This is a genomic window from Butyricicoccus pullicaecorum, from assembly GCF_002160355.1.
GTDB classification, from domain to species: Bacteria; Bacillota; Clostridia; order Oscillospirales; family Butyricicoccaceae; genus Butyricicoccus; species Butyricicoccus pullicaecorum.
The window spans coordinates 1-57,671 of the sequence record NZ_NFKK01000009.1; the positions used below are offsets into that span (position 1 = coordinate 1).

53 protein-coding genes (1 of these 53 running past the window's edge) are annotated in these 57,671 nt (G+C 54.6%); 17 read left to right on the top strand and 36 right to left on the bottom strand.

The features are described 5' to 3' along the window. The first annotated feature begins 277 nt into the window (after nucleotides 1–277). Nucleotides 278–625, top strand: coding sequence for a winged helix-turn-helix transcriptional regulator (locus B5F17_RS08445; protein ID WP_087372965.1), 348 nt, complete (start codon nucleotides 278–280; stop codon nucleotides 623–625). Nucleotides 626–840: 215 nt separating this feature from the next. Here the strand turns inward: B5F17_RS08445 and B5F17_RS08450 are convergent, their stop codons facing one another. From B5F17_RS08450 to B5F17_RS08475, 6 genes are all read right to left on the bottom strand, one after another. Further along, nucleotides 841–1,665: a MurR/RpiR family transcriptional regulator gene (locus tag B5F17_RS08450; RefSeq protein ID WP_087372968.1), complete on the bottom strand. Its 825-nt coding sequence runs from the start codon at nucleotides 1,663–1,665 to the stop codon at nucleotides 841–843. 102 nt (nucleotides 1,666–1,767) lie between these two features. Continuing rightward, entirely contained in the window at nucleotides 1,768–2,565 is a 798-nt protein-coding gene (locus B5F17_RS08455; protein ID WP_087372971.1) for a PHP-associated domain-containing protein, read from the bottom strand. Nucleotides 2,566–2,584: 19 nt separating this feature from the next. After that, on the bottom strand, nucleotides 2,585–3,421 hold the full coding sequence (locus tag B5F17_RS08460) for an energy-coupling factor transporter transmembrane component T family protein (protein WP_016146414.1): 837 nt from the start codon (nucleotides 3,419–3,421) through the stop codon (nucleotides 2,585–2,587). 3 nt (nucleotides 3,422–3,424) lie between these two features. After that, the gene (locus B5F17_RS08465; protein ID WP_087372976.1) at nucleotides 3,425–5,122 is read right to left on the bottom strand and encodes an ABC transporter ATP-binding protein; all 1,698 of its coding nucleotides are present in this window, start codon (nucleotides 5,120–5,122) and stop codon (nucleotides 3,425–3,427) included. Nucleotide 5,123: 1 nt separating this feature from the next. Next, complete coding sequence (locus tag B5F17_RS08470; protein ID WP_087372978.1) at nucleotides 5,124–5,966, bottom strand: DUF8171 family membrane protein; 843 nt, start codon at nucleotides 5,964–5,966, stop codon at nucleotides 5,124–5,126. 301 nt (nucleotides 5,967–6,267) lie between these two features. Then, entirely contained in the window at nucleotides 6,268–7,614 is a 1,347-nt protein-coding gene (locus B5F17_RS08475) for an O-antigen ligase family protein (RefSeq protein ID WP_087372981.1), read from the bottom strand. A 277-nt stretch (nucleotides 7,615–7,891) separates the two neighbouring features. Between B5F17_RS08475 and B5F17_RS08480 the strand changes: the two genes are divergently transcribed. The 4 genes from B5F17_RS08480 (at nucleotide 7,892) to B5F17_RS08495 (ending at nucleotide 11,852) form a co-directional block, all read left to right on the top strand. Continuing rightward, on the top strand, nucleotides 7,892–9,487 hold the full coding sequence (locus B5F17_RS08480) for a potassium/proton antiporter (protein WP_087372984.1): 1,596 nt from the start codon (nucleotides 7,892–7,894) through the stop codon (nucleotides 9,485–9,487). A 24-nt stretch (nucleotides 9,488–9,511) separates the two neighbouring features. Beyond that, complete coding sequence (locus tag B5F17_RS08485) at nucleotides 9,512–10,309, top strand: histidinol-phosphatase HisJ family protein (RefSeq protein WP_087372988.1); 798 nt, start codon at nucleotides 9,512–9,514, stop codon at nucleotides 10,307–10,309. 17 nt (nucleotides 10,310–10,326) lie between these two features. Continuing rightward, nucleotides 10,327–11,184: a 4-(cytidine 5'-diphospho)-2-C-methyl-D-erythritol kinase gene (gene ispE / locus B5F17_RS08490; RefSeq protein ID WP_087372991.1), complete on the top strand. Its 858-nt coding sequence runs from the start codon at nucleotides 10,327–10,329 to the stop codon at nucleotides 11,182–11,184. Nucleotides 11,185–11,324: 140 nt separating this feature from the next. Continuing rightward, nucleotides 11,325–11,852 (top strand): stage II sporulation protein R, encoded by a 528-nt coding sequence (locus B5F17_RS08495; RefSeq protein ID WP_162608131.1) that lies wholly within the window; start codon nucleotides 11,325–11,327, stop codon nucleotides 11,850–11,852. Between the two features lie 57 nt (nucleotides 11,853–11,909). On the opposite strand, the gene B5F17_RS08500 is transcribed toward B5F17_RS08495, so the two are convergent. Beyond that, nucleotides 11,910–13,118: an acetate/propionate family kinase gene (locus B5F17_RS08500; RefSeq protein WP_087372997.1), complete on the bottom strand. Its 1,209-nt coding sequence runs from the start codon at nucleotides 13,116–13,118 to the stop codon at nucleotides 11,910–11,912. Nucleotides 13,119–13,305: 187 nt separating this feature from the next. On the opposite strand from B5F17_RS08500, the gene B5F17_RS08505 reads away from it, so the two are divergent. Next, nucleotides 13,306–14,505, top strand: a complete 1,200-nt coding sequence (locus B5F17_RS08505) for a tRNA(Met) cytidine acetate ligase (protein WP_162608132.1) — start codon at nucleotides 13,306–13,308, stop codon at nucleotides 14,503–14,505. Here B5F17_RS08505 and B5F17_RS08510 read toward each other — a convergent pair whose 3' ends face one another. Further along, the gene (locus B5F17_RS08510) at nucleotides 14,506–16,020 is read right to left on the bottom strand and encodes a stalk domain-containing protein (protein WP_087373003.1); all 1,515 of its coding nucleotides are present in this window, start codon (nucleotides 16,018–16,020) and stop codon (nucleotides 14,506–14,508) included. It lies immediately after the preceding gene. 334 nt (nucleotides 16,021–16,354) lie between these two features. Between B5F17_RS08510 and B5F17_RS08515 the strand changes: the two genes are divergently transcribed. Beyond that, nucleotides 16,355–17,293 (top strand): L-lactate dehydrogenase, encoded by a 939-nt coding sequence (locus B5F17_RS08515; protein ID WP_087373006.1) that lies wholly within the window; start codon nucleotides 16,355–16,357, stop codon nucleotides 17,291–17,293. 46 nt (nucleotides 17,294–17,339) lie between these two features. Here the strand turns inward: B5F17_RS08515 and B5F17_RS08520 are convergent, their stop codons facing one another. The 9 genes from B5F17_RS08520 to yfmF all read right to left on the bottom strand — a co-directional run bounded on the left by B5F17_RS08520 (nucleotide 17,340) and on the right by yfmF (nucleotide 24,930). Beyond that, nucleotides 17,340–17,891, bottom strand: coding sequence for a type 2 periplasmic-binding domain-containing protein (locus B5F17_RS08520; RefSeq protein ID WP_087373009.1), 552 nt, complete (start codon nucleotides 17,889–17,891; stop codon nucleotides 17,340–17,342). Between the two features lie 264 nt (nucleotides 17,892–18,155). Beyond that, nucleotides 18,156–19,427, bottom strand: a complete 1,272-nt coding sequence (gene obgE / locus B5F17_RS08525) for a GTPase ObgE (RefSeq protein ID WP_016146401.1) — start codon at nucleotides 19,425–19,427, stop codon at nucleotides 18,156–18,158. A gap of 99 nt (nucleotides 19,428–19,526) precedes the next feature. Beyond that, on the bottom strand, nucleotides 19,527–19,808 hold the full coding sequence (gene rpmA, locus B5F17_RS08530; protein ID WP_016146400.1) for a 50S ribosomal protein L27: 282 nt from the start codon (nucleotides 19,806–19,808) through the stop codon (nucleotides 19,527–19,529). Then, the gene (locus B5F17_RS08535; RefSeq protein ID WP_087373012.1) at nucleotides 19,795–20,136 is read right to left on the bottom strand and encodes a ribosomal-processing cysteine protease Prp; all 342 of its coding nucleotides are present in this window, start codon (nucleotides 20,134–20,136) and stop codon (nucleotides 19,795–19,797) included. The genes rpmA and B5F17_RS08535 overlap by 14 nt, the downstream gene beginning before the upstream one ends. A gap of 3 nt (nucleotides 20,137–20,139) precedes the next feature. Then, on the bottom strand, nucleotides 20,140–20,451 hold the full coding sequence (rplU, locus tag B5F17_RS08540; protein ID WP_016146398.1) for a 50S ribosomal protein L21: 312 nt from the start codon (nucleotides 20,449–20,451) through the stop codon (nucleotides 20,140–20,142). 206 nt (nucleotides 20,452–20,657) lie between these two features. Beyond that, the gene (gene folD, locus B5F17_RS08545) at nucleotides 20,658–21,494 is read right to left on the bottom strand and encodes a bifunctional methylenetetrahydrofolate dehydrogenase/methenyltetrahydrofolate cyclohydrolase FolD (protein ID WP_016146397.1); all 837 of its coding nucleotides are present in this window, start codon (nucleotides 21,492–21,494) and stop codon (nucleotides 20,658–20,660) included. After that, the gene (gene lgt, locus B5F17_RS08550; RefSeq protein WP_087373015.1) at nucleotides 21,491–22,357 is read right to left on the bottom strand and encodes a prolipoprotein diacylglyceryl transferase; all 867 of its coding nucleotides are present in this window, start codon (nucleotides 22,355–22,357) and stop codon (nucleotides 21,491–21,493) included. Before lgt ends, folD begins: the two co-directional genes overlap by 4 nt. Next, entirely contained in the window at nucleotides 22,358–23,641 is a 1,284-nt protein-coding gene (gene yfmH / locus B5F17_RS08555; RefSeq protein ID WP_087373017.1) for an EF-P 5-aminopentanol modification-associated protein YfmH, read from the bottom strand. Continuing rightward, nucleotides 23,641–24,930 (bottom strand): EF-P 5-aminopentanol modification-associated protein YfmF, encoded by a 1,290-nt coding sequence (gene yfmF, locus B5F17_RS08560; protein WP_087373020.1) that lies wholly within the window; start codon nucleotides 24,928–24,930, stop codon nucleotides 23,641–23,643. The genes yfmH and yfmF overlap by 1 nt, the downstream gene beginning before the upstream one ends. Nucleotides 24,931–25,280: 350 nt before the next feature. Here yfmF and ylxM point away from each other — a divergent pair, with 350 nt between their 5' ends. The 7 genes from ylxM (at nucleotide 25,281) to B5F17_RS08595 (ending at nucleotide 29,954) form a co-directional block, all read left to right on the top strand. Next, nucleotides 25,281–25,646 (top strand): YlxM family DNA-binding protein, encoded by a 366-nt coding sequence (gene ylxM / locus B5F17_RS08565; RefSeq protein ID WP_016146393.1) that lies wholly within the window; start codon nucleotides 25,281–25,283, stop codon nucleotides 25,644–25,646. 24 nt (nucleotides 25,647–25,670) lie between these two features. Beyond that, a complete protein-coding gene (gene ffh, locus B5F17_RS08570) occupies nucleotides 25,671–27,029 on the top strand; it encodes a signal recognition particle protein (protein ID WP_087373023.1) in 1,359 nt (452 codons plus the stop codon). Between the two features lie 64 nt (nucleotides 27,030–27,093). Further along, complete coding sequence (gene rpsP / locus B5F17_RS08575) at nucleotides 27,094–27,333, top strand: 30S ribosomal protein S16 (protein ID WP_016146391.1); 240 nt, start codon at nucleotides 27,094–27,096, stop codon at nucleotides 27,331–27,333. Between the two features lie 23 nt (nucleotides 27,334–27,356). Next, the gene (locus B5F17_RS08580) at nucleotides 27,357–27,587 is read left to right on the top strand and encodes a KH domain-containing protein (RefSeq protein ID WP_016146390.1); all 231 of its coding nucleotides are present in this window, start codon (nucleotides 27,357–27,359) and stop codon (nucleotides 27,585–27,587) included. 80 nt (nucleotides 27,588–27,667) lie between these two features. Further along, a complete protein-coding gene (gene rimM, locus B5F17_RS08585) occupies nucleotides 27,668–28,174 on the top strand; it encodes a ribosome maturation factor RimM (protein WP_016146389.1) in 507 nt (168 codons plus the stop codon). After that, entirely contained in the window at nucleotides 28,171–28,911 is a 741-nt protein-coding gene (gene trmD / locus B5F17_RS08590; protein WP_087373026.1) for a tRNA (guanosine(37)-N1)-methyltransferase TrmD, read from the top strand. Before rimM ends, trmD begins: the two co-directional genes overlap by 4 nt. 101 nt (nucleotides 28,912–29,012) lie before the next feature. Further along, the gene (locus tag B5F17_RS08595) at nucleotides 29,013–29,954 is read left to right on the top strand and encodes a 1-phosphofructokinase family hexose kinase (protein ID WP_016146387.1); all 942 of its coding nucleotides are present in this window, start codon (nucleotides 29,013–29,015) and stop codon (nucleotides 29,952–29,954) included. 169 nt (nucleotides 29,955–30,123) lie between these two features. Here B5F17_RS08595 and rlmH read toward each other — a convergent pair whose 3' ends face one another. From rlmH to B5F17_RS08675, 16 genes are all read right to left on the bottom strand, one after another. Next, on the bottom strand, nucleotides 30,124–30,606 hold the full coding sequence (rlmH, locus tag B5F17_RS08600; RefSeq protein ID WP_087373030.1) for a 23S rRNA (pseudouridine(1915)-N(3))-methyltransferase RlmH: 483 nt from the start codon (nucleotides 30,604–30,606) through the stop codon (nucleotides 30,124–30,126). Beyond that, nucleotides 30,588–31,403 carry an MBL fold metallo-hydrolase gene (locus B5F17_RS08605; RefSeq protein ID WP_016146385.1) on the bottom strand — a complete coding sequence of 272 codons (816 nt, stop codon included), beginning with the start codon at nucleotides 31,401–31,403 and terminating at the stop codon, nucleotides 30,588–30,590. The genes rlmH and B5F17_RS08605 overlap by 19 nt, the downstream gene beginning before the upstream one ends. 212 nt (nucleotides 31,404–31,615) lie before the next feature. Further along, nucleotides 31,616–32,917 (bottom strand): UDP-N-acetylglucosamine 1-carboxyvinyltransferase, encoded by a 1,302-nt coding sequence (locus tag B5F17_RS08610; protein ID WP_016146384.1) that lies wholly within the window; start codon nucleotides 32,915–32,917, stop codon nucleotides 31,616–31,618. A gap of 175 nt (nucleotides 32,918–33,092) precedes the next feature. After that, complete coding sequence (locus tag B5F17_RS08615) at nucleotides 33,093–33,911, bottom strand: two-component system regulatory protein YycI (protein WP_087373033.1); 819 nt, start codon at nucleotides 33,909–33,911, stop codon at nucleotides 33,093–33,095. Nucleotides 33,912–33,930: 19 nt separating this feature from the next. Beyond that, complete coding sequence (locus B5F17_RS08620) at nucleotides 33,931–35,250, bottom strand: hypothetical protein (RefSeq protein ID WP_087373035.1); 1,320 nt, start codon at nucleotides 35,248–35,250, stop codon at nucleotides 33,931–33,933. Between the two features lie 6 nt (nucleotides 35,251–35,256). After that, nucleotides 35,257–37,041 carry an ATP-binding protein gene (locus tag B5F17_RS08625; protein ID WP_087373039.1) on the bottom strand — a complete coding sequence of 595 codons (1,785 nt, stop codon included), beginning with the start codon at nucleotides 37,039–37,041 and terminating at the stop codon, nucleotides 35,257–35,259. Between the two features lie 12 nt (nucleotides 37,042–37,053). Next, nucleotides 37,054–37,740, bottom strand: coding sequence for a response regulator (locus B5F17_RS08630; RefSeq protein ID WP_087373042.1), 687 nt, complete (start codon nucleotides 37,738–37,740; stop codon nucleotides 37,054–37,056). Nucleotides 37,741–37,745: 5 nt separating this feature from the next. Then, nucleotides 37,746–38,300 (bottom strand): NUDIX hydrolase, encoded by a 555-nt coding sequence (locus B5F17_RS08635; protein WP_087373045.1) that lies wholly within the window; start codon nucleotides 38,298–38,300, stop codon nucleotides 37,746–37,748. A gap of 16 nt (nucleotides 38,301–38,316) precedes the next feature. Further along, the gene (locus B5F17_RS08640) at nucleotides 38,317–40,203 is read right to left on the bottom strand and encodes an alpha-amylase family glycosyl hydrolase (RefSeq protein WP_087373048.1); all 1,887 of its coding nucleotides are present in this window, start codon (nucleotides 40,201–40,203) and stop codon (nucleotides 38,317–38,319) included. 137 nt (nucleotides 40,204–40,340) lie between these two features. Continuing rightward, entirely contained in the window at nucleotides 40,341–41,768 is a 1,428-nt protein-coding gene (glgA, locus tag B5F17_RS08645) for a glycogen synthase GlgA (protein ID WP_016146377.1), read from the bottom strand. A 139-nt stretch (nucleotides 41,769–41,907) separates the two neighbouring features. Then, nucleotides 41,908–43,035, bottom strand: a complete 1,128-nt coding sequence (gene glgD, locus B5F17_RS08650) for a glucose-1-phosphate adenylyltransferase subunit GlgD (protein ID WP_016146376.1) — start codon at nucleotides 43,033–43,035, stop codon at nucleotides 41,908–41,910. A 17-nt stretch (nucleotides 43,036–43,052) separates the two neighbouring features. Continuing rightward, a complete protein-coding gene (locus tag B5F17_RS08655) occupies nucleotides 43,053–44,264 on the bottom strand; it encodes a glucose-1-phosphate adenylyltransferase (RefSeq protein WP_016146375.1) in 1,212 nt (403 codons plus the stop codon). Nucleotides 44,265–44,366: 102 nt separating this feature from the next. Further along, nucleotides 44,367–46,439 (bottom strand): 1,4-alpha-glucan branching protein GlgB, encoded by a 2,073-nt coding sequence (gene glgB, locus B5F17_RS08660; protein WP_242968730.1) that lies wholly within the window; start codon nucleotides 46,437–46,439, stop codon nucleotides 44,367–44,369. A gap of 215 nt (nucleotides 46,440–46,654) precedes the next feature. Then, nucleotides 46,655–47,911, bottom strand: a complete 1,257-nt coding sequence (locus B5F17_RS08665) for a competence/damage-inducible protein A (RefSeq protein ID WP_087373053.1) — start codon at nucleotides 47,909–47,911, stop codon at nucleotides 46,655–46,657. 114 nt (nucleotides 47,912–48,025) lie between these two features. Beyond that, complete coding sequence (gene thiI / locus B5F17_RS08670) at nucleotides 48,026–49,192, bottom strand: tRNA uracil 4-sulfurtransferase ThiI (protein WP_016146372.1); 1,167 nt, start codon at nucleotides 49,190–49,192, stop codon at nucleotides 48,026–48,028. A gap of 21 nt (nucleotides 49,193–49,213) precedes the next feature. Next, on the bottom strand, nucleotides 49,214–50,344 hold the full coding sequence (locus tag B5F17_RS08675; protein ID WP_087373055.1) for a cysteine desulfurase family protein: 1,131 nt from the start codon (nucleotides 50,342–50,344) through the stop codon (nucleotides 49,214–49,216). Nucleotides 50,345–50,705: 361 nt separating this feature from the next. On the opposite strand from B5F17_RS08675, the gene B5F17_RS08680 reads away from it, so the two are divergent. Continuing rightward, entirely contained in the window at nucleotides 50,706–51,980 is a 1,275-nt protein-coding gene (locus B5F17_RS08680; RefSeq protein ID WP_087373057.1) for an adenylosuccinate synthase, read from the top strand. A gap of 200 nt (nucleotides 51,981–52,180) precedes the next feature. After that, entirely contained in the window at nucleotides 52,181–53,491 is a 1,311-nt protein-coding gene (locus tag B5F17_RS08685; RefSeq protein WP_087373060.1) for an MATE family efflux transporter, read from the top strand. 103 nt (nucleotides 53,492–53,594) lie between these two features. On the opposite strand, the gene B5F17_RS08690 is transcribed toward B5F17_RS08685, so the two are convergent. The 3 genes from B5F17_RS08690 to B5F17_RS08700 form a co-directional block, all read right to left on the bottom strand. After that, a complete protein-coding gene (locus B5F17_RS08690; RefSeq protein ID WP_087373063.1) occupies nucleotides 53,595–54,377 on the bottom strand; it encodes a TIGR00282 family metallophosphoesterase in 783 nt (260 codons plus the stop codon). Between the two features lie 87 nt (nucleotides 54,378–54,464). Next, entirely contained in the window at nucleotides 54,465–55,424 is a 960-nt protein-coding gene (locus B5F17_RS08695; protein ID WP_016146366.1) for a ribose-phosphate pyrophosphokinase, read from the bottom strand. A gap of 52 nt (nucleotides 55,425–55,476) precedes the next feature. Next, the gene (locus tag B5F17_RS08700) at nucleotides 55,477–56,628 is read right to left on the bottom strand and encodes a DapH/DapD/GlmU-related protein (protein ID WP_087373066.1); all 1,152 of its coding nucleotides are present in this window, start codon (nucleotides 56,626–56,628) and stop codon (nucleotides 55,477–55,479) included. A 343-nt stretch (nucleotides 56,629–56,971) separates the two neighbouring features. Between B5F17_RS08700 and B5F17_RS08705 the strand changes: the two genes are divergently transcribed. Further along, nucleotides 56,972–57,671: the 5' portion of a DnaD domain-containing protein gene (locus B5F17_RS08705; protein ID WP_087373068.1), read on the top strand. Its footprint extends 278 nt past the window's final position; the window shows 700 of its 978 coding nt (coding positions 1–700); it begins with the start codon at nucleotides 56,972–56,974; the stop codon falls past the right edge of the window.

The following is a 57,671-nucleotide window of genomic DNA, read 5'->3' on the forward strand; positions in this document are numbered from 1 at the left end:
TTCGTCGTTCTAACTCCGCTAAGTTGATGTGTTCCAGGGAAAAAGAGTCTCCCTGGAACGCCTTCATTTCTTCTATGGCTTGTGCTATACTTGGTGCAAAGCCATTACCGTTTTGCTCTTTCATCGCTATTCCTTTCCGCTGGGTTGTTGGCACTTTCCAGTGTACAGGATTTAAAAGAGCATCGGTAGTGGCTTTATCTTTTCCGACTAGGTATGGCTGCGAACTCCCGACACTTGAAGGTTAGTTTCGCCCGACCCGAATAGTATTGGAGATTTTATGAAAAACAATTATACAGATAATATTACATCTTGTCCTATTGCAAAAGTGCAAAAAGTAATTCGAGGTAAATGGCCTATTGTGATTATCTATCACTTGAGCGAAAGTCATGTTCTGAGATTCAGTGAATTGAAACGCAAAATGCCTCAGATTACAGAAGCCAATCTCACAAAGGAATTGCGCACGCTGGAAGCCTATGGATTAATTCATCGGGAAGTCTATCGCGAGGTTCCTCCCAGGGTAGAGTATTCTTTAACCGCCATCGGCACAAAGTTTATCCCGGTTTTAGAAGCACTTGAAACATGGGCTTTGGAATATGAAGCGGCACAGATTGAAAGCCAATCATAAAAAAATGAAGCAAGCAGAAACTTGCTTCATTGGGAATCGTTGACGACTATCCGGTCAAATATTTTATGTCACGTTATAATGCAGCTGTTGCATTTTATAAATATGAAGTCGCTAGATTCTTCTACCTTGGAGATATCCAAAATCAAACTACATCGCCAGACACAAAAACATGGTTATGATAGTATTCATTTCGTCATACACGAAGAAAACAGTCTTTATGAATCTAAAAAATACGTCTTTTTCAGCTCGTGCAATGTCTTAAGCGCTGCTACGCCGTCTGCCCCCATTTGTTTGGTCACAGCTACCACCAAAGCATCCAGCAATGCAGTCGGGGCTGCCATGGAATGATATTCTTTTTCCGTCCCACGATAGACAAACAAATTCATATCCGCAGACTCTTCCGGCGGCAAACAGGTGCGGCTGACAAACGCCAGTGTCTGATATCCCGCTCGTCTTCCCTGCTCCAGCAAGATCTTGCCTTCTCGTGACAGTTTGGAAAAACTGAACAGGATTACCAGGTCACCTTCACCAATCTGTCCCAAGCCTTCTAATAATTCCGAGCCACCGGACGGCAGCAGCGACACCTGCAGCCCCAATCTGCGCAATCGAAAATAGATCAGCTGTGCTAAGCTCGAAGACGCTTTCTTTCCATAAATCAAAATTCGTTTGGCTTGTGCAATGGTCTGCGCTGCACGGTCAAAGGTTGCTTCGTCGAGCTGCTCTGCCGTCTTTTGCAGATAAAGCTGTTGCTGCTGTAAAAATCCTACCGGAGAAAAATGCTCCTCCCGGTGTAGCGTTCCGGCAATCTTGACCGCAGGACCGGAGGCCTGTTCCATGACCAATGTCTTGAGTGCTTTGAAATCCCTACATCCTGCGTGTCTGGCAAAGCGCGACAGGGTCGCGTCGGATATCTCCAGTCGCTTGGCCAGCTGACCGATCGACAAAAACAGAAAAGTATCGGTATTCGTATTGATAAAATCCAAAATTTTCTGCTCTGCGCGGGTCAGTTCACTCGCAGAAATCGGCAATTGCAGCTCCATTGCAGGTACCTCGTTCTCGTCTAGATTACGGCCGTCAGGCAGATGACACCGCTGTCACTATTATACGCATGTTTTACAGACTTTGTCCAGTCTACTATCTATTTACGCAATGTCCCCTTTTGTCAGGATGGAAACATAATCACCGCCCAGTGCGTGAATGGCTTTGAGCGACTTTTTGAGCAGTCCGGCAGTGCGCACCTGCAGCGCTGCGCTGTCCGACAGTTCAATATGGTATCGTCTGGCCTGCATTTCCTCGATCATGCGCTCCATCGTGACAAAATCCTGCTCAAACACCGTCGCGATACAACCATACTGCGCTGCCTGGTGAGTGTCGCTGCCCGATACCACCGGGATTTCCAGTCGATTGCCTAGATCATAAGTCAGCTGTTCGGTGCGGGTACGGTTCAGCGCCATATCCTTGCCATTCAGGTCCAAGAAATCCAAGCGGTTCAGCTGCTCCGCCGGCAATTCCGGGACATGTCCGGGTGCACGATACGGATGCGCACAGCCCACCAGCACCGGATACTGCTCAAACAGATCCATCAGTGCGGCAAACGGCAGAAAATGTCCTTTCTCTTTATAAGGTTCAAGTCGTTGGTTGAGCTCCAGCACTGCCTCCAGCGTACCGATGCACAGAATATGTCCGCCCTCAGCGACATCGGTCTCCATACCCGGAAAGACATGCAGGCCGTTCTCCAATACCAGTACATCCCCTGTTCGTCGGCTTGTCGATGCCAGATAACCATACAGTTCGGAAAACTGTAATGTATTAAAATGTTCGGTCAGGCACAGCGCATCCAGTCCCGCTCGCTTGGCCTCCTCAAACAGCCAATCGGTATAAACCGTAGAAAAAGGCAGTTTTTTGGCCAGCTTGCCATGGGTATGAAAATCAAGACGCAAGAGAAAAACCTTCTTTCAATCAAAATAATGTACAACAGAGCACAGACAGTGCAACACAAAGAAATGATATCGCAAGGAATAAAAAGTCGTTATAGCTTACCTTGAGCGCTGCAAGCTTCATACGCTTGACGGTCTGATTGACCGCTGCGTAACGGTATCCGCGCAGTTCAAGCGCTTCGACTGTTGTGCGCGAGCGCTTGGCTGTGTTGAGCATGAGCGGATAAAAAGACTGCATGATAATCTTGACCTGATAGATCAGATACCGCACCTTGCCGCGCAGCGTCTCATGTGCCGGTGGGTTGCCACGCAGGCGGTAGGACAGCAGTACATTCTGAAATTCCTCCATGAGCATGGGCAGCATACGATATGCGTACGAGATGGAAAAGCTCAGCCGCTCCGGACAGCCATACCACATGAGTCCATTGGACAGGCGGTCAGGGTCCAGTCCGGAAAATACCGTGACCGAGGCCAGCGAAATGGTTGCAACCTTGAGCGTCAAAATGAGCAGCGGCATGACTGCCGAAGCGTCACCGCCAAATAACAATGTGACCAGAAACAGATAACCGGTCTGAGAAAACACGCCAAGCGCAAAGAGAAAGAGCACCAATCCAGCAACACGCGCCAGAATGGTCGTGACCATGACCAGCAAGAAACAGCCGAGCAAAAAGGGCAGCTCATTGACAAACCAAGGTACCAGTCCGAAAAACAGATACCACGCCAGCAAAATACGCGGATCGAGCGCTGCGATGACGGTATCATCATTTCCGTATGCGTTTTTGAGCACCTGATTGCGCAGAAAATCCATGGAAAACTTGCTCAGAATATTTTCTGATAATTTATCGGACAGCCGTTCCATCTGTCAGCGCTCCTCTCTGAAACAGTCTGTAAATTCATCAATCGTATAGCAAAGCGCCTGCGGTTCGAGTGCTTTGGCCATGGTGAAAATCTCCGGCGGACGAATGCCGACTCGTTCAGCCAAGTCCGCACGCGAGAATACTTCGTCCCGCGTACCGTCCGCGACAACCGTTCCGCCGCACAGCACGATGATGCGATCGGCCCACTGGCACACAAGCTGCATGTCATGGGTCGCGATGACCGCGGTCTGGATGATATCCTTCATATCCTCCAGCACTGTCATGATCTCCCGTCTGGTTGCAATATCCAAATTGGCCGTCGGCTCGTCGAGCAGCAACACGCCGGGATTCAGTGCAACACCGATCGCCAGGCTGGCACGGCGCATCTGTCCACCCGACATCAGTCGTCCGTCCCGGTCTGCAAGCTCGCTTAGGCGGAACCGTGCCAGCAGCGCCTCAGTTCGCTTGTCCCAATCCGGTATGCCGCGCACCTTCATGGCATAGGCGATATCGGCATAAATGGAATCCTGAATGAACATCTCCTCGGGATTCTGGTACACCAGCGAAATCTGTCTGGACAGATCTTCAGCCTTCTTATCGGCAATGCCCTCGCCAAACAGCGACACCGTTCCCTGTGCCGGGCGCAGCAGTCCAACCATCATCTTCATCAAAGTGGATTTTCCCGCACCGTTTGAGCCGATGAGTGCAATCTTTTCTCCTTTTCGGATATCCAGATTCAGGCGGTCAAACACCGTTCTCGGATCGCCTTTGACCGAACGGTATGACATGGATACGTCACGAAACGACACTACCGTTTCCGGCTGTGTGTTCTGTTCGCAAGGCAATACTGCCGGTGCATGGAAGCGCAGCTGCGAGAACATCTTCTTGCCCTGCTCAACCGTTGTCGGCAGGCGTTCGGCTGTGCAGATACAGCCCAGCCGCTTCATCTGATAGGCTGCCTGTGTGACCTGCGGTGGAAAAATATTACATGCCTGTAATTCTTCCACGCACTGTAGCGCCTGATCGGTCGGTTTCTTCCACTTGACCTGTCCGTCTTTGAGCAGCAGCACATGTTTGCAGTAATCGGCGATATACTCTGTATGGTGCTCAATGACAATGATGGTCTTACCATGACGCGCATTCAGTTCGCGCAGCACCTCATAGATGCGATCGGCATGCATCGGATCCAGCTGGGCAATCGGTTCGTCCAGAATGAGCACATCAGGCCCCAGCGACACCGCGCCTGCCAGTGCAAGCAAGTGGGTCTGTCCTCCGGACAACTGCCAGATGTATTCCTCTTCCCGTCCCTCAAGGCCGCACTGTGCAAGTGCTGTCCGGCCGCGTTCCAGATAATCCGGATAGGCATAATTGAGACAGGAATACGAGGCATCGTCCAACACCGTCGGGCGAACGATCTGATTCTCAAAATCCTGATAGACATATCCAACCTTGCGCGCCAGTTCGCCCACGTCGCTCTCTCTTGTATCCACACCGTCAATCAGTACCTGACCGGAAAAGTCCCCCGCAATAAAGTGGGGGATCAATCCGTTGAGCGCTTTACACAAGGTGGACTTCCCACATCCGTTGTTGCCAACGATCGCGAGAAAGTCTCCTTGTTCTACTTCGAGGGAAAGATGACAGAGCGTGAGTTGTGCAGCGCCTGGGTATGTATACGTCAGGTCGTTGATCTGTACCACGTTCATCTCAGTGTGCCGCCTTCCGTTCGCTGTTCTTCTTCATAACAACCAGTACAGCAATGGCAATAACTGCTGCGACAACCATGCCAACTGCAACCGCCGTGCCGCTCTCTGCCCACTCAGCTTCCCAGTCGATCAAAGACAGTCCAGCCGTTGCGGCCAGTTCAGCAACGATCGCGCACACAAAGCCAAGCACACAAACTGCAATCGTCTTGGGATTGATTCCGCTGACTGCGCTGTTTTCCGTACGCGGCTGCATACCCAGCAGCGGCTCAATCTTGCCATAGAGCTTGGGTACCAGATACACACAGGGCAGCATGCAGAACAGGATGCCCGAGAACAGCAGGTCGTTCAGGAAAGCAAAACCTTCGGTCGCAAAAACGCTCTCCGGTAGGCCGGCAACTGCTTCAAAATCTTCTACGGCAAACTGCACCTTCAGGATATCGACAACCGTGCCCATAGCCAGCTGTGCAGCCGTGCCGATGATCGCTGCGGCACCAGCCATGCCGCGATTGCGCGGGTCGCGAACCAGACGGCCGGCAATGTACACGCCGATGGTGACCGTCAGAAACTTTTCCAGCTCGCCAAGGCCGCCAAACTGTCCCAGCATGATCTCGCTGAATACCAGTTCACCAGTCGCAGCGCCCAGTGCGGCAGACAGCGGGTCGAACAGCATCGCCAACGTCAGGGGAATAAACAGAAAATACTCAACCGAAAATTCTACGATACCAACCTGAAACTTGGGAATCAGTTCGGTAAACAGGGTCGCCAGTCCGTACAGCGACATGGTCAGAACAAAGACCATCAGTTTTTGAGATTGTGCCGCGGACTGCTTTTGCATTGTGCTCATGATTGTGTTCCTCCTCTTTTGTGTTTCTCACTGACACAACCATAGTCTACCAAGAAAATGTAAATATACCGATCAATTATTAGTAAAATGTAATTTATTTTTCATTAGCACAGGTAAAATCTTTTGCAACCACAAGGCTGCTTTTTTACAAATCATTGACAAAAGTTGTCTAATCTCCTATTTTATCGAATTTTAGTCCATTTTCTTTGCATATAAACATAAAACAAGGGCGGTCTATACAGACCGCCCTTGCGTACTTCATATTTACAATTTCATCATGTCCCGCTCGTGCCGATCGGCATTACAAGCGGTTCTTGTCCGTGGTCAGCAGACGTGCATAGACCAGAACGAAGGCAAAGAAGAAGCCCGAAGTGACCGTAAACAGGATATGTCCTGCAACGATCAGGTAGCCAACGGTGATACCCAGAGAGATAAATGCACCGAAGACCAGAACATTAAAGTTGCGTACCATATTCATCAGGAACTGTACGCCATAGCGAATGTACATCTGCGTCATGGTAACAAAACCAAACAGACCGTACATCAGGCCGACGTCAAACAGGTCCATCTCGATGATATGACCCTGCGAGCCGCGGCCGACACCGAACAGCCATGCAATCGGACCTGCTGCCTTAAAGTCAGCAAAGGTAGCTGCCAGCTTATTCCAGCGACCGGAAATCAGGCTTCCGCCCTCTTCCTCCGCTGCATCGCGGATACCGTCAAGCGACTGTCCCAGTTTATCAAACAAGCTGTTGCCTGCACCATTGAGCAGTGCCGACAGACCGTTGAAAATAAATCCGACAATCACAGTGATGACTGCCAGCATCACCACGCGGCGCAGCATCTCGCGTTCACCACGAACGGCCAGCACCAGTGCAAAAACAACCATGATAGCAGCTTCACCGACCATCGCCAGCAGCGCGGTCTTGGTACCGATCAGCATCAGACAAATAATGCTCATCGACGGGCCCAAGCTGTAAAACAGCATGCGTCCCTTGGTGAACTTACGGTGCGGAATGAACAGGAAATAGGCAATCGCCAACGGCAGCAGAATCATCAGTGCACCCGTGATGTCATTGCCCGAATAGTAGAATCCACGCACACCGCGTGCGCCAAATCGGTCGTAATAGGTACTATATCCGGTACCCAGCACGTACGGAATCAGAATGCCCAGCGAAAATACGATGGTCATACCGTTGACGTAGGCGTGTATTTTTTCGATCAGTCGATCCTTAGACAGCTCGGAATTTCGGAACACGTTAAGATAAACCATCGCAACCGCAACGTTATAAGCAAAACGTGCGAAGAAGGTCACATCAAGCGAAATGTTCGCCGTTCCCGTCCACAAAAACTCCGACAGCACCGACATTGCCCAGGCTGCGCCCATCGGCAGTGCCGTCAGGATGGCCTGTTTGTCACGCAGCATCAGGATATAGATGACCATGATGAGCAGCACGACCATACGCACGACCAATGCAGGCGTGGTCGTCATACCGCCGCCGTTGGTCAGCTCGCGGTAGTTGAGCGCCTCCATGCCGTAGCCGCGCGTCAGCATCCAGATGTACAAGCCGTTGACAATATCCAAAATCGGATTGAACAGCAGGTACAGCCAGAAGAACTTCTCAAGGCCCCTTAAGGATTTCTGCATCCTTTCACTTCCTTTATTCTTTTGTTTTCCGTACCATGTTACCACATTTATGTCGCTTTTACAAGTCGCATGTCGGACAATCGCCTCATTTGTTCACCAAATCTACAAATTTTACAAACTCGTCATATCTTTGTTCCGTCTCTTGCATTTCTATCAGCCTGTCCGCTGTCTTTCCCTTCCCGACACAGTGCTTTCCGCGAAAGCACTGGATATTTTTGCGTTTTTATGGTATGATTTATCTGGGTTTTGCATCTTTTTTCGCCAAAGGAGGTCGTTTATGAGCCAACCCCTATTGCTCATGGGTGTCGTTATTCTAATCTGTATTGTCATGAATCGCTTCATTCAACGTCTGGCCGTGCCGTCGCTGCTCATCTTCATCGCACTCGGTATGCTGTTCGGTGAGAATGGTTTGTTCCGCATTCCCTTTGACGATTATCAGGTTTCCAGCATCATTTGCTCGATCAGCCTGATCTTTATCATGTTCTACGGTGGATTCGGTACAAACCTATCCGCCGCCCGTCCAGTCCTCGCCAAGTCCATCCTATTATCCACCGTCGGCGTTGCGCTGACCGCCGGACTGTGCGGACTATTTGTCCACTTGGTACTCGGGCTGTCGCTCTACGAAAGCCTGCTCATCGGTGCGGTCATCTCGTCTACCGATGCCGCGTCGGTCTTCAACATCCTGCGCACAAACCGGCTGTCCCTCAAGTACGGCTCGGCTTCCCTGCTCGAGATCGAATCCGGTTCCAACGATCCGGTATCCTACATGCTGACCGTTATTCTGGTCTCACTGCTCGCCGGAGAATCGGTATCCGTACCGCTCATGCTGCTCTCACAGGTCGCCATCGGTATTCTGTGCGGCGTAGTCATCGGCAAGATCGCCGTCCTGCTGCTCTCGCGCCTGACCTTTTCCGATGAGCACGGCAAGACCATTCTGGTATTCGCTGTGGCACTGGTCTCCTACGCCCTCCCCGATTGTCTGGGCGGCAATGGCTATCTGAGCGCCTACCTGTGCGGCATCCTGATGGGCAATTCCAGCATCGCACACAAGCGTCAGCTCATCCACTTTTTTGATGTCGTGACCGATATTTCCCAGGTCATCATCTTTTTCCTGCTTGGCTTGCTGGTCACGCCAGCCGAACTGCCAGCGGTCTTTGTCCCCGCGCTGTGCATCATGGTCTTCCTGACCCTGATCGCCCGTCCTGCGGCGGTCTTTGCCCTGCTCCTGCCCTTCCGCTCTCCCCTGCGCCAAATCGGCATCGTATCCTGGGCTGGTCTGCGCGGTGCGGCTTCCATTGTATTCGCAATCTTTGCCGTGCTCGGCGGCGCACACACAAGCTACAATCTGTTCAATCTGGTCTTCTGCATCGTTCTGCTGTCCATCGCCCTGCAAGGCACGCTGCTGCCCTGGGTCTCGCGCAAGCTGGACATGATCGACCCGGCAGAGGATGTCTCCAAAACCTTCAACGATTATCAGGAAGAAAATGACGTGGACTTCGTCAAGGTACACATCGAGTCCGGTCATCCCTGGATTGGCCGCAGTCTGGCTGAGCTGTGCCTGCCGCACAACCTGCTCGCAGTTATGATCGCGCGGGACGGCGACAATCTGGTACCTGACGGTCAGACTGTCTTGCAGGACGGCGATTTGCTGGTCTTCGCTGCGCGCGCATTCGAGGATCGTGAAAACCTGTCTCTGCGTGAAATTCCCATTGACCGCGGTCACAAGTGGAACAATCGGACGCTGCGCGAAATCACGACCCCACAGCACACGCTCATCATTCTCATTCAGCGCGGCACCCGCACGATGATCCCTGACGGCGGCACGCGCATTCAAACCGGCGACATTCTGGTTCTGGCACAGCCCGGTACCTGAGCCATCATCCGAAAGGAGTTCTTTATGATCGATCTGCACACCCACTCAAAATATTCCTTCGACACCGAGGCCGAACCGGCTGAAATCACCGACATGGCGCAAGCCGCCATCCGCGCCGGTGTCGATGTTCTGGCCGTCACCGACCACTATGATCTGTTTCGCGAAGCACCGTCCATCTTCTGCGACGTTGCCGCCATTCAGGCTGACATTGCCGCCGCCCGTCCGCAGTTTGACGGACAGGTAGAACTGCTGCGCGGCATTGAACTGGGTCAGCCTCAGCGAAATCCTGCATTGGCTGAGGAAGTATTGTCCAACTTCTCGTTCGACGTGGTCATCGGCTCGCTGCACGTCATGCCCAACGACGTCGATCTCTACGACCACGACTACGACCACATCGACTGCGATGCCCTGCTGCGCGACTACTTTGCTGAAATGGTACGCATGGAGCAGCACGGCGGGTTCGATATTCTCGCCCATCTGGACTACCCGCTGCGCGTGATGAAGCGCCCGCACACCAACCCGTCTTTCGACAACTTCATGGAGCACATCCTGCCCGTTCTGCGCGAAGCGGTCAACCGCGGCTACGCCATCGAGTGCAACGCGGCTACGCTGTTCAGCTGGATGCAGCGTCCCGGCCCTGACCGTTGGATTCTGGAAGAATACCGCCGTCTGGGCGGCGAGCGCATCAGTCTGGGCAGCGACGCGCACCGTGCGCGTGACATTGGACGCGGATTCGATGTCTACGCCGACTACATCCGCTCGCTGGGCTTTGACCATCTGACCGTATTCCGCAACCGACAGGCACAGGCCTATCCGATCTGACCGTGAGGAGGCACAACATGAATTCCATCAAACTGGATGCTCACGCAAAAATCAATCTGACGCTGGACGTGACCGGCAAACTAGACAACGGATATCACACTGTGCGCATGGTCATGCAGTCGGTCGGTCTGCACGACGATGTGACGGTCGAAAAGACCGATGACGGTCAGATCACGCTGACCTGTGACCGTCCCTATGTACCGACCGATGACCGTAATCTAGCCGTGCGTGCGGCAAACGCATTTTTTGCCCACACCAGCCTCGTCTGCCCCGGACTGCGCATCGACATCCGCAAGCGCATCCCGGTTGCCGCAGGTCTTGCAGGCGGCAGCACCGATGCGGCTGCTGTTCTGCGTGCACTCGACACGCTGTTTGAGACCGATCTTGGACTGGATACGCTGTGTGAAATCGGTCTGACGCTGGGCGCGGACGTTCCCTACTGTCTGCGCGGCGGCACGATGCTGGCCGAGGGCATTGGCGAAGTGCTCTCTCCCCTGCCGGCTGCACCGCATTGTCTGGTCGTTCTGTGCAAGCCCGCTTTTGCCGTCTCGACCGCGGCAGTCTATGCCCAGATTGACGACCACATGCCCGATGTTCGTCCGGACACAGCCGGTATGTGTCAGGCGCTCACGCAGGGAGACTACAACGGCGTTTGTCACCGTCTATACAATGTCATGGAAGCGGTCACCGCTGTGCGGCACGCCGAGATCGGACAGATCAAGGACATTTTGCTCTCCTGTGGTGCAGACGGTGCGGCGATGAGCGGCAGCGGCCCAACCACCTTCGGCCTATTCCACGATTCTGACAAGGCACAGGCGGCGTTTGATCGTCTCAAGGCCATCTTCCCCGACACCCATCTGACCGAAATTCTCTAAAATTCTATACAAAATTTTACAGCCCGGGTTTAACCCGGGCTGTTTTCGTCCATACTCCCCTCAGACACGATGATGAGAGGACGGAATCACTTATGATGCGCGTAAAATGCAGACCGATTGAACTTGCTTTGGCTCTCTGTATGGCCCTTCTCTTTGCCTATGCGGCTTGGGTATCGCTCAGTCAACAGACACTCGCGGACGGTTTGCTCCGTCTGCATGTCATTGCAAACTCGGATAGTGTACAGGATCAGCAGGTCAAGCTGTTGGTGCGTGACCGGGTACTGGAGGTCACTGAACCGCTGCTTGCAGAGGCGGACGACCAAGATGAAGTACGCCGCATTCTCAGCGCACATTTACAGCAGATCACCGACGCTGCCCAGCAGGTACTCACCGACCAGGGTATGCCCTATCAGCTCTCCGCACAGATGGCGACCGAATACTACCCCACCCGCGCATACGACACGTTTTCGCTGCCTGCCGGTCAATACACCGGACTCAAAATTCGGTTGGGTGCGGCCAGCGGTCACAACTGGTGGTGTGTAGTCTTCCCGCCTCTGTGCACCGATGCCGCACAGGCACCACAGGACAAGCTCTGCGAGCAGACGACGTTTCGGTTTAAGACCGCCGACCTCATCGGTCAGGCGCGGGCATGGCTGCGTGGGCTGTGAGATAAAATCCAGATAAAAAAAGTCCCCGGTAAAAACCGGGGACCGAAAACACAGTGTTTACTTTGCAGCTGCCTCGCTGACCAGACGCTGAGTATCCTGCGCGATAACCAGCTCCTCGTTGGTCGGGATAACCAGAACGCGAACGCGTGCGTAGTCGATGGAGATATCCATCTGACGGCCACGGAACTTGTTCTTCTCGGGATCGATCTTGATGCCCAGGTATTCCATGTGCTCGCAAACGTCCCAGCGAACCGAACGGTCATTCTCACCAACGCCTGCGGTGAATACAATTGCGTCAACGCCGCCCATTGCTGCGATGAACGAACCGATGATCTTCTTAACCGACAGGTTGAACATGTCCTTTGCCAGTGCTGCGCGGACGTTGCCCTCTGCGATTGCAGAATCCAGATCACGGAAGTCAGAGGATACACCGGAGATACCCAGCATACCGGACTTCTTGTTCAGGATGTTGATGACTTCGTGTGCGTCGATGCCCTCATGCTCTGCCAGGAAATCGATGATTGCCGGGTCGATGTTACCCGAACGGGTACCCATCGGCAGACCGTCCAGAGGAGTAAAGCCCATGGAGGTGTCGACCGACTTACCGCCGTCGATTGCAGAGATCGAAGAACCGTTGCCCAGGTGGCAGGTGATGATCTTCAGATCCTCGATCGGACGGCCCAGCATCTCAGCTGCCTGCTGGGATACGTACTTATGGGAGGTACCGTGGAAGCCGTAACGACGGATCTTGTACTTCTCATAGTACTCGTACGGAATTGCGTACATGTAGTTCTTGGGGGGCATGGTCTGATGGAATGCGGTGTCGAATACTGCGACCTGCGGCACATCCTTACCCATAACTTCCTCACATGCATGGATACCGATGAGGTTGGGGGTGTTGTGCAGCGGTGCCAGCGGGATGCACGCCTCGATTGCCTTGATAACTTCGTCGGTGATCAGAACCGAATCTGCGAAGTACTCGCCGCCGTGTACGACACGGTGACCAACTGCGTTGATCTCGGACATGTCCTTGATAACGCCCCACTTCTCGTCGAGCAGGATATCAATAACTGCCTTGATTGCGTCGGCATGGGTGCTCATCGGCACGTCTGCCTTATACTTCTCGTCCGAGCCGCCCTGATGGGTCAGCTTGCCGTCGATGCCGATTCGCTCACAGAGACCCTTTGCCAGAACGGCCTGGGCATCCATGTCGAACAGCTGATACTTCAGGGAAGAACTGCCTGCGTTAATAACCAGTACTTTCATCCTTCATAACTCCTTGCTGTGTTTTTGGTTGCAATGTGTCACATACCGCATACTGTTTCGTGATGCAAAGATACAAAAGAAATTTGCAAGAAACAACAAATACGTGTACAATACTTCATATAGTATTATTGTACACCACCCCGCGCAAATGTACAACATCTATCGCGGATTTTTTTGGAGGACTCTTATGAAAATTTGCGGCATCGTGGCCGAATACAACCCTTTCCACAACGGTCATGCCTATCACTGCGCCAAAACACGGGGTCAAATCGGGGATGAGACGGCAATTGTCGCGGTTATGTCGGGCAATTTCGTGCAGCGCGGCGACTTCGCTATTGTGGACAAATACCGCCGGGCAGCGATGGCTGTATGCGCCGGGGTCGATCTGGTGATCGAGCTGCCCCTGCCGGCTGCGCTGTCCTCGGCCGAGGGCTTTGCACGCGGTGCGGTCGCGTCCCTCGCTGCCATGGGCTGTGTCACCCACCTGTCCTTCGGCTCGGAGTGCGGCGACCTTGCCCGCATCCGCCGTGCCGCTGCCTGTGACCGCTCGGCTATTCGCGATCATCTGGTCTCTGGGCAGTCCTACGCCGTAGCCTTACAGTCTGCGGTTGAGGCCGTCGATCCCGATGCCGGTGCGCTGCTCTCCTCGCCCAACAACACGTTAGGGATCGAATACTGTGCCGCCATCGATGCACTGGGCTGTGACATTCAGCCGATCACCGTACAGCGTGACGGTGCTGCGCACGACAGCGAACAACTGCACGTCCGTCCGTCGGCCTCCGCCCTGCGCCGTCTGATTTTGGACGGTAAGGCGGATGCTTGCCGGGAGGGTATGCCGTCCAAGGCGTTTACACGGCTGACGCAAGCGCTCGACTGCGGTGCAGCACCCGCGCATGTCGGTGTGTGCGACGCTGCCATGCTGTCCTATCTGCGCCGTCTGTCTCCAGACGATTTGCTGCGTTTTACAGGTGGCAAAGACGGTCTGCAAAACCGGTTATTTGAGGCCATTCGCGATCACACGAGCATTCCAGACATCTGTGCTGCTGCGCAAACACGCCGCTACCCGCTCGCCCGCATTCGCCGTGCGCTGCTGCGCGCTTATCTCGATCTGCCGTTTGACGCCTCAGTCGAACCGCGCTATCTGCGTGTGCTTGCCATCGGCCCCAGAGGACGAGAGGTGCTGCGGCAAATGGGCAAAACCGCTCAAGTTCCGGTCATCATCAAGCCGGTAAACGAAAAACGCCTGCCAGACACAGCCGACTTGCGTCGGGATGCGCTGGCAGACGATCTCTATGCACTGGCTCAGCCGAGCCGTGCGTTTTGGACAGGCGGCAGCCACTTCCGGCAGTCACCTTATGTGGCAGACAAAGAAAACCGTTCGCTCTGATTACAAAATGCTGTAATCCAGGTCGTCTTCGTCGCTGTCGTACCACTCAATGTACAGGTACGGGTAATCATCAGACGTATCGTCGAAGTCTACGTCATACAGGTAGTAGTCTTCATATTCGTCGGTGTCTTCATTATATACTTCGACGTAGAAGTCCCACTCGGTACCGTCGCTGTACAGGTCGAAGTCCTCTTCGATGTAATCTTCGTATTCCAGCTCATCCGACGACACGGTAAACCAATCGTCTTCATCTGCCGGGCTTGCCTCGATGGTAGTGATCGTATAGTCCGAACCCAAATCATTGTAGATGCGTGCGGTGATCTCATCATAAGACGCATCTTCGTCCAGCTCGATGGTATTGTCATCCAGCACACGATACGCCTCGTCCTCATCGGTCACCACGATCGTAACCTCATCCGACGCGCCAGTCAGGCTGATATCCTCAACCCATGCCTCTGTTTCGTCCTCGTCGTCATAGACCAGATACAGTTCCCACAAGTGGTCATCGTCCGATGCGTCCAGCGTAAAGCTCAGGTAATCGCCCTCAGCCAGTGTGCTTTCGTCGTGTTCCTCATCGACCAGATCATCATAGTCGTCATAATCCTCGCCCGACGGATACAGGTAAGCTTCTGCGATATCGTCCATGCCGGACTCATTATACAGGTAGACCTTCAGGCCGTCTTCCATATCCGGGACATCCTCGTCCTCGGGTTCGTCATAGTCGCCGTCATCCTGAATGGCCATAGAGAATGCATCGCCTACGTCGGTGAGGTCTACATCCTCATAGGTCTCGCTGCCGCCATCGGCGTAGGTGACCTTCAAATTGATCGACGCGTCACCGTCCAAATCCAGCCACAGGTATTCGGTCTCGTCATCACCCAGCAGCTCGGCCTGCATGACATTGCTCGAATAGCTGGTAGAATCCGCTGCGCTCCACTTGACCGAGTCGATATCCTCACCGGTCTCATTGGTCAAAATCAGCAGCGTCTCGCCTTCCGGGCCTTCCTCCAGATCGGGCACTTCATTGGTGACCGTATATGCGATATAAACCTGCTGGGTCGTATTATTCCAGGTACAGGTTACACCGGAAAACAATTCCAGCGCACGAATGTGCACCAACGTCCGGCCATCTTCGGTCAGCTTGGGTGCGACAGAAAGTGTCTTGGTCTGTCCATATTGGTTGACTGCAAGCGTCGAACCGATGGTCAATGTCCAAGTCTCATTGTTCAGGGTAATTGCAATCTGCTGGGTGGTTGCATTCCAAGTCAATGTACCTCCCATCGCCTCCACGACACCGCGCAGCGGCAGCAGCGTATAACCAGGGCTCTCCTCGACCGGCGTTGTGCCCTGTGCATCAATGAGCGAAGACGTGCCATTGTTCATCAAATACGGGCTTCCGACCGTCAAAGTCATGGCTCCGCTCGATGTAACCTGCGCTGCAAACGCGCCCGGAACCGCAGTTCCGGCAATCAGTGCGGCAGCGGTCAATCCAGTAATTACTTGTTTTTTCTTCATATATTGCGCCTCTTTCCTCGGAGATTTTGCTTGTATTGTAACTTTGTAACCAAATTGTTACTTTTAGGGTAACAGAGTTTTGTGACCAAAATGTGACCGAACCACGTAGCTTATGTGTAGATCGTGTGAACTTATCCCCCGAAAGCTTCAAGGATATTTGGTTATATTTTATGTGAATTACCCTTACATGTTTTAAAATATATTACCGAAATGTGCTACAAGCCGGTTTTTCTGTTGTTTTTACAACAGACTTTTCTCTCCCGCTTTGGTAGAATAAAGACAGTTCAAAAGAACTGCTTACCCGTTGTTTTCCTACCGAAAGGAGTTTTATATTATGATTAATCCCAGAAAAGTAGCCGTCATTGGCTGTGGTTTTGTTGGCTCTTCGATTGCGTTCAGCCTGATTCAGCGTGGTCTGTTCTCTGAAATGGTGCTCATTGACGCCAATCAGGACAAGGGCGAGGCGATGGATTTGAGCCACGGTCTGCCCTACACGGCAACCATGGACATTCATGTCGGCAACTATGATGATATCGCTGACTGTGCCCTCGTCATCGTCACCGCCGGCGCAAACCAGAAGCCGGGCGAGACCCGTATCGATCTGATTGACAAGAACGTCGCTATTCTCAAGCACATCGTACCCGAGATTTCCAAGCGAAATTACGAGGGTATTCTGATGATCGTATCCAACCCGGTCGATGTTCTGACCTATGCTGCGTACAAGATTTCCGGATTCCCCGCCCATCGCGTCATCGGTTCGGGTACGGTGCTCGACACTGCGCGTCTGAAAAACCTGCTTGGCGAGCATCTGGACGTAGACAGCCGCAATGTGCATGCCGTCATTATCGGTGAGCACGGTGACAGCGAGCTTGCCGTATGGAGCGGTGCCAATGTTTCCGGCATCCCGCTGCACCACTTCTGCGAGCTGCGCGGTCATTTTGATCACGAGGGTTCGATGCAGCGTCTGTATGAGGGTGTACGTGACAGTGCGTATGAGATCATTGCACGCAAGGGTGCGACCTACTACGGTATCGCGATGGCAGTCGGCCGTATTGCCGAAGGTATCGTGCGCGACGAGCACGCAGTACTTCCGATTTCGGTCGTGCTCGATGGCGAGTATGGACTGGATGGTCTGTGCCTGAGCATTCCGTCCATCGTCGGCAAGGATGGTGTGCACAAGGTGCTTGAGATTCCGCTCGACGAGAGCGAGTACGCCGCACTGCATGCATCGGCCGATCGTCTGCGCGAAGTCATTGCACATTTGGATCTGTAAAAACAAGAACAAAAGACCGCTCTGACATAGAGCGGTCTTTTCTGATTTATGATGCATCCTCTGTTTCCTCTCGCGGCTGACTGTTGACGCGATAGGAAATATTCTTTCCATCACTTTGATATATGACTTCATAATCAAAAATTTGTTTTGTAGTTGTATCCTGAACGGCAAAACAAATACGATCCTGTGGTAAAACCGTGAACCCTTCTTCCGAAAGATACATCAGATCCAATCTCATATGCTGTATTGCGTGTGCATCTGCCACAAACACATCGGTTTGGCTATCGTCTTCTCCCTGTGCAATTGCCGCAAATCGTACAATACCCTGTTGTTCATCTGGCGGCGTGGCATAATCTAAAACCGTGAATTCCGGATACTTTTGCGCAATTTCGGACAGATACCATTCGGCAGAATATTCATTTGACTGTATCACGGGTTGTTCTGTGTCTGCAATCGGAGGGCTGGAAATATAAAGTTCTGTCAATCCGGCTACCAGTATAGTGGCAGCAAGCATACTTCCAACAAAAATTTTTCGTGAACCATGCACTCTGGTTTCCTCCCCTCTGAGAAAAAGTCCGGCGCCTTCTTTTGCTATCATTGTACCCGGATTCTTTCTGGAAGGCAAGCACATAAAGGTTGTATGGTCGGAATTAAAAAAAGACCACTCTGGCATAGAGCGGCCTTTTGGGTATTGCGCGTCTGCGGACGCGCTTTGAAATTATTTTTGGTTGAAACCCGGGACGGATACCGGGTTTCAAAAGGGGAATTTCGGACTCTGCGGAGTCCGACCAGGCTGCGCGCCTGGAGGCGCCGGGGAACTCGTCCCCTGGACCCCGATTTCGCCTGCGGGCGGGTTTCCGATTTAGTGAATATACTCGAATTCCATTTCGCCGATGACGACAATACTGCCCTCTTCGACGCCCATCTGTTCCAGGCGGTCATAAACGCCTGCATTCTTGAGCATACGATCCATATACAGGCGGGATTCGTAATCGTCGGTATTGACGCTGCCCATGATCTTATCAATCCAAGCACCGCCGACGACGTAATAATCCTCGACCTTCTCGATGGTAATATCACGCTCGGTGACAACTTCTTCAACAGGAACGAATTCGGGTTCGTAAGTGAAGACCGGCGGAAGATCCTGAAGCATTTCCCAGGTCTTATGAATCAGCTCACGCACGCCCTGATTGGTTGCAGCCGACAGCTCCAGGAAGCCGAAGTCATGCTCGTCTGCGTATGCCTTGAGCTTGTCCAGAATCTCGCGGTCATCGCCCAGCAGGTCGGTCTTATTGGCAACGATAATCTGCGGACGAGATGCCAGAAATTCACTGTATCCGGCAAGCTCTGCGTTGATGGTCTGCACGTCCTCGAGCGGATCGCGGCCTTCGCTGCCCGATGCGTCAACCAGATGCAGCAGCAGGCGGCAGCGGTCGATATGACGCAGGAAGTCATGTCCCAGACCTGCGCCCTCGGATGCGCCCTCAATGATACCCGGGATATCTGCCATGACAAAGGACTGTTCCTCTGCCACGCGGACAACGCCCAGATTGGGAATCAGGGTGGTAAAGTGATAGTTTGCGATCTTGGGACGGGCTGCCGAAACCATGGAAAGCAGCGTGGACTTGCCGACATTCGGGAAGCCGACCAGACCAACGTCTGCCAGCAGTTTCAGTTCCAGCGTAATCTCCATCTCAACGCCAGGCAGACCGGGCTTTGCAAAGCGCGGTGCCTGACGGGTCGGGGTTGCAAAATGGGTATTGCCCCAGCCGCCGTTACCGCCCTTAGCTGCAACGAACGGCTCATCATCCGACAGATCCTTCATAATACGGCCGGTCGCACGGTCGCGGATGATAGTGCCGCGCGGTACGCGGATGACCAGATCGGCACCGTCCTTACCCTTCATGCGCTTGCCCATACCGTTCTCGCCGTTGGGTGCGACATACTTTTTCTTATACCGGAAGTCCAGCAGCGTGGACAGGTTATCATCCACCTGGAATACCACCGAGCCGCCGCGTCCGCCGTCACCGCCGTCCGGACCGCCCGAAGCTACATACTTCTCACGGTGGAAGCTGACCTTGCCGTCGCCGCCCTTACCGGATGCGATTTTAATTTTTGCTACGTCAATAAACATATATTTCCTCCATGGAAAAGACAAAAGAGGCTCATAGACTTTCGTATAGAAAAACAAAATCCCGGAGAAATGTCCGGGATGATGTCAGTTGCTATTCGATTACTGTACTTCGTAAACCGAAACACGCTTGCGGTCCTTACCAACGCGCTCGAAACGAACTACGCCGGTAACCTTGGCGAACAGGGTATCGTCAGAACCTCTGCCAACACCTACGCCCGGATGGATCTTGGTGCCGCGCTGACGAACCAGAATGTTGCCAGCCGGAACTACCTGACCGTCTGCACGCTTGACACCCAGGCGCTTAGCCTCGGAGTCACGGCCGTTCTTAGTCGAACCTACGCCCTTCTTATGAGCAAAAAACTGTAAGCTAATCTGCAGCATCGTTGTACACCTCCGTAACTTGTATAAACTCTTGATAGTCTTGTGCCAGTTCGGACAGATGGAGCAGGAATGCACGCATGGCATCCTGGCCTTCTGCAAGCTGATCTTCAGGAAGCGTCAGGCGGATGTGTGCGCCTTCGTCCTCGATCAGAGTATCAACAGCGATCCGCTGCACGTCATAGAGCAGTGCGTGGATGAGCTGTACCGAACTGGATACCGCAGCGCAGACAATGTCTTCGCCTTCTTCCGCATAACCGGCGTGACCGATCAGATCGACAGCAGTCAGCAGGTTATCTTTGCGGGAGCGGTAAAATGTGACGCGGGTCATGCCTTAGGCGTTGATCGCGCCGATGGTTACCTTGGTGTAGGGCTGTCTGTGACCCTGACGCTTTCTGTAACCCTTCTTCGGCTTCATCTTGAAGATGTTGATCTTCTTCTGCTTGCCGGTCTTGTCAGCGGTACCAGTTACGGTAGCGCCCTCGACGTACGGTGCACCAACCTTCAGGTCAGCACCCTCGCCTACTGCAAGCACCTTGTCAAAAGTTACGGAAGCGCCGTCCTCTACGCCGAGCTTCTCAACGTAGATTACATCGCCCTCAGATACCTTGTACTGCTTGCCACCAGTTACTAAAATTGCATACATTGCGGTAGCACCTCTCTTTCGTTCTTAGAGTCACGCTCTTGCGGGCGGTGTCACATTTGGACACACTTCATTTGCCCGATTTGATGCGGCTTCTGTTATATTATCAGACAACCCTCATTCTGTCAAGGGGATTTTGCATTTTTTCCTTCAAATTTTGACAGAAATCTTTTGGGCCATTCTGTGCTGTGATTTTCCGTCCGGCTGACTTACTTCTGAGCCGCCTTCAGGGTGTTCTTCATCAGCATGGTGATGGTCATGGGACCGACACCGCCGGGTACCGGGGTCATATAGCCTGCAACCTCGGCGACTGCCGGGTCAACGTCACCGCACAGCTTGCCGTCCACACGGTTCATGCCAACATCGATGACCGCCGCGCCGGGCTTTACCATATCCGGGGTGACGAAGTTTGCACGACCGACCGCTGCGACCAGAATATCCGCCTCGCGGCAGATCTCGGCCAGGTTCTCGGTGCGGCTGTGGCAGATGGTGACCGTGCCGTGACGGTGCAGCAGCAGCATACTCATGGGCTTACCCACGATGTTCGAGCGTCCGATCACGACGCAGCGCTTGCCCTTGGGGTCAATGCCATACTCGTCGAGCAGTTCCATAACACCTGCCGGGGTGCAGGGCAGGAAATCGTAATCGCCGATCATAATACGTCCGACATTGGACGGATGGAATGCGTCTACGTCCTTCTTGGGGTCGATTGCTGCGATGACAGCTTCCTCACTGATCTGCTTCGGCAGAGGCAGCTGGCACAGGATGCCGTGGATGCGCTCATTGTGATTGAGCTCGTCTACCAGTCCGAGCAGCTCGTCCTGTGTGGTCTCAGCGGGCAGCACGTACTTCTCGCTGTAAAAACCGCACTCTACGCACGCCTTTTCCTTATTGCGTACATAGACCTGGCTGGCCGGGTCTTCTCCGACCAGAATAACCGCCAGTCCCGGACGTACGCCGGTCTGCTCCAAACGGTGGGTCTCCTCCAGAATCTTTCCTCTTACCTTGGCAGACAGCGCCTTACCGTCCATCAAAATTGCACTCATGTGTTCTGTGTCTCCTTTTGCTCTTGGGTTCTCACCGCACGCGTGTCCGCATGCGGGTTTGCTAACTGGGTCAGGGTCTCAACTTTCTGCCGCAGGCACATCACCAGAAGGACAATGCCCACAATGCACGAAACAATCGCAACCACCTGTGAGATACGGATATCGGTCTGACCTACATACAGGCTGTCGGTGCGCATGCCCTCGATCACAGCACGGCCTGCGCCGTACCAGATGAGATAGCACAGGAAAATCTGTCCGCGGAAGCGATAGCACTTCTTGGAAATCAGGTGCAGGATGAAAAAGCCGATCAGGTTCCACACCGACTCATAGAGAAAAGTCGGATGGAACGGCCCTTCCCCGTTGACCATCATGCCAAACAGGCTCGCCGTCTCGGTACCATGCGCCTCGCCGTTGATGAAGTTGCCCCATCGGCCAATACACTGACCGATGAGCAGCCCCAATGCAGCGACATCGAACATGCCCGGAATGCTCAGACGCTTGATGCGTCCATAAGCGGCAACCGCCAGCAATGCGCCGATCACGCCGCCGTAAATGGCCAGTCCGCCCTCCCATACCGCGATGATCTCGCTCGGGTGCTTACTATAATAACTCCATTCCCAGATCACATAATAAAGTCTTGCGCACACAATCGCCGACGGAAGCGCGACGATCAGTGCGTCAAACAGCATATCATTATTAAAGCCAAACTGATCGATGCGGCGGCTGCAATAGGCAATCGCCAGCACAAAGCCAATGGCAATAATGATACCGTACCAATAAATATCCTTGCCCAGGATGTTGAACGCCACGCGGTTGACCGTGACCTCCAATCCCAGGTTTGGAAATGCAATCACGTTTTCCATTTACACAGTCTCCTCGGTCTGAATCGGCCGAATGACCGACAGGCTGGTGCGGTCAGGCTGTGCCCAGCGTGCAAACATCTCGCGCACGTCTTCCGCTGTGATGGTATCGTACACGTCGGCAAAGTCCAGACAGCACTCGTCTGCAAAGCCGAGCTCGGCCTGCATGCGGCACAGCTCGTCGAGCTGGTCGAGTGCGCGCACGTTCAGGCCGTAGCATGCCTTCTTCATGCGAGAGAACAGTTCCTCGGGCACGCCCGATGCGGCATACGCGCGGACAGCGGCGATCAGGCGATCGCGCACCGCCTCTGGGTCACGGCTCTCACCGCCGAAGGCTGCCGCAGCTGCCTCGGGCAGGATGGTATAGCTGTTTTCAAATCGGCGATTAACCAGACGTTCCTCGTACAGCTCACCGAACAGCGGCGAAGTCGTACCGCACAGAATCCGGGCAGCCAAATCGCCGATCAACTGACGGCGCTGGCGGCTCTCGCCCGCTGCAAGCGGCGCGTCCTTGAAGCCGAGCAGGAAGGTCGGCTGCGAGACTGCCATACGGCGCTCTACCACGGGCGACGCGACGGTTTCCTGACGAGTGCCGTAATGGCGTGCCGCGACGCGAGCCGCCTCGCGCGGGCTGAGCTGCTCGGCCATGCGCACGATTTCGTCAAAATCTGCCGTGCCGCACACGGTCAGGCTCATATTGGCGGGGCTGTAAAACGCACGGTGACAGGTAAACAGTACATCGGGTGTGATGCCTGCGATGCTGTCCACGCTGCCCGCGATGGACACGCGCACCGGGTGCTCGTGGTACAGCCCGGCGTACATGCCGACAAAAGCTGCCCAGTCCGGGGTATCCTCGATCATACCGATTTCCTGACCGATGATTCCCTTCTCCTTCTCCACGTTCTGTTCGGTGAAGTACGGCGTGAACACGAACTTGAGCAGGATTTCCAGATTTTCCGCAAATCCATCGGTACACGAAAAATGATAGGCAGTCATGCTATGGCTGGTGAATGCGTTGGGAGACGCGCCAGTCTTGCCGAACTTTTGCAGGGCATTGCCGTCCTCGTCCTCAAACATCTTATGTTCCAGAAAATGTGCCACGCCTGCCGGGGTGTCATAGCGCACACCGTCCAGTGTAAACGATGCGTCCACCGAGCCAAAATTGGTTGCCAGCATGGCGAAGGTCTTGGAAAATCCCGGCTTGGGAATGTAATAAATCTTCAGTCCGTTGTCAAGCATGGTCTGCTGCATATCCATGTGCAGGCGCTCCTTATGATACTGCTGCATTATACGCCCACCCCTTTCATAAAGCAGATGAGGTCAAGTGCGACCTGACGGCCAACCGCCATGACCTGCCCACGCTCAACGCGTTCCAGCCGCTCGATCAGCTCCTCGGGTGTCATGGTAAAGCCCGCGACCGCCTGACGGTGCCAATAGTTTTCCAGCGAGAGCGGACTGTCACCCAGCGAGCGAATCTGACTGATGAGCGTACGGCGTGCCTGCTCGAGTTCATCCCGGGTCAGACCGCCTGCATGCAGGTCTTCCATCTGGCGCAGAATTTCGCCCAGTGCCTGATCGTATTTCTCATTCTCGATGCCCGATGCAATCATCATCAGGCCCTTGACCTTATCCAGAGTTGCGCTCGCGTAATAGCACAGAGACAGCTTTTCGCGGACGTTGACAAACAAGCGTGAGCCGGTATAGCCGCCCAGCACAGCCGCGTACAGCATCAGCGCCGGATAGGCCTCGTCCATACCGGTCAGGCCGGTGCGCAGTCCCAGTGTCAGCTTGCCCTGGTTCGCCGGGTAATCCTCCACGATTGTGCGCGGCTTGCAGTTGATGCGGCACACGTCCACTTCGGTCTGGTAACGGTCGGACGATGCCGGGAGGGTCAAGCCGTCGGCAAAGGCAGCTGCGACTGCTGCGGAGTCAGCCGAGCCGCAGTAAAACAGCTCAACGCGTGCATGCTGCAGGACTTCCTGATACGCTGCCCAGATGAGGTCGGGCGTGAGTGCCTGTACACCTTCGACCGAACCGTACTCGCATGCGCCAAAGGGCTCGTCCTTACACATAATCTCCTGTGTACGGCGCACCGCGTAGGTGCGCGGGTTGTTTTTCAGCGCTCGAATGCGATCGATCAGGTTCTGACGCTCGCTCTCGGTCTCGGCTGCGCGGAAGCGTCCATCTTCCAGACACGGTCTGCACATGAGGTCACACAGCAGGTGCGCGATCTGTCCGGTCGGGTCTTCCTCCGCAGAAACCGAGCCTGCGTCCACACCAGCTGCAACAAAACCGATGGACAGGCTCTCGCCTACCTTGCGCACGAACGGTTCCACCCGCGCGCCGTACAGGCCGTCCAGCGTTTCACCCAGCACGGTCAGATTGGGACAATACTCGGTGCCGCGGTACAGCAGATATGGAAGCAGCGCAAACGGTGCATTCTCCGCACCCAGCGGCAGGACAAACGCTGCCGAAAACGCTGCAGTCTTGAACGCATCGGTGCTCACACAGGTCAGTCTGACCCCTTCCGCCAGTTCATGTCGGCTGAGTCTCTGGTTCTCGTGTTTTTTATCCATATAACATCCTTTCTTTCGATCTCGTGCCGCCTAGCAGGCGACAGGATTTGATACCGTTTTCCGTACTTCTTACCTTATTATAAAATAGCAAAATTTGCCGGCGGAAAAGCGCGGAAAATGGGATGTATGATCACAATGCGGGTCGAACGCTGCGCATCCTTGCCAGCGCGCTGCGCTTCCCCTACCATTTCAGTATATCGCCTGCCGCCTCCAAAGTCCAGAAGCCTCGCGATTTTCACAAAAAATTCAAAAAACTTTCTCCCGACCTCTTGACAGATTCCGGCCGGTCGTGTAATATATTTATCGTCGCAGTTGTAAAGCACTTATCCTTTACAGAAAAGGAGGTTCCTATGAAACACGATCACCTGGAACTTTGCCTCCTGTTCGACTTCTACGGCGAGATGCTGACCGACAAACAGCGCGAGCTGTTCGACCTCTACTACAATGAGGATCTGTCGCTCTCTGAGATCGCCGAGCACGCCGGTATCACCCGGCAGGGCGTTCGCGATGCTGTCGTCCGCGCCGAGCACACGCTCACCGCGCTCGAAGACAAACTGCATCTGGTTTCCCGCTATGGCAAGATCGATCAGCACGTCGAGGCGCTCGGTCAGGAAATCAAGATGCTCTCGCACATCAATGCCAACTACATGCAGAATGCGGAGATCGGCAAGATCTTAACGCACATGCAGGAACATATCCGCGCCATTACCGGCTGACGCTGACGGAAGGAGGGTTTTCCCATGGCCTTTGAGGGCTTAACCGAAAAAATTTCATCTGCCTTTAAAAAGCTGCGTGGACAGACCCGCTTGACCGAGTCCGATGTCAAGGACGCAATGCGCGAAATCCGTCTGGCTCTTCTGGAAGCCGACGTAAACTTCAAGGTCACCAAGGATTTCATCAAGGCGGTTACCGAACAGGCAACCGATGCTGAGATTCTGGAAAGCCTGTCCCCTGCACAGCAGGTCATCAAGATCGTAAACGATGAGCTCATCAAGCTGCTCGGCGGCAAGGGTGCACGCATTACCATCGCGCCCAATCCCCCGACGATCGTTATGATGGCCGGTCTTCAGGGTTCCGGTAAGACCACCAACGCGGCAAAGCTCGCTGGTCTGTTCAAAAAGCAGCAGCAGCGCCGCCCCCTGCTCGTCGCCTGTGACGTTTACCGTCCGGCAGCAATCGATCAGCTCAAGGTCGTCGGTCGTCAGCTCGACATTCCGGTCTTTGAGATGGGTCAGGGCGATCCGGTCGAGATCGCAAAGCAGGGTATTGCTCACGCACGCAAGAACGGCTACGACATGGTGTTCTTGGACACCGCGGGCCGACTGCATATCGACGAAGCCCTGATGGACGAACTCAAGAACATCAAGGCCGAAGTCAAGCCGCACGAAATCCTTCTGGTTGTCGACGCGATGACCGGTCAGGATGCGGTCAATGTCGCAAAGGTATTCGATGAAGCACTGGACATCAGCGGTGTGCTGATGAGTAAGATGGACGGTGACGCCCGCGGCGGTGCTGCCCTGTCGGTTAAGGCCGTTACCGGCAAGCCGATCATGTACATCGGTACCGGTGAGAAGCTCGACAACATCGAGCCCTTCCACCCCGACCGTATGGCTTCCCGTATCCTGGGTATGGGCGATGTGCTGACCCTCATTGAGAAAGCACAGCAGAACTTCGACGAGAAGCAGGCCATTCAGACCGCAAAGAAAATGTCCGCCGGCAAGTTCACGCTGACCGATTTCTACGATCAGCTGCAGCAGATCAAGAACATGGGTCCGCTGGAAGACATGCTGGGCATGATTCCCGGTGTCGATGCCAAGGCACTCGCCGGTGCGCAGGTTGATAACAAGGCAATGGGTCACACCGAAGCCATCATCCTGTCCATGACCCCCAAGGAGCGCGAAAATCCCTCGATCATCAACTACAGCCGTAAAAAGCGTATCGCAAACGGCTGCGGCCTCAAGATTGAGGAGGTCAACAAGCTGCTCAAGCAGTTCGATGCCATGCAGAAGATGACCAAGCAGCTCGCAAGCATGCAGAAGCGTGCGAAAAAGAGAAAGGGCGGTTTCCCCGGCTTCGGCGGTTTCAAACTCCCCTTCTAAATTTCCCTTTGTTGTAAATGAACTTTACAAATAGAACCGAACTATTTCAAGGAGGTGAAAATCCATGGTAAAGATTAGACTTCGCAGAATGGGCGCTAAGAAGAACCCGTTCTACCGTGTCGTTGTCGCTGATTCCCGCTACCCGCGTGATGGCCGCTTCATCGAGGAGCTCGGTACCTACAATCCGATGACCTCTGAGGACGCTGTCAAGATCGATGCTGAGCGTGCACAGGCTTGGATCAAGAACGGTGCTCAGCCGACCGATACCGTCCGCGGTCTTCTGAAGAAGGCAGGCGTGCTCTAAGGATGAGTGAGGTTATCATAGATATGAAAGAACTTTTAACCTACATCGTGGCGAATCTGGTATCTGACCCCGAAGCAATCTCCATCGAGGAGTCTGTCCAGGGCGATGAGGTCACCTACTCCCTGCGCGTTGCGCCGGAAGATATGGGTCGCGTCATCGGCCGTCATGGCCGAATCGCCAAGGAAATCCGCACGCTCATGAAAGCGGCTGGTAATCGCGAGAACAAAAAGGTCACGGTCGATATCTGTGACTGAGAACCATCGCCGGGGAATTCTCTCCGGCAAATCAGACCTGTCTTTTTGACAGGTCTTTTGTATCCCCGGAGGTTTTTTGTATGCAGAAACAATTTCTCGAGGCCGGTAAGATCGTGAACACCCACGGCGTGACCGGTGACATCAAGGTACAGTCTTGGTGCGACTCCCCCGAAGTACTGACCGACTTTGACACGCTCTATCTGTCCCCGTCCGAGCCCGTTCAGGTCAAAAAAGCCTATGTCCACAAGGGCTGCGTTATCATGCACCTTGACGGTGTCGACACCTGCGAGGCGGCCGAGGCGCTCAGAAACCGTATCCTCTACCTCAACCGTGAGGACATCGATCTGCCCGAAGATCTGGTCTTCATTCAGGACATGATCGGTCTGACCGTCTACGACGAGCGCACCGAAAGCGTGATCGGTACGCTCAAGGAAGTGCTGACCACCAATCCCGCGCACGACATGTATGTCATCCGCCGCGAGGGTGCATCCGATGCCCTCATCCCGGCCTGCGACCCCTTCCTGGTCTCGGTCGATCTGGAAGCCGGCCGTCTGACCGTCCGCACCATCGAGGGCCTGATCGAATGAGAATTGACATCATGACCTTATTCCCCTCGCTCATCGAAGGGGTTATGCAGGAGAGCATCATTGGCCGTGCGCAGGCCAAGGGTCTGATCGAAATTCGTGCGACCAACATTCGCGACTATGCGCTGGACAAGCACCACAAGGCAGATGATGCACCGTATGGCGGCGGCCGCGGCATGGTCATGCTGCCCGAGCCGCTTTACCTCTGCCACGAGGCACTGACCGGCGGTGAGCATGTACACACGGTCATGATGAGCGCACAGGGTGCGCCGTTCAATCAGGCCAAAGCACGTGAGCTGCTCGCACGCGAGCGCTTCATTATCGTCTGCGGTCACTACGAGGGTATTGACCAGCGCTTCATTGACACCTGTGTAGACGAAGAAATTTCCATCGGTGACTTTGTCCTGACCGGCGGCGAAATCCCTGCAATGGCGGTCGCAGACGCAGTCTGCCGCATGGTTCCCGGTGTCCTGCCCGATGAGACTGCGTTTCAGGAGGAGAGCCACTGGAACGGTCTGCTGGAGTATCCGCAGTACACCCATCCCGCCGAATGGCGCGGTCTTGAGGTTCCTCCCGTCCTGCTCTCCGGCCATCACGCCAACATTGCTCGCTGGCGGCACAAAATGTCGCTCAAGCGCACGCGTCGCGATCGACCCGATCTCTTCGCGCAGTGGGCTCCGCAGGACAAGCAGGACAAAAAAATCTTAGCCGAAATTCTGGCAGAAGAGCAGGAAGACTAATCCCCCTCCTGTCGGGCGCGCTCACAAAATCCTGTTTACATTCGCTTTTGCATTCGGTATAATATTCTTATCTAAGATTGTGTCCGCAGGAGGAAACCCTCATGATCATTACTATCACGCTCAATCCCGCAATGGACCGTACCCTGCGCATCGAACATCCATTGCAGCCCAATAAGCTCAACCGTGCAGCCAGCACCTCGGTCGAACCCGGCGGTAAGGGCATCAACGTCTCCCGTGCTGTCAAGGCACTCGGCGGCGAAAGCGTCGCCCTCGGTTTCAGCGCCGGTTCCAACGGCCGCGCCATGAAGGACGCGCTGACTTCGGTCGACATCCACCACGATTTCGTCGATGTTCCCGGCAATACCCGTGTGAACGTACAGATCATCGATCTCGACGGCAATCACACCGAGATCAACGAACCTGGTTTCAAGATCTCCGATGGCGATTTCCTGCGCTTCCTCGAGCGCGTTGAGCACTACCTGGACAACAACAATATTTTTGTAATCTCCGGCTCGGTTCCGCCCGGATTCCCGCTTGTAAACTTTATTGAACTGATCAAGACCATCAAGAAAGCCGGATGCCGTCTGATTGTAGACGAAGCCGGTGATCTGATGCGTGAAGCACTCAAGTTTGAACCCGATTTTGTCAAGCCCAATATCTTTGAGCTGGCTGAACTGGTCGGTGATGAGCCCACTGCAGACCCCGACCAGGTGGTACACAGCGCTCGCAAGCTGCTCGACATGGGCGCACAGGCTGTCTGTGTCTCCATGGGTGCAGAAGGCGCTCTGTTTGCCTCCAAGAACGAGCCTGAGGTTCTGTATGTCAACTGTAACCCCAAGATCTACGATGAAGGTGCTGTCGGTACCGGCGACGCGATGGTCGGCGCGATTGCAAACTCGCTCGACAAGAAGCTCAGCTTTGTAGATATGGCAAAGTTTACGGTTGCAACCGGCCGTGCTTGTGCGCGTTTGGCTGGTACCGAAATGGCTACGCTCAAAAAGGTTTACGAAGTTTACGAGACTCTGCTGGTTTATACCGTCTAACGTTTTGAGCCGGAAGGTACACCCAAAAAAGTTCGAATTATCACGGATATGCAAAGAGGAGAAGATCATTTCGATCTTCTCCTCTTTTTATTGCATCAGAATCTCTCTGCGCATTCATGCTTTACGTGAATGAATCGCGCAGCTGCCGTCCCAATCATTCAAACCAGGATTATTTATGGTATTTTCCGCCCTCCTGAATGTTTAGGGCACGATAAATCTGCTCGAGCACCATAACGCGTGCCAGGTGATGCGGGAACGTCATGGGCGACATGGACAGGCGAATTTTAGCTTCGCGCTTGAGTCCCTCATCCAGGCCGCACGAGCCACCGATCAGCACCGCCAGTTTGCTAGTACCAGACACAGTCAGATTGCCGATGGTCTGCGCCAGCTGCTCGCTGGACATAGCTTTTCCCTCGACGCACATAGCGATGACTGCCGCACCCTGCGGAATCTTCTCGCGGATGAGCTTGGCTTCCTTCTCCAGTGCATTCTGAATCTGTCCTGCACTCGGGGTGTCAGGCAGTTTCTGTTCGGGCAGTTCGATGACCTCGGGTTTGCAATAGCCGGACAGGCGCTTGATATACTCGTCACACGCCTGCTTCCAGAACTTTTCTCCCAATTTCCCGACACAAATCACGCGGACGGACAGCATACGCACGCCTCCTCTCGGGTCAAAAGCAGCGGCTGCTCCATTTCATCCTTGGGTGCAACCAATATCGTACAGGACAGACCGGCGGCACGCAGTGCAGCCTCGGTTTCCAGACGCGCATGACCCGGTGTGTTATTCTTATCGCTCAGGTGCGCCAGAATGAGCTGGCTTGTCCCGTTCTGCACCAGTTCAACAGCCAGCTTGGCACAATCCGGGTTAGACAGATGGCCGCGCGGTCCTGCGACACGCTGCTGAAGGGCATACGGATAAGGGCCGGTGCGCAGCATTTCAGGGTCGTGGTTGGACTCCAGCACGACCGTACTGCATCCCAACAGCGCTTCGCGTACCGGTGTGGGTACAAACCCCAAGTCTGTTGCATAGCCGACACGCATGCCGTCTGCCTCAAAGCGGTATCCTGTGCTCTCTGCCGCGTCATGCGGGGTCGGAAAGGCATATACCTTTACATTTCCAACTGTAAAGTTTGCGCCGCTATAAAAGGGTCTTAAATGGTCATTTGCCTGCGGAAATTTACGCGAAAGTGCCTCAGCCGTTCCAATTGCGGTGTAAAGGGGAACGCTGTGACGCTTGACGAACGTTGCCATACCCTTGATATGGTCGATGTGCTCATGGGTTAGCAATACGGCATCCAGATCATCAATCGTCAGGCCCAGTCCTCCCAGCAATGCGGTCAGGCGACGCACGGACACACCGAGGTCAATCAATATGTAAGTGCCGTCGAGCGCAAGCAATCCGCAGTTTCCCGAAGAACCGCTGGCCAGGCTATAATAAAAATTGTCCATGTGTGCCTCCTGAAAGCGTAATGGTTGGCGCCCAATCGCGCATAAAATGAAAAGGAGTGAAAAAAATCCCACTCCCCTGTCCCATGCGCTGTCGCGCTATGATAGAAATTCGGCAGGCGCTGCCGCAGGCAAAGATTTTTCTCTGTGCGGCACACGCCCAAACCGATTCCAGAGCCTCGTACCCCAAATGTGAGCACGAGGCAACATTCTCTTTAGTTGGCAGTTGCCATGGAATTGCTGACCGTGTCCGGAATTTCCGAACGGTACATATCTGCACCCAGACCGACCAGCTTCTCAACCAGGTTCTCGTAACCGCGCTCGATCAGGGTAACCTGCTCAACCTCGGTCACGCCCTTGGCTGCCAGACCTGCAATGACCATTGCGGCGCCTGCACGCAGGTCAAATGCGCGTACCGGTGCTGCCTTGAGCTCGGTCACGCCTTCTACAACCGCGATCTTGCCGTCAACATGGATATTTGCACCCATGCGCACCAGTTCCTCAGTGTAGCGGTAGCGATTGTCCCAAACGCCCTCGGTGACAATGCTCGTACCCTCTGCCAGACACAGTGCAGTCGTCATCTGCGGCTGCATATCGGTCGGGAAGCCCGGATACGGCAAGGTCTTGATATTAGCCTTGTGCAGCTTGCCCGTACGACGTACCAGCACAGAATCGTCAAACTCGGTGATCTCTACGCCCATCTCGTTGAGCTTTGCGGTGATGCACTCCAGATGCTTCGGAATGACATTCTTAATCAGCACCTGACCGCCGGTTGCAGCGACAGCTGCCATAAACGTACCAGCCTCAATCTGATCGGGAATGATCGAATGGGTGCCGCCGTGCAGCTTCTTGACGCCGCGAATCTTGATGACGTCAGTACCTGCGCCCTTGACATCTGCGCCCATGGCGTTGAGGAAGTTTGCAAGGTCTACAATGTGCGGCTCCTTAGCTGCGTTCTCGATGACAGTCATGCCCTCTGCCAGAACAGCTGCGAGCATGATATTGATGGTTGCGCCAACCGAAACCACGTCAAAATAAATATGCGCACCATGCAGGCCGTTCGGTGCCTCGGCATGGATATAGCCGCCCTCGCGGATGGATACCGTTGCGCCCATGGCCTCAAAACCCTTAATATGCTGGTCAATGGGGCGAATGCCGCCAAAGTTGCAGCCACCCGGCATGGCAACCTCAGCCTTGTGGTACTTACCGAGCAATACGCCGATAAGGTAGTAGGATGCACGGATCTTGCGCATGAGATCGTACGGAATCTTTGCGTCAGGCATGCAGTCACCGCTGACCTCTACCGTCGAGGCATTGAGCAGGCGAATGGATACGCCCAGTTCGCGCAGAATCTCAAGCTGCAGGGTTACGTCGATAATCTTGGGTACATTTTCAATACGGCACGGGCCGTCAACCAGCAGAGCCGCAGGCACAATCGCGACCGCTGCGTTCTTTGCGCCGCTGATGGTCACTTCGCCGTTCAAGGGCTTACCGCCGTTAATTACATATTTCGTCAAGTCAACCGTCTCCTTAACGTCTATTCCAGTCTTGATCGGAAAAGGAATCTGCCCCTTTTCCCCCAGTATATGAAAGCGGTGTAAAACCGTTCCTATGTGCAAATTCATGCATTATTCATTTTACCATAACTAGCAGCCGATTGCAAAAGATTTTCCCCGCTTTACCTGCATATTTTTACAGAACAGATACAGATTTTTTGAGCGAATCGACGAAAAAAGAACCTGTGTTCGTGTTGATCCGCCATCCCGGCGTCAGCTGCACACGTCCTCCACCGCTCTCGCTGAGCAGAAAACCTTGCTCCATCCCGGTAATTTGCTCAATTTCCGTACCAGAAATCAAAATAAACAGGGCATCTGCCGCTGCGAAGGTCACATAGTTGCCGCTTTTCGTAATATACGGCATGCCAAAAGTCCAGACTCCTGACAGTACAATCTGTTCTTCCTCAAACGTCAAGGTGATTACACGATTAAACACCGGCACGCCTGCCGTCGGAAACGAAGCTGTAACCACCTGCCCATTTACTGCAAGCGTCAGGCTGCCGGTCGTGAGTCCTGCCTGCGTCAGAAGACGCTCTGCCTGCTCCTTCACTTGCTTATCATCCGCAGGCTGGGTGTACGCTTCAGGCATGATCGTACCCGAAACCGCTCCGCCGTCCCGCCACTCCAGCGTGCCGCGATCGGAGGTGTAACGCACCGTGCTCCCGCTCGCCTGTTCGCTGCTGATCGCATCCTCTCCCAAAAGACCATAGGCAAACTTGTCTTCCTCGACGCGGCTGCGATCAGCCTGCAAAACGGGCAGCGCTTGTGTGTCCGGCAGGTCAAATCCCGGGTCAATCCCGATGCCCCGCGCGGTCAGAATCTCTACGATATTATGTGCATTTTCCGCCTCACGATAAGAGCGCGAGACATATTTTTCTGCAATATTAAAAAACAGGAATCCATCCACCAAGAGTAAAATCACAATCAGGATGGTTTTGGTGCGACTCCACTGCATAGGTCGTTTTCCCTTTCACTCAATCTGTGAGATAATAGCGGCGCGGTACCAGATCGGTTCCCGATACAAAGTATCCCGCAGCCAAACGATACGGCCCACCGGTCGCCACTGCTGCCGCCTGCTTGGTCGGCAGAATGGTATGACTGATGCCCGACTGGATAAACGTGCGCAAATGCACTTCAGCAGAAACCAGGACGTTATCCTGATATTCAACCACCGCCAAAATGCCCTCTTCCCCTTCCACCGGCACACTGCCGATGAAATAGCGGAACATCAAACGTGCACTCTTGCCGTCCTCACTCTCAGTACAGCCGTCAAACGCAAACGAGGCATCGGTCGAAAACGATTGCAGGATGCTCTCGAGCAGTCGGCGTGCGTAGTCCACTTGATAGGTCAGGGGGCCATTCTCGCCGATCTCATTTTTGAGGTAGGCTTCCAGTCCGCCTTCCGAAGTATTGGCACGGAATACGATCTCGCCTTCCTGTCCCACGCGCAGCGTGCTCTGATTGTTGACAAAAACACGCATGCCGGTCGTCTGATCGGGATAGTTGCGCACATAGGTATCGTAGCCAAACGCTTCCAGCATGACCGTCAGACTATTGCCCGCGTGCTCGATGTCAATGTCAACCGGAGTACTGGTCACGGTCGGCAGGGTCAGTGTGTCTGAGAGCAGCAGGGTCTCCGGTCTAACCGCCGTCTGTTCGGGCATGGTCTGCGCCGCAAACGTGCAGGCCTGTCCGCTCACTTCTGCTGCAAGTTCCGGGTCGGGTGCTGCGTGCAGGTCACACCGGTACAGATTGCCTAGATCGGTGCGCACCCACAGAACGCCGTCCGCGCCAAAAAACAGAGACTGTGCATTCGGGTCGCTGGAAGCATGATAGCTTCCGCCCATCCAACTCGCGATGAGCGAGAGCGGCAGCGCGCAATGATACCGCACAAACACGCCCGGCTTGCCCAGCGCTTCGATCAGTTCACTTTCCTCTGCCAGCTCAAAATCGGTCGCCGCACTCAGCGCTGCGCCGATCGGCTGCTCGAGTACCGACAGAAATCCACTGACCGCATTTTCGTTATACAGGGCACCCTTCATGCCGGTTTCGGTCTGTACGGCAATTTCCACCGGACGAGCCGCCGGAAATTCTCCCGAGCGCAAGGTAAAACCGCCCGCCTCGCCATAGCTGAGACTAATGTACAGGCGTCCCAGCCAGGAATCTGCCGGCAGGTCGCCCAGATTGAGATCTCCCAGCCAGCTCAGCGCCGTCAGTACGACCAGCAAAAGCGTCAGCACAAACAATGCTGTGTTTTTAAGCCGATTCTTCAGTTTCGGATTGAGATGTTTCATAGATACTTAGACCATACCATCCTGATCGGCGGGCAGATTGGTCGGCAGAACAACCGTCACGGTCGTGCCTTCATCCAGCTGCGATTCCAGATAGATCGTGCCGCGGTGTGCCTCGACCATCTCCTTGGCGATGGCAAGTCCCAGTCCGCTGCCGCCCTTGGCTCGCGAACGCGCCTTATCCACGCGGTAAAAACGCTCGAACAGGCGCGGAATATCATCCTTGGGAATGCCCATACCGTCGTCCTTGACCCGAATCATCACATGACCCTCGTCCCGTCGTGCGGCAGACAGCACAATGTGCCCGCCGGACGGTGTATACTTGACCGCGTTGGACAGGATGTTAATGACAACCTGTTCCAGTCGCTCGCGGTCGCCGTTCATGTCGGGCATCTTGCCCTGTATGTTGAGTGTAAGTTCCAAGCCATTGTTTCCAGCCTCGAGCACCATGGCATTGTAAACGCTCTCGACCATGTGCTGCATCGAGAAACGATGGAAATGCAAGTCCATCTTGCCGCAATCGAGCTTAGATAGCGTGAGCAAGTCCTTAACGATACGCGTCATGCGGTCGGTCTCGCCCGCGATGACCGACAGGAACTTGACCTCGGTATCGGTCGGCAGTTCGCCTGCCGCGTCGATCAGGGTTTCGGTGTAACTCTTAACGTTTGTCAGCGGCGTGCGCAGTTCATGCGAGACGTTTGCGATGAACTCCCGGCGTGCCTCATCCAGTTTACGCTGTTCGGTGATATCGTGAATCACCGCAATGATGCCGCGCTCATTCTCACCGTAAGGCGCGAACAGTACCGACAATGTACGTCCCATGCGCTCGAGCTCCATCTGCACAAAGCCCTGTTCCCCTGCTGCGATCGGTGTCGGGGCGTCGATGCCCTCAAAGACATCGTTAAAATGCGCATCCTCCTGAAAGGTTGCACCCAGCAGGTTTTCCGCAGTCGGGTTCATGTGAATGAGTTTGCCCTCCGCGTTGAATGCAGTGACACCGTCGGTCATATGCAGAAAGATGGTGCCCAGCTTATCACGCTCGCCCTGAATTTCTTCCAGGGTGTCATGCAGGCGGTCGGCCATGTGGTTAAAGGTTGCGGTCAGTTCGCCGATCTCGTCGTTGGACTGGATATCCAGTCGATGACTGAAATCACCTGCCGCAACCATCTGCGCACGGGTACGGATATTTTCGATGGGTGTGGTAATGGTCTTGGATAGCAAAAAGCTCAGCAAGACTGCGACTAGCAGACCGAACGTCATTGCCTTGACGACGATACCAAAGAAATTCCACGACAGATCTCGCGTCTCGCGCTTATCGTCAAAGAAATATACGATGTACTTGGGTTCTCCGTCGTCGTCCTTACCCAGCGGGATGGCGTAATCCATATAGCTGTCAATGGTCGTATTGGCAGCGCCCACCTCACCCCCGATTGCAGTCAGGATATTGGGTGTGCGCGTCAGCTCACTGGCCAATGCACCGTTATCTCCGGTCAGGAAGGTGCCATTGCCATCCAAAACCGCATAGGTACGGTAAGAGTCGATACCCAGACGACCGACAAACGCCGACAGGATTTCCATAATACGCTCGGGCGCATCGGATTCCTGTGCCGCCTGCTCGAGTGAGCGGTAGGTCTCGTAATTGTTCTCGGTCATTACGTTTTCGATCTGGGTCTCAAAATCGTTTAAGTAATAGCTGCCGACGCTGTTGACCAAAAAGGTTCCCATGATCGCCATAACCGACACGATCAACAGAATCAGTATGATCACCAGCTTCATGTGCAGACTGCGGAACATAAGCAGTTCTCCTTAGTTTTTCGCGAAATAATAACCCAATCCGCGCTTGGTAATGATGTATTTGGGCTGTGCCGGTTCGTCCTCGATCTTTTCACGCAGGCGGCGGATGGCGACATCCACTGCGCGCAGATCGCCGTAATACTCAAATCCCCAGACCTTTTCCATCAGCTCTTCACGCGATACCACCCGGCCGGGTTCGGCAGCGAGGTACGACAGAATGTCAAACTCGCGTACCGACAGATCGATGGGTTTGCCGTCCTTATAGACCGCGGTGTCCTCCTCAGAGATGGACAGACCTACACCGGCATCGGTCTTTTCCTGCGGTACCTCGGCAGCCGAAAATCTGCGCATATTGGCCTTGATGCGTGCAATCAGCTCGCGATTGGAAAAGGGTTTGGTGACGTAATCATCCGCGCCAAGTTCCAGACCCAGAATCTTGTCCGACTCCTCTTCTCGCGCGGTCAGCATAATGATCGGTACCTGCGACTTCTCGCGCACCCGGCGGCAAATCTCAAAACCGTCCATGCCGGGCAGCATGACGTCGAGCAAAATCAGGTCGGGTGCGTTCTCCAGCGCCAGCTTGAGACCGGTCGGGCCGTCATAGGCCATCAGGGTATCAAATCCGCTGCGCTTTAAGTTAAAATCAATAATGGTTGCGATGTCCTGTTCGTCCTCTACCACGAGGATGGTCTTTGCCATAGGGATCACCTCCGTCCGTCCAGCAGCCCCTTGAGTCTTGCGCGATACATGGCGGCGACCGTCTTTGCGTCGCGCACCTCATTGTTGACAATCATCTGCTCGAGTTCTTCCACCGGAATGCGTACCAGCTCCAAAAATTCGTCTTCATCCGGCTGTACCTCACCCTGGTGCAGGCCGCGTGCCGCGTACAGATGGGTCACCTCGGTCAAAAATCCGGGCGAGGGATAGATGCAGCCCAGGTAGGTCAGTTCATCTGCCGTGCAGCCGGTCTCTTCCTTGAGTTCCCGCTCGCCGCAGTCCCGATGATCTTCGTTCGGGCCGTGGTCCAGCTTGCCTGCCGGAATCTCCAGCATCATTTCGGCAAACGGATAGCGGAACTGGCGTACCAGAATAATATTCCCCTCGTCGTCGATCGGCAGAATGCCGACGCCGCCCACGTGCTCACAAACCTCTCGGGTGGTACGCTTGCCATTGGGCAATTCCGCTTCATCCAAACGGGCCTTCATAATACGACCCTCAAAATAATAGCGCTCAGACAGTTTTTTCTCGGTGAAATCCATAGTTTCCTCCTTGATGTCACTCGGTTACGCGCAGAATGCGAGCCGAGCAGGCCGGAATACGCAGTACCAGATCGTCCGTATCGGTATCTACGCGGGTCTGATCGTCCAGCAAGTCCTCTGCCGCATGGCAGGGCAGGCGCACAACCGCTTCGTCGTCACGATTGATTACAATATACAGATGCTCCTGTGCATCCCAGCGCTCGTAAATCAGCAAACCTCCCTCGGCTTTGCGGAATGCAATCTCGCCGTCGGTCAGCGCCGAAGACTGGGTGCGCACGGCGCACAATTTGCGGTAAAAGTCTAGCAGAGAGCCGTCCTCATTGCCCCACGGGTAGGTGCGGCGGTTGAAGGGATCTTCAAAGCCCTGAAGACCAGCCTCGTCACCGTAGTAAATGGTCGGAGAACCCGGCATGGTGAACTGGATGACAGCAGCCAGATACATCTTGCGGCGTGCCGCAATCAGGTCTTCTCCGATCAGGCGCGCACGTGCGCGATGATCGCGTGAGCCGCTCCAATCCTCAGGCTTTGCGCCCATGACGGTCAGGGCACGCGGGGTATCGTGGGTGCCGATAATGTTCATGAGGTTATAGAACACTGCACGCGGGTAATTTTCGCGCAGGCACTCCATTTTCTCTGCAAAATCCTCGGCAGGCGATCCGCCCAAAAAGCTCATGACACCGTCGCGCAGCGGATAGTTCATCACGCTATCCAGCTCGCCGCCCTGGAAGTAACGGCGACGCACCGAGTAGCTGATCTTATTGGATGCGTCCTCCCAGACCTCACCGACGACCAGTGCGTCCGGCTTCTCGCGGCGCGCTGCGGCGTTGAGTTTGGCGATGAATTCGTCGGGCAACTCGTCGGCAACGTCCAGCCTCCAACCGGACGCACCCAGGCGTAGCCAGCGACGAATGACGCTGTCCTCGTCCTCAATGATATAGTCCAGATACTTGGGGTTGAGTTCGTTGACCTGCGGCAGGGTATAAATGCCCCACCACGAGCTGTACTGATCGGGCCAGTGCGAGAAATCGTACCACTCATAGTACGGGGACTCCTGCGACTGGAATGCGCCCACGCTATCATAATGGCCGCGCGCATTGAAATATACGCTGTCATAGCCGTTATGACTGAACACGCCATCCAGAATGACACGCATACCGCGCTTCTTGGCCTCGGCGCACAGCTCCTTGAAGTCCTCCTCGGTGCCCATCATGGGATCGATGTTCTTATAATTTCCGGTGTCATACCGGTGATTGGAATAAGCTTCAAAAATCGGGTTGAAATAGATGGTCTGCACATGCAGCGATGCCAGATAGTCCAGTTTGGACAGCACACCCTTGAGGCTGCCGCCAAAAAAGTCATTGTTCAAAATCTCGCCGTGTGCATCGGGCTGATAGACCGGCAGATCGTTCCAGTTATCATGCACCTCGCGATGTGCGCGGTAGCCCTCCTTGGGCGGCACCTCGGTGCGGCAGAAACGATCGGGAAAAATATTGTAGGTGATGCCGCGTCCAAACCAATCTGCAACCGCATACGAACCGTCAAAGACAGTCAGCTGGTACAGATCCTGCACGGTATCGCTCTCATATCCGACACCGGCCGCGCCACGGCAGATATATTTTCTCGCCCCATGACGGTCTTCAACTGCAAAATAATACCAATACAGTCCGGGCGTCTCCGGGGTGAATGTTGTGCAATAACGGTCGCAGTCGCCGCGCAGGCCACCCCAATGCATCGGGTATGCCGTCGGCTCCTTGCCGTCCTCACTGATATATAAAGTCACGCCGCGCAGAAAAACTTCGCGGGCGGGATAAACCGAAAAGCTCACCGCCTGACCAGCCGGTACAGCGCCATAGGGCTGCTTGCAGGCTGCGTCGCGGGAAGTATAAATACTCTGTTCAAACATGTTGACACTCCTTTGGGAAAGTGCTTTTGCCAAGACCGCCACGGTCTTCGCGGATCGATCTTCGCAAAAACACGCTCTGGCGAAAGCAGGGGCTGCCCGGTTTTCCGGCACAGCCCCGCAGGCTCTCTTCTATCATATCAAATCGCTTGATAGACCTCAACATATTTTTCGGCAGATTTCGTCCAACTGAAATCGGTTTCCATACCGCCCTTCATGAGCTTCTTCCAAGCCTTCGGATTGTAGCGATACACTTCGCACGCCTCGCGCACAACATGGAGCATGTCATGAGCGTTATAGCTGAAGAAGGTAAAGCCATTGCCCGTGCCCAGATAATCGACGAATGCGGTTACCGTATCCTTGAGACCGCCGGTCTCGCGGACAATCGGAATGGTACCGTAACGCAGCGCGATCATCTGCGCCAAACCACACGGCTCGGTCTTGGACGGCATCAGGAACATATCGGAACCGGCATAGATCTTATTGGCCAGCTCACCCGAGAACAGGATGGACACCGAAATCTTATCGGGATGACGGCGCTTGGCCTCGAGAAACATCTGCTCGTACCGCCAGTCGCCCTTGCCCAGCACGATCAATCTTACATCATCCTGCAGGATATCGTCCAGCACAGCCTCGACCAGATCCAGACCCTTCTGGTCGGTCAGTCGGCCAATCATGCCGATAACCGGCGTATTCTCATCGCCTTCCAGTCCGCACAGAGACAGCAGATCGGCCTTATCTTCCTTCTTTCCTGCCATACGACTCGGGGTATAGTGCTTGGCAAGTGCCGGATCGGTTGCCGGGTTGAACGCCGTCATATCGATACCGTTCAAAATACCGTGCAGCTTATAGCTATTATTGCGCAGGATGGAATCCAGTCCATGACCATAGTACGGCGTCTGAATTTCCTCGGCGTAGCTTGGGGAAACCGTCGTAACCGCGCCCGAAGCCAAAATCGCTGCCTTCATCAGGTTGACATCGCCGTCCATCTCCATAAAGCCCGAGCGGAAATGTGCATCGTCAATGCCAAATACATACTCGAGCACGTCTCGGCCATAACGACCCTGGAATGCGATATTGTGGATGGTAAAGACCGTCTTGATATTGGCATAGTCCGGACGGCCGGCAAACATCAGGTTATAATAGACCGGCACAAGTGCGGTCTGCCAATCGTTGCAGTGGATGACATCGGGTTTCCAATCCAGGTCGGGCAGGATCTCGAGCACTGCCTTACTAAAGTATGCGAATCTTTCTGCATCATCATACTCACCATACAGCTGGGTACGTGCAAAATAATATTCGTTGTCGATGAAGTAGTAGGTCACGCCGCCCTTTTCACAGTAGAAAATGCCGCAATACTGATTGCGCCAGCCCAGCTGAACGTAGGCATTTTTCAGATGGGTCATCTTTTCGCGCCAGTTCTGGCCGATGGCACTGTAAAGCGGGCAGAATACGCGCACGTCATGGCCTGCGGCGGCAAGCGCCTCCGGCAATGCACCGGCTACATCTCCCAGTCCGCCCGTCTTGATAAAAGGCGCAACCTCCGAGCTGACAAACATAATTTTCATAATGGTATCCCCTCTCCAGAGAGTAGAAAGCGGGAGCTTCCCACATCGGACGCTCCCGCTCATATAAACGGTATCTAAGATAGAACATCCAGAACACAGTCTGAAAGATAAATATGGGCTGTCGACCCTGAAGTCACGCTTATACGACCGAACGCTTTGCGATAACGACCGGATAATTCTCGTGACCCATCATGGTACGACCTTCACGGATGGTAACACCGCGGTCAAGCACGATGTGTGCCAGCGATGCACCGGACAGAACGCGGCCATTCTCCATGATGATCGAATTCTTGATCTCGGCATCCTTCTCAACCAGTACGTCGCGGAACAGCACCGAGTTGGTAACCTTACCCTCGATGTGGCAGCCGTCTGCTACCAGGCTGTCGCAAACCTCAGCCTGATCGCCATAGTATGCCGGTGCTTCATCGTAAATGCGGGTGAAGATCGGACGGGTACGCAGGAACAGCTCATTGCGGCAGTCCTTATCCAGAATGTCCATGTTTGCCTGGAAGTAATCCTTGGCATCAAAGACCTTGGTATTGTACTCGTTGAATACGTAAGCGCCGATGTTGCTGTCGTTGAGTGCACGGGTCAGCAGCTCACGCTCGAAGTGGATGCAGTTATGGGTGACACAATCTGCAATCAGGTGAATCAGGTACTGGCGGGACATCACATAAACGCCCAGTGCCGAATACTTGCACTTGCCGTCGTTGTTATCGCCAACGCGAATGTCAACGATCTCACGCTTGCGGTTGAGCTCGCAGTAAGTCGTGAACGGATTGTCCGCAGACTTCTTGGTGACAACCATCGTGATATCGTTGCCGCCGTTCTCGTGTGCCTGTACGACTTCGCTGATATCGATATTGGCAATCAGGTCGCCGTCAGCCAGAACAACGTAGTCCGCGCGATTCTTCTGCAGGTAATCGATTGCACCAGCCAGTGCATCGATCTTGCCGCGGTACTCGCCGGTTACCAGCGGAGATGCCTTCTTCGAGTAAGAATACGGCGGCAACAGGGTGATACCTGCGTTCTTACGGGACAGATCCCAGTCCTTACCGTTACCGACATGGTCGATCAGCGACTGGTACTTATCCTTCATCAGCAGGCCGATGCGGTAGATGCCCGCATTGACCATATTGGACAGCATGAAGTCCACAATGCGATAACGGCCGCCGAACGGAACTGCCGCCACCGTACGGTGGTCGGTCAGCTCGCGCAGGTCGTTATCGGTATCAAAAGCAATAATAAGGCCTAAAACATTTTTCATGGTTGCGTCCCCTTCTCTTATTCCTGATCGGGCAGATCCTCGCCTGCCATCTCCTTAGCGCCAAGCTTTGCGTTCTTACCGATGCGAATACCGGATGCGACAACAGCGACACCCCAGTCATCTGCTGCAACATCGCTCGGTGCTGCACCAACCGATGCGCCTGCGCAGATGTGTGCGTTCTCTGCAACGATCGCATAGCGTACCGATGCGCCCTTTTCAACCACTGCACCGGGCATCAGGATAGAATACTCAACCTTCGCACCCTTCTCGATCGTAACGTCCGAGAACAGGATGGATTCGGAAACGTCGCCATAAATCTCACAGCCCTCGGATACCAGCGAGTGTACAACCTTGGACTGCTTGCTGGTGAAGTGCGGGGGTGCACCGTTGTTGCGTCCGTAGATCTTCCAAGTATCGTCGGACAGGTTCAGGCCGGACTTGGGCGAGAGCAGATCCATGTTTGCCTCCCACAGAGACTCGATGGTGCCGACGTCCTTCCAGTAACCCTCAAAGCGGTATGCAACCATCTTCTCGCCTGCATTCAGCATAGCCGGGATGATGTCCTTACCGAAGTCGTTGGACGAAGCGGTGTTGTTCTCATCGTCGATGAGGTACTGGCGCAGCTTCTTCCAGCTGAAGATGTAAATACCCATGGAAGCCAGAGTGCTCTTGGGCTGCTTGGGCTTCTCTTCGAACTCATAGATCGAACCGTCCTCACGGCAGTTCATGATGCCGAAGCGGGAAGCCTCGTCGAGCGGTACGTCCATAACTGCGATGGTTGCGTCCGCGCCCGCCTTCTTATGATGCTGGAGCATCTTGTTGTAGTTCATCTTGTAGATGTGGTCGCCCGACAGGATCAGAACGTAATCCGGGTCGTACTCGTCCACAAACTCGATGTTCTGGTAGATTGCGTTTGCAGTACCCTTGTACCAGTCTGCGCCCTTGCCGCGCTGGTACGGCGGCAGGGTGTATACACCGCCGCGCATACGGTCAAGATCCCAGGTCTGACCGGAACCGATGTACGCGTTGAGCACGTGGGGCTCGTACTGGGTCAGTACGCCGACCGTGTCAATGCCGGAGTTAATGCAGTTAGACAGCGGGAAGTCGATGATTCTGTACTTGCCGCCGAAGGGAACTGCCGGCTTTGCGACCTTTGTGGTCAGGACATACAGTCTGCTGCCCTGGCCGCCGGCCAGCAGCATGGCAACGCATTCTTTCTTTCGATACATGATTACTCTCCGTTTCTCCTCACTTATTTTTATATCCATATCCCTATCGTGCCGTCGCCTTGTGTCCGGCGGCATCGCGGAATGCGATCCGAACGAGGCGATTTACGCCTCGTCGGTCTTGGAAGCTCTGGTGCGGCGTGCCGATGCACGCGGCTTTTCGGTTTTTGCCTTCTCGTTCTTCTTGTTTGCCGTCTTGCTCTCAGCCTTGGCAACCTTGGTCGCCGGAGTGGCCTTTGCGCGACGCGCAACGCGCGGCTTGCCCTTAAAGTACATGACAGACAGCGGTGCGATTTCCAGATCGATCAGATCGTCAAAACCGTGCATCTTGCCCGGTACCATCTTACCGGTCTCCTCATCAAGCACCTTATCCACGACAGAGGCTGCTGCCTTGGAGCGAACCTTGCCGTTTTTGACGCCCGATCCGCCGAACTTGACATCGTCCGAGGTGAAGATCTCCTCGTAAGTGCCCGGATACGGGACACCGATGCGGTAGCTCGGGTGATAAACAGGTGCAAAGTTGACCACGCAGATGAGGTCGGTGCCATCCGATGCAACGCGGCGGAAGGCGATGATATTATTACGATTATCGTCGTGCGAAATCCACTCAAAGCCCTGCCAGTCCATGTCGTTTTCCCACAGCTGCTTATTGGCAAGGTATGCTGCGTTGAGTGCCTTGACGTAGGTCTGCATCTGGCGATGTGCGTCGTAGTCGAGCAGCATCCAATCCAGACCGCGTGCCTCGTTCCACTCGGAGAACTGCGCGAACTCGCCGCCCATGAACAGCATCTTCTTGCCCGGGTGCGCCATCATGTAGCCATAGAGCGCACGCAGCGAGGAAAATTTATTTTCATACGGCTCGGGCATCTTATCGATGAGCGAGCGCTTGCCGTGCACGACCTCGTCGTGCGAGAGCGGCAGGATGTAGTTTTCAGAGAAGGCATACATGAAGGAGAAGGTGATCTTATCATGCATGTCCTTGCGGAAGAACGGGTCTGCCGACATGTAGCACAGCATATCGTTCATCCAGCCCATGTTCCATTTGAAGTTAAAGCCCAGTCCGCCGACCGAACCCGGCTTGGTGACCATCGGCCATGCCGTGGACTCCTCTGCGATCATCATGACGTCCGGATGCTCGCTGAGTACCATATGGTTGAGCATACGCAGGAAGTCGACCGCTTCCAGATTCTCACGTCCGCCGTAGATATTGGGTCTCCACTCGCCCTGACGGTTGTAATCCAAATAGAGCATGGATGCGACCGCGTCTACGCGCAGGCCGTCGATGTGGAACTGCTCAATCCAGAACATTGCCGAGGAGAACAGCAGGTTACGTACCGACACCTTACCGTAATCGAATACGCGGGTGCCCCACTCCTTATGCTCCATCTTGAGCGGATCGGCGTACTCATAGAGGTACGAACCGTCAAACTCAACCAGGCCATGTCCGTCCTTGGGGAAGTGTGCCGGAACCCAGTCCATGATGACACCGATTCCAGCCTCATGGCACTTGTCCACAAAATACATGAGATCATGCGGCGTGCCATAACGCGAGGTTGCGGCAAAATAGCCGGTGACCTGATAACCCCAAGAACCGTCGAGCGGGTGCTCGGTGAGCGGCATGCACTCGATGTGGGTGTAGCCCATCTCCTTGACGTAAGGAATCAGCTCGTCAGCCAGCTGGCGGTAAGAATAGAAGTTTCCATCCTCGTGCCGCTTCCACGAGCCCATATGTACCTCATAGATGTTGACCGGTGCGGTGTACGGCAGGTGCTTGCCTCTCCAGTCCATCCAGCTGTTATCGTGCCATTCATAGCCTGCAAGATCGAAGGTCTTGGAAGCGTTGGACGGGCGTGTCTCCGAATGGAAGGCGTACGGGTCGGCCTTATCAAAGAACTGTCCGTCCTGCGTATGAACGGAATACTTGTACGAATCATATTGCTTGACACCAGGAATAAAGCACTCCCAAATGCCTGTTTCATCGCGCACCATTTTGTGCGCGTCGCGACTCCAGCCGTTGAATTCACCCATTACTGCAACTTCCACTGCATTCGGCGCGTAGACAGAAAAATAGTAACCTTCCTGACCATCACGTGTCTGCGGATGTGCACCCATGAATTCAAACGCGCGGCAATCCCGACCGGATTGAAACAAGGCGGCATGCTCTTCTTTGGTTGTCATCCTTGTCTGCAAAGTCATGCATTCATCTCCCTCTAAGATGCGCGAAAATGCGCGATTTCCTCAGTATTCCAGAACTTCCCGTCGATCTTTGTCGTTTTTACACAGTTTCCGGCAGGCTAAAATCTGTTTTACTAGGTATAGTATACAACCGCAGCAAAAAAAAGTCCAGTGATATTTCGCTTTTTATGCAAACACTGGACAATTTTTATGAACTTTTAGCGTCCCTTTTGGTCACACTGACCTTCCGGCAGCAAACGGCGCACGAGGTCGAGTGCTGTCGAAGCAGCCTGGTTGCGAACGCGGTCACGGCCAAGGCTCGACCGCATTTCCCGGGTGTGACATACGCCTCTGAGGCATACACTGATATAAACCAGTCCCACCGGTTTTTCCTCGGTTCCGCCGCCCGGTCCTGCAACCCCCGTGATACCAACGCCAAAGTCCGTACCCATCAGTTCCATCACCCCGCGCGCCATCTGTTCGGCAACTTCGGGTGAAACAGCACCTTTTTCAGCCAGCGTTTGTTCAGAAACGCCCAGCACCTTGACTTTGACTTCGTTGGCATACGAGCACACGCCGCCCTTATAATATTCCGATGCACCCGGCAGATCGGTGATGCGCTTGGACAGCAGACCACCCGTGCAGCTCTCTGCAACCGCCAGCGTCATGCCTCTTTCGCGCAAGCCATCTCCCACGACCTGTTCCAGAGAATCCACATCCACGCCGTACACGCTGTCGCCCAGCATGGATACCACCTGCTCGACCACAGGTTCCAGCATCTGCTCGGCCTGCTCGGGCGTGTCTGCCTTAGCAGTAACACGTGCGAAGCACTCGCTGGTCTTAGCATAGGGTGCGATGGTCGGGTTGGTCATTGAGGCCATCATGTCGTGCAGAATGGTCTCCATCGCCGACTCGCCCAGACCGAATACACGCACATTGTGCGAAACGATGCAGCCGCCTGCCAGCTTGTACAGGTACGGCATTGCACAATGCTTGAACATCGGTTCACACTCGCGCGGCGGACCGGGCAGCATGATGACGTGCGTGCCGTCAGCCTCAAACGCACAGCCCGGTGCGGTGCCCCAGTCGTTTTGCAGCGGTACGCAGCCCTCTGGCAGCCATGCCTGCTTTTCATTGTTCGGCGTCATCTCACGGCCAATATTATCAAAAAAAGCATGAATGCGTGCAAGCGCCTCCTGATCGAGCGCCATTTTCTTGCCAAATACCCGTGCTAACGTCTCCTTGGTCAGGTCGTCCAGCGTCGGCCCCAGGCCACCGGTCGTGATGATAATATCCGCACGCTCTTTGGCCTCTCGAATGACACGCTCCAGACGCTGCGGATTATCACCGACCACGGTCTGATAATAAACGTCAATGCCCAGCTCGGACAGGCCCTGCGAGATGACCTGGGCATCGGTATTCACAATGTCGCCGAGCAGAATCTCGGTACCGACTGCAATCAGTTCTGCTTTCATAGTGGGGTTCCTTCTTTCTCACGCCTGCGGCGCGGTACAATGTAACGATACTACAGCACAGTGCGCGCTACAATCAAATCTGCGTAAAATTTTGTTGGAAATGGTTGGAAATGATCAGACGATCACCCGCTCGGTGTTCTGTACTGCCTCATCTACCAGTGCCTCAACATCCAGATGCGACTCGGCTTCCAGAATCTTGGGCATCTTGGGCTTGGTATTCGGATGCTTGGGCGTGAAGACCGTGCAGCAATCCTCATACGGCAGAATAGAGGTCTCAAAGGTATCGATCTTGCGTGCAATCTGCACGATTTCTTCCTTATCCATGCCGATAACCGGACGGAAGACCGGCAGCGTCTCACAGACCGCATTGGTAACCGCCATCGCCGGCATAGTCTGGCTTGCAACCTGTCCTAGACTCTCGCCCGTAATCAAGCCGCCGCACTCGTACTGAATGGCCAGCTTTTCGGCAATGCGCATCATAAAGCGGCGCATAATGAGCGTAAACAGCTCCTCATGGCACTTGTCGCGGATCTCTTCCTGAATCTTGGTGAACGGTACGACCAGAATGGGCATACGGCCACAGTATGCGGTCAGCTTGCGTCCCAGCTCAAAGACCTTTTCCTTGGCACGGTCCGAGGTGTACGGATAGCTGAAAAAGTGAATGCCAATCAGTTCCAGACCGCGCTTGGTCATCATATAGCCTGCAACGGGCGAGTCGATACCGCCCGACAGCAGCAGGGCTGCACGGCCATTGGTGCCGACCGGCATACCGCCTGCGCCCTGTACCGGCCCCGGATGAACGAACGCATACTGGTCGCGAATCTCAAAGTGGATGGTCAGCTCCGGATGATGCATGTCCGGCTTCATGTGCTTGTACTTTTCAGCCAGCTCACCACCCAGATGCTGGGAAACCTGTACCGAGGTCATCGGGAAACGCTTGTCGCCGCGCTTGGTCTCGACCTTAAACGACTTGGCATCGGCAATGCGGTCGGCCAGGTAGGACTCTGCGGTCGCCTGCATGGATTCCAGCGTCTTTTCGCACACAGCTGCGCGGCAGATAAGTGCGATACCGAAAATCTTGAGCACGGCATCCATGACGGCATCACCGTCTACGCCCTCGGGAATCTCAACATAGATAACCGACTGGCGCATGGTCACCGTGCAGTCACCGATATGCTTCAAGCGGCGCTTGATGTTGCCGAGCAGGCGGTCTTCGAACTTCTTACGGTTGAGACCCTTGAGCACGATCTCACCGCACTTGAGCAGCAATACTTCTTTCATAGAGGGATAATCCTTTCTTCTTTATCGTCTGAGCATGCGCACGCCCGCTTCCAATCCTTCCAGCAGCGCGTCCACGTCTTCTTTGGTGTTAAAGGGTGCAAACGAGATGCGCAGTGCGCTGTCGATGCGCTTTTTATCCAGTCCCATGGCGCGCAGCACCGGGCTTTCCTTGCCCTTCGAGCAGGCCGAACCGGCCGAGACAAACACGTCCTTGGATTCGAGCACGCGCAGCATGACCTCGCTCTTGCATCCGGGCAGCGACAGATTGACGACATGGGGCACGTCTCCCTGTCCGTTCCACTGCACAAAATCAAATTTTGCATTTACCTGCTCGGTCAGGTAGTCCTTGAGCATGGCAACATGTGCAACGTCCTCGGTCATCTGCGCGGCACGCTCGCGGCAGGCTGCGGCAAAGGCTGCAATCTGCGGCATGGGTTCGGTGCCCGAGCGGAAGCCGCTCTCCTGACCGCCGCCCACGATGTACGGCGCGAGGCGCACGTCGCGCTTCATATACAGTGCACCGATGCCCTTGGGTGCGCCGATCTTATGGCCGCTGACGCTGAGCAGGTCACAGTTCCACTTCTTGGGTGTGAGCGGCAGGCGGAACAGTCCCTGTACTGCGTCCACATGGAACAGTGCAGACGGATTCTTGCGTTTCAGTGCGCGTCCGATCTCTGCAACCGGCAGAACCGTGCCCACTTCGTTATTGACCAGCATGCAGGACACCAGAATGGTATCCTCACGCATGGCGTTTTCCATATCTTCGGCCAGAATGTGACCGTCCGCGGTCGGCTGGACGTAAGTCACCTCGAAGCCTTCGCTTTCCAGTCTGCGGCAGGCATTCAAGGTCGCCGCGTGCTCGATGGCCGTGGTTACGATATGTCGTCCGGCATGGCGATTTTTGCGTGCCGCACCGAAAATCGCGGTATTGATGCTCTCGGTACCGCCCGAAGTAAAGTACGTCTCGGCAGCTGTGCCGCCCAGAACAGCTGCAACGGCCTCCCGGCTGTCCTTGAGCACCCGCGCAGCCTCAATGCCCATTTTATGCAGGGACGACGGATTGCCAAATTCCTCGCGCATCATGTGCATCGCTGCCTCGGCAGCCGCAGGCAGCACACGCGAGGTGGCGGCGTTGTCCAAATAGTGTATCATCTGATCGGAACCTCCTGAAAAATTCCCTGATTTTTTTCGATTGTACCTATTATACCATAGCCGGACTCTTTTTTTAAGCCCTTCTGTCGATTTCACCCGCTCGTTCCGCACGCTGTGCACTCCCGCGTGAAACTCCTCGAATCACATGGTTTTCACCATTATTTCGCCCTTTCCTCCTCTGTTTTTTTGTCAAAATACGAAAATTTACACCCGTCCTATTGTACTGCGGACCCGATTGCGTTATAATATGGAATGTATGCCGGATGCGTTCCGGCATCGCAAAACCTGTATTCAATACCAAAGGATGGGATTTCTTCCCTTCCTGTTCATTTTTTCTATCTGTGAAAGGGGCTTTCTAGTTATGCCTGGCAAAGTAATCTTAGGCGCTCAGTGGGGCGACGAAGGCAAAGGCAAATTCATCGACATCTTTGCGGCACACGCCGATCTTGTGGTGCGCAGCCAGGGAGGCAACAACGCCGGTCATACGGTCGTTGTTGATGGTGAAAAGTACAAACTGCAGCTCATTCCCTCGGGTATCCTCTACCCCGACTGCATCAACATCATCGGCCCGGGCGTCGTCGTAGACCCGCGCAACATCCTGCGTGAGATCGACGGTCTGGCAGAAAAGGGCGTCAAGGCAGACAAGCTGTTCATCGACGCACGCTGCCACTGTATCCTGCCCTGGCACCTCGAACTGGATGCCCTGTCCGAAAAGGCTCGCGGCGGCGACGATATCGGCACCACCAAGAAGGGCATCGGCCCCACCTACATGGACAAGGCTGAGCGCATCGGCGTGCGCATGCACGACTTCATCGATCCCAACCGTTTTGAAAACGTGATGCGTGCAGCCTGCGCACGCAAGAACAAGGTCATCACCGGTGTTTACGGCGGTGAGCCCATCGACATCGAGGCCGTTCTCGAGGAGTACCGCACCTATGCAGAGCGTCTGCGCGCACATGTTCGTGACACCTCCATTCTAACCTACGAGGCCATCAAGGACGGCAAGTTCGTTCTGTTTGAGGGCGCTCAGGGTACGCTGCTCGATCTCGATATGGGTACCTACCCCTATGTTACTTCGTCCCATCCGATCGCTGGCGGCTGCTGCATCGGTTCAGGTGTTGGCCCCTCTGCCATCACCGATATCATGGGTATCTTCAAGAGCTACACCACCCGCGTCGGCAAGGGTCCCTTCCCGACCGAGCTGTTCGACGAGACCGGCGACTACATCCGCAATGCCGGCGGCGAGTTTGGTACGGTTACCGGCCGTGCACGCCGTACCGGTTGGTTCGATGCAGTCATCGCACGCTATGCCGTTCGCGTTAACGGTCTGACCGAAATGGTCATCAACAAGATCGACCCCCTGCGCGGTCTGCCCAAGCTCAAGGTCTGTGTCGCTTACGATCTCGGCGGCCAGCGCATCACCGAGTTCCCGGCAAACTTCGCTGATCTCGAGCACTGCACCCCGATCTACGAGGAGTTCGACGGCTTCGATGAGGATATCACCGCTTGCCGCACCTACGACGAACTGCCCCAGTCGGTCAAGGACTATATCGCAGCCCTCGAGCGCATCTGCGGCTGCAAGGTCACCATGCTGGGTGTTGGCCCGGCGCGCGATCAGGTCATCACCATCGACTGATCGTAAAACATGCAAACAAAACCGCTCCGCTTTTCGGAGCGGTTTTCTTTTTCCCCTGTCTTGACATTCCCGCACACACATGTTATCCTTATCTCGTTCGTTATCGCCGGATAGCGGACCGTAAACGCTTGGATTCTGTATCGTAGGCCTTTGAAGATACAGAACACCGGCGTTTTTATTTGTTTTAGGGGGTATTTTCAATGAAACATGCGTTCCGGGAATTCGCCCGGTATGCTTCGCTCAACGCACTCGGCATGCTCGGCTTTTCCTGCTACATCTTAGCCGACACCTTTTTTATCGCTCAAGGTCTGGGCGCTGACGGTCTGACCGCGCTCAATCTCGCCATCCCGATTTACAGTTTGGTGCACGGCTGCGGTCTGATGCTCGGCATGGGCGGTGCGACCCGGTACTCGATCTGCCGCGGCCAACGAGACAACGACGGCGCGTCGGCAGCGTTTGTCAGTTCGGTCTATCCTGCTGTGCTGCTCGCAATCATTTTTGTCTCGGCTGGTTTATTCTTTCCCACGCCACTCGCATCCCTGCTTGGTGCCGATGCGCAGGTGCTCACCATGACCGCAACCTATCTGCGCGTCATTCTGCTCTTCTCGCCTGCCTTCCTGCTCAACGACATTCTGGTCTGCTTTGTGCGCAATGACGGTTCTCCCCGTCTGTCCATGACCGCCATGCTCGCGGGCAGTTTTTCCAACATTATTTTGGACTATGTGTTCATCTTCCCCTGTCAGATGGGCATTTTCGGTGCCGTTCTGGCAACCGGTCTGGCACCGTGCATCAGTCTGGTTGTACTGTCCTTCCACCGCAAGCATGCAGGGTTCGGTCTGCGCCGCTGCCCGGTCACCCCGTCCCTCATCGGACGCATGCTGGCACTCGGTCTGCCCTCTCTGGTCACCGAGCTGTCCTCCGGCATCGTCATTCTGGTGTTTAACTTCATCATTCTCGGTCTGTGCGGTAATACCGGTGTTGCAGCTTATGGTGTGGTTGCCAATCTGTCCCTCGTGGTCATCGCCCTGCTCACCGGCATTGCTCAGGGTGTACAGCCGCTGCTCAGTCATGCTTATGGACGCAACGCGCAGTCGGATATCCGTCAGCTGATGCGCTATCTGATCGTCACCGTGCTCACACTCTCGGTTGCTATCTATGCCCTGTTCATTTTCTGCGACACACCGGTCGTCGCGGCATTCAACAGCGCACAGGATGCTGCACTGCAGTCGATCGCCGAAGATGGTCTGCGTCTGTACTTCCTCGCAATTCCCTTCGCAGGCTGCAACATTGCGCTCTCCTTCTTCTTTACCTCGATTGGTCGTGCACTGCCCGCGCACTGCATCTCGCTGCTGCGCGGTCTGGTGCTCATCGTTCCCATGGCATTCGCGCTGTCTGCACTCTTTGCGCTCACCGGTGTATGGCTGACCTTCCCGGTGACCGAGCTGCTTGTCACAATTTGCGGCGTTGTGCTTTACTGGCGCAGTATGCGGACAAGCAAGCCCGTCAGATAAAAAGAAAAACCGCTCGTTTGAGCGGTTTTTTTACGTTCTGCGAAAGATATCAGTCCATTTATCTAGGAAAAACTGTCCATACAACGACTTTCCGTCGTTCTCGTCAGCCTCCCAGCCGTTCAAACAACGGTGTGACCTTGCGGCACTTGCCGGTCGACTGGTCGATATCAAAGACTGCACCCATCAGGGCGGTCTCACCGCCTGCGGCACGGAAATACTCGGTCAGGTCGCCGCGGAACATGGCAATCGACTGCTCGGGTTCCACACCCAGCACCGACCACAAGGGACCGGTCATGCCGAGATCGGTGATATAGCCCGTACCCTTCGGGTTGACTCTTGCGTCGGCCGTTTGGACATGGGTATGGGTTCCATAGACCGCGCTGCATCGGCCGTCCAGGTAAAATCCCATAGCCAGCTTTTCACTAGTCGCACCCGCGTGAATCTCACAGACTGCCAGGTCGTATTTTCCCTTTTGCTCGCGCAGAATGCGGTCGGCACACAAAAACGGATTATCCGGGCCGAAGACCATCTCGCACCGGCCAATCAGGTTCATGATGAGCAGGCGGTAGCCCTTGCAATCATAGATGCCCCAGCCACGTCCGGGCTGCTGGGGTGCGTTATTGGCCGGGCGCAGGATGTACGAGCAGTCGTCCAGATACGGGATGATCTGGCGCTTATTGTAAACGTGGTTGCCCAGCGTGATGACATCTGCACCGGCATCAAAAATGTCATCTGCCTGATCGGGTGTGATGCCCACACCCGAAGCATTCTCGCCGTTTACGATGGTGAAATCGATGGCATGCTGCTTTTTGAGCGTGCGCAGCAGCCGTCTGAGCGTATCAAGGCCGGGTTTGGAGACCACGTCCCCAATCGCTAAAATATTCATATTGCTTCCTTTCTTGCTGTGAAAAGAGCCTGGGCGTTGTGTCCAGGCTCTCTCGGTAAGCGACGCGACATGCGCCGGGTTCTTCAATTAGTCGAACAACGGGGAAACAGAAACTTCCTCGTAGATACGTGCGATTGCCTCGGTGAATACCGGTGCAACCTGCAGCACGTGGATCTTGTCGATCATCTTCTCCTGCGGCAGTGCGATGGTGTCAAGCAGGGTCAAAGTCTTGATCGGGCTGTTCTGGATGCGCTCGATTGCCGGGCCGGACAGAACGCCGTGGCTTGCGCAAGCGTGAATCTCGGTTGCGCCGCCCTTCTCAACCAGTGCCTCTGCTGCATGTACCAGAGTACCAGCAGTATCGATCAGGTCGTCGACCAGCATAACCTTCTTGCCGCGTACGTCGCCGATGATGTTCATAACCTCGGAAACGTTTGCCTTCGGGCGGCGCTTGTCGATGATTGCCAGCGGCAGATCCAGCTTCTCAGCAAACTTACGTGCACGGTTGACCGAGCCAAGGTCAGGGGAAACGATGACGAGATCGTCGCGGTTGAGGCCAAAGGTACCAGCGATATGCGGGATGAGAACCGATGCGCCCATCATGTTATCAACCGGAATGTTGAAGAAGCCCTGAATCTGGGTTGCGTGCAGGTCCATGGTCAGGACACGGTCTGCACCAGCGGTGGTCAGCAGGTCAGCGATCAGCTTAGCAGAGATCGGATCACGTGCCTTGCTCTTACGATCCTGACGTGCGTAGCCAAAGTACGGCATAACAGCGGTGATTCGACCAGCGGATGCACGGCGGCATGCGTCGATCATAATCAGCAGCTCCATCAGATTGTTGTTAACCGGCTCACAGGTAGACTGAATCAGGAAAACGTCCGAACCACGGACAGACTCACCGATGGAAACCGAAATTTCACCATCCGAGAAGGTGTTGACGGTTGCCTTGCCGAGCGGCAGGCCCAGTGCAGATGCGATCTGCATTGCGAGTGCCGGGTGAGAGTTACCGCAGAAAATCTTGATGTTTTTACCGTGAGAAATCATTTGTGTTGTACCCCCTGCGTACACTGTTCTTTTTGATTTTTAAGATTCATTTTTATTTTTTATCAGCCTTTTCCGCTTCCATGCGTGCGCGGCGCTTATCATTCCAGCCCTCAAGCGTGGTCTGACGCGCGCGTGCAACTGCCAGTGCGCCGTCCGGCACGTCCTTGGTTACCGTCGTACCCGCTGCCGTGAAGACACGGTCACCGAGCTTAACAGGAGAAACAAGGTTGGTGTTGCAGCCGATGAAGCAGTCATCGCCGATATAAGTATGGAATTTATGATAGCCGTCATAATTGACGACAACCGTTCCGCAGCCAAAGTTTACACGCTCACCAACGGTTGCGTCACCGATATAAGTCAGGTGCGAAACCTTGGTGCCGTTGCCGATCTCGGCCTTCTTCAGCTCAACAAAGTCACCGATACGGGTCTTGTTGCCTACATTGCAGCCCGGGCGCACATAAGCAAACGGGCCGACCGTGGCATCTGCGCCGATGGTGCTCTCATAAACCTGAGAAGAGTTGACAGACGTGCGGTCACCGACCTTAGCATGCTCAAGCAGGCTGTTCGGGCCGATCTTGCAGTCGCTGCCGATGACGCAGCCTGCACGAATGATCGTTCCCGGCAGGATGACCGTTCCGGCACCGATCACTGCATCCGGTGCAATGTACACGCTGTCGGGTGCAAAAATCTGTACGCCTGCTGCAATGTGACGCATGTTGATGCGCGCACACAGACGCTTCTGTGCCTCGAATGCGCTCACGCCGTCTACAACCGGCACGACCGGCTCGGCCAGAACGACCTCGACCGACTTACCCGCACTGATCGCCTGGTTGACAGCCGCGATCAGATCGCCGTCCGGCAGGGCGGCAAGGGCTTCGGTACGTGCGCACACGACCGGTACAGTATCCGGAGCAATGCGCGTAATGCTGTCGGCGGCATCGCGCGGCGGCATATGAGCGGCGAACACTGTGAAATCTGCGCCGACGGCCATATGGTTCTGGACCAGGCGCTGATACTCTGCTGCGGTCAGTTCCGGACAGGGTGCACCGATCAGCAGGACGTTGTCTCCTGCCGTCTCAATGACCCCTTCCCGAAATCCCGCTTCTGCCAGCGCACTCTTCACCCATGCGCCCGCGCTCTGAAACAGCACAGGGGTCTCGTAGGCTTTTTGTGCACCACGCAGGATTGTCGTAATTTGGCTCATGAAATTAGTCCTTTCAATTTCCGTGTTCGGGTGCGCCAGCGGCACCCATACCAATCCAGATATAATTATACTATATCATGTCCGGGATTTCACTGTCAAATTGAGAAAATTTATAGGGAATTTTCTGGATGTTCTACGCCCTTTGGACAAAGAATCCGCTTTCTTCCTGCAAAGTCCCACATTCCGAAACACAATATGCCCAACACTGCCAATACAAACAGGCATTGGTCATGCGCGGTCTCGCCCCGCCCCTTGCACATTCCGACAAAACACGATATAATAATCTCGTTTCAGACCGCCCTGTCGGGCGGCATTTTTTCACTTTGCCTGTTTGGAGGTTTCCATGAGCCTTGCATCCCTTTTGATGCCCGAGAGCGAGTTCCGCGTCATCCGCTGCGAGATCGCGGACAAGCTCATCCAATGCGGCGACGGCGATGCCGCGCTGCTCTATCTTTATATTATACGGCACGGCAATCGCTTTCAAGAGACCCAGGCCATGCGTGACTTGCGGCTGTCCAAAGAGCGCTTTGAGCGTGCGGTCTTTACCCTGACCAACCTTGCCATCGCGCAGTCTCCCACTGCCACCGAAATCACGCCGTCCCCTGCGCCGCGCTACACGGCATCCGAGCTGCGTGCCGCCCGTGCGGACGACCACCGCTTCCGCGCCGTCTGCGACACCGCCGAAAGCATACTCGGCCGTCCGCTGACCGATGCCTTACAGCGCACCTTATATACGGTATACAATCACATCGGTCTGCCCGCAGAAGTCATCATTGAGCTTTTGAGCTATTTGAATCGTGACAAGGGTGCAATCAAGGGCCGCGACATCGAGCGCGAAGCCTGCATCTGGTCGGACAAAGGCATCCTGACCACCGCCGACGCGCAGCGCTATCTGTCCGAAGTCGAAGCCGAAAAACCGCTGCGTGACGCACTTTTCCAGACGCTTGGCGTGGTTGGTCGTGCACCGACTGCCGCAGAGCGCTCGCTCATCGCACTTTGTCTGGAAAAGGGATTCCCGCCCGACACGTTACAGCTTGCAATCC

What these genes read in the sequence shown, in the direction of transcription:
- B5F17_RS08535 (WP_087373012.1), bottom strand. Translation starts at nt 20,136, where the DNA reads ATGACCCGCGTCACATTTTACCGCTCCCGCAAAGATAACCTGCTGACT.
- B5F17_RS08605 (WP_016146385.1), bottom strand. Translation starts at nt 31,403, where the DNA reads ATGGACAATTTTTATTATAGCCTGGCCAGCGGTTCTTCGGGAAACTGC.
- B5F17_RS08520 (WP_087373009.1), bottom strand. Translation starts at nt 17,891, where the DNA reads ATGATAGCAAAAGAAGGCGCCGGACTTTTTCTCAGAGGGGAGGAAACC.
- B5F17_RS08675 (WP_087373055.1), bottom strand. Translation starts at nt 50,344, where the DNA reads ATGATACACTATTTGGACAACGCCGCCACCTCGCGTGTGCTGCCTGCG.
- B5F17_RS08495 (WP_162608131.1), top strand. Translation starts at nt 11,325, where the DNA reads ATGGCCCTTCTCTTTGCCTATGCGGCTTGGGTATCGCTCAGTCAACAG.
- rlmH (WP_087373030.1), bottom strand. Translation starts at nt 30,606, where the DNA reads ATGCTGTCCGTCCGCGTGATTTGTGTCGGGAAATTGGGAGAAAAGTTC.
- B5F17_RS08685 (WP_087373060.1), top strand. Translation starts at nt 52,181, where the DNA reads ATGAAACATGCGTTCCGGGAATTCGCCCGGTATGCTTCGCTCAACGCA.
- B5F17_RS08635 (WP_087373045.1), bottom strand. Translation starts at nt 38,300, where the DNA reads ATGGATTTCACCGAGAAAAAACTGTCTGAGCGCTATTATTTTGAGGGT.
- thiI (WP_016146372.1), bottom strand. Translation starts at nt 49,192, where the DNA reads ATGAAAGAAGTATTGCTGCTCAAGTGCGGTGAGATCGTGCTCAAGGGT.
- B5F17_RS08620 (WP_087373035.1), bottom strand. Translation starts at nt 35,250, where the DNA reads ATGAAACATCTCAATCCGAAACTGAAGAATCGGCTTAAAAACACAGCA.
- folD (WP_016146397.1), bottom strand. Translation starts at nt 21,494, where the DNA reads ATGAGTGCAATTTTGATGGACGGTAAGGCGCTGTCTGCCAAGGTAAGA.
- trmD (WP_087373026.1), top strand. Translation starts at nt 28,171, where the DNA reads ATGAGAATTGACATCATGACCTTATTCCCCTCGCTCATCGAAGGGGTT.
- B5F17_RS08465 (WP_087372976.1), bottom strand. Translation starts at nt 5,122, where the DNA reads ATGAACGTGGTACAGATCAACGACCTGACGTATACATACCCAGGCGCT.
- ffh (WP_087373023.1), top strand. Translation starts at nt 25,671, where the DNA reads ATGGCCTTTGAGGGCTTAACCGAAAAAATTTCATCTGCCTTTAAAAAG.
- glgD (WP_016146376.1), bottom strand. Translation starts at nt 43,035, where the DNA reads ATGAAAAATGTTTTAGGCCTTATTATTGCTTTTGATACCGATAACGAC.
- ispE (WP_087372991.1), top strand. Translation starts at nt 10,327, where the DNA reads ATGAATTCCATCAAACTGGATGCTCACGCAAAAATCAATCTGACGCTG.
- B5F17_RS08480 (WP_087372984.1), top strand. Translation starts at nt 7,892, where the DNA reads ATGAGCCAACCCCTATTGCTCATGGGTGTCGTTATTCTAATCTGTATT.
- B5F17_RS08500 (WP_087372997.1), bottom strand. Translation starts at nt 13,118, where the DNA reads ATGAAAGTACTGGTTATTAACGCAGGCAGTTCTTCCCTGAAGTATCAG.
- yfmH (WP_087373017.1), bottom strand. Translation starts at nt 23,641, where the DNA reads ATGCAGCAGTATCATAAGGAGCGCCTGCACATGGATATGCAGCAGACC.
- rpsP (WP_016146391.1), top strand. Translation starts at nt 27,094, where the DNA reads ATGGTAAAGATTAGACTTCGCAGAATGGGCGCTAAGAAGAACCCGTTC.
- B5F17_RS08445 (WP_087372965.1), top strand. Translation starts at nt 278, where the DNA reads ATGAAAAACAATTATACAGATAATATTACATCTTGTCCTATTGCAAAA.
- rplU (WP_016146398.1), bottom strand. Translation starts at nt 20,451, where the DNA reads ATGTATGCAATTTTAGTAACTGGTGGCAAGCAGTACAAGGTATCTGAG.
- lgt (WP_087373015.1), bottom strand. Translation starts at nt 22,357, where the DNA reads ATGGAAAACGTGATTGCATTTCCAAACCTGGGATTGGAGGTCACGGTC.
- B5F17_RS08510 (WP_087373003.1), bottom strand. Translation starts at nt 16,020, where the DNA reads ATGAAGAAAAAACAAGTAATTACTGGATTGACCGCTGCCGCACTGATT.
- B5F17_RS08630 (WP_087373042.1), bottom strand. Translation starts at nt 37,740, where the DNA reads ATGGCAAAGACCATCCTCGTGGTAGAGGACGAACAGGACATCGCAACC.
- B5F17_RS08615 (WP_087373033.1), bottom strand. Translation starts at nt 33,911, where the DNA reads ATGCAGTGGAGTCGCACCAAAACCATCCTGATTGTGATTTTACTCTTG.
- B5F17_RS08460 (WP_016146414.1), bottom strand. Translation starts at nt 3,421, where the DNA reads ATGGAACGGCTGTCCGATAAATTATCAGAAAATATTCTGAGCAAGTTT.
- B5F17_RS08695 (WP_016146366.1), bottom strand. Translation starts at nt 55,424, where the DNA reads ATGATTTCTCACGGTAAAAACATCAAGATTTTCTGCGGTAACTCTCAC.
- B5F17_RS08475 (WP_087372981.1), bottom strand. Translation starts at nt 7,614, where the DNA reads ATGCAGAAATCCTTAAGGGGCCTTGAGAAGTTCTTCTGGCTGTACCTG.
- rpmA (WP_016146400.1), bottom strand. Translation starts at nt 19,808, where the DNA reads ATGCTGCAGATTAGCTTACAGTTTTTTGCTCATAAGAAGGGCGTAGGT.
- B5F17_RS08450 (WP_087372968.1), bottom strand. Translation starts at nt 1,665, where the DNA reads ATGGAGCTGCAATTGCCGATTTCTGCGAGTGAACTGACCCGCGCAGAG.
- glgB (WP_242968730.1), bottom strand. Translation starts at nt 46,439, where the DNA reads ATGACAACCAAAGAAGAGCATGCCGCCTTGTTTCAATCCGGTCGGGAT.
- B5F17_RS08665 (WP_087373053.1), bottom strand. Translation starts at nt 47,911, where the DNA reads ATGAAAGCAGAACTGATTGCAGTCGGTACCGAGATTCTGCTCGGCGAC.
- B5F17_RS08595 (WP_016146387.1), top strand. Translation starts at nt 29,013, where the DNA reads ATGATCATTACTATCACGCTCAATCCCGCAATGGACCGTACCCTGCGC.
- B5F17_RS08700 (WP_087373066.1), bottom strand. Translation starts at nt 56,628, where the DNA reads ATGAGCCAAATTACGACAATCCTGCGTGGTGCACAAAAAGCCTACGAG.
- rimM (WP_016146389.1), top strand. Translation starts at nt 27,668, where the DNA reads ATGCAGAAACAATTTCTCGAGGCCGGTAAGATCGTGAACACCCACGGC.
- B5F17_RS08505 (WP_162608132.1), top strand. Translation starts at nt 13,306, where the DNA reads ATGAAAATTTGCGGCATCGTGGCCGAATACAACCCTTTCCACAACGGT.
- B5F17_RS08580 (WP_016146390.1), top strand. Translation starts at nt 27,357, where the DNA reads ATGAAAGAACTTTTAACCTACATCGTGGCGAATCTGGTATCTGACCCC.
- yfmF (WP_087373020.1), bottom strand. Translation starts at nt 24,930, where the DNA reads ATGGATAAAAAACACGAGAACCAGAGACTCAGCCGACATGAACTGGCG.
- B5F17_RS08625 (WP_087373039.1), bottom strand. Translation starts at nt 37,041, where the DNA reads ATGTTCCGCAGTCTGCACATGAAGCTGGTGATCATACTGATTCTGTTG.
- glgA (WP_016146377.1), bottom strand. Translation starts at nt 41,768, where the DNA reads ATGAAAATTATGTTTGTCAGCTCGGAGGTTGCGCCTTTTATCAAGACG.
- B5F17_RS08485 (WP_087372988.1), top strand. Translation starts at nt 9,512, where the DNA reads ATGATCGATCTGCACACCCACTCAAAATATTCCTTCGACACCGAGGCC.
- obgE (WP_016146401.1), bottom strand. Translation starts at nt 19,427, where the DNA reads ATGTTTATTGACGTAGCAAAAATTAAAATCGCATCCGGTAAGGGCGGC.
- ylxM (WP_016146393.1), top strand. Translation starts at nt 25,281, where the DNA reads ATGAAACACGATCACCTGGAACTTTGCCTCCTGTTCGACTTCTACGGC.
- B5F17_RS08680 (WP_087373057.1), top strand. Translation starts at nt 50,706, where the DNA reads ATGCCTGGCAAAGTAATCTTAGGCGCTCAGTGGGGCGACGAAGGCAAA.
- B5F17_RS08470 (WP_087372978.1), bottom strand. Translation starts at nt 5,966, where the DNA reads ATGAGCACAATGCAAAAGCAGTCCGCGGCACAATCTCAAAAACTGATG.
- B5F17_RS08515 (WP_087373006.1), top strand. Translation starts at nt 16,355, where the DNA reads ATGATTAATCCCAGAAAAGTAGCCGTCATTGGCTGTGGTTTTGTTGGC.
- B5F17_RS08655 (WP_016146375.1), bottom strand. Translation starts at nt 44,264, where the DNA reads ATGTATCGAAAGAAAGAATGCGTTGCCATGCTGCTGGCCGGCGGCCAG.
- B5F17_RS08690 (WP_087373063.1), bottom strand. Translation starts at nt 54,377, where the DNA reads ATGAATATTTTAGCGATTGGGGACGTGGTCTCCAAACCCGGCCTTGAT.
- B5F17_RS08640 (WP_087373048.1), bottom strand. Translation starts at nt 40,203, where the DNA reads ATGTTTGAACAGAGTATTTATACTTCCCGCGACGCAGCCTGCAAGCAG.